General features: G+C 70.5%; 56 protein-coding genes, 2 tRNA genes and 2 pseudogenes. 35 read left to right on the top strand and 25 right to left on the bottom strand.

The window, feature by feature from the left end; translation table 11 throughout:
* Window positions 1-208: 208 nt before the first annotated feature.
* The 6 genes from AC2H6A_RS01850 to AC2H6A_RS01825 all read right to left on the bottom strand — a co-directional run bounded on the left by AC2H6A_RS01850 (window position 209) and on the right by AC2H6A_RS01825 (window position 5,369).
* Window positions 209-844 (bottom strand): 50S ribosomal protein L25/general stress protein Ctc, encoded by a 636-nt coding sequence (locus AC2H6A_RS01850; protein ID WP_484271422.1) that lies wholly within the window; start codon window positions 842-844, stop codon window positions 209-211.
* Window positions 845-968: 124 nt separating this feature from the next.
* Window positions 969-1,901, bottom strand: coding sequence for a ribose-phosphate pyrophosphokinase (locus tag AC2H6A_RS01845; RefSeq protein ID WP_484271425.1), 933 nt, complete (start codon window positions 1,899-1,901; stop codon window positions 969-971).
* A 95-nt stretch (window positions 1,902-1,996) separates the two neighbouring features.
* Window positions 1,997-2,073, bottom strand: a tRNA-Gln gene (locus AC2H6A_RS01840).
* A 77-nt stretch (window positions 2,074-2,150) separates the two neighbouring features.
* The gene (gene ispE, locus AC2H6A_RS01835; protein WP_484271421.1) at window positions 2,151-3,047 is read right to left on the bottom strand and encodes a 4-(cytidine 5'-diphospho)-2-C-methyl-D-erythritol kinase; all 897 of its coding nucleotides are present in this window, start codon (window positions 3,045-3,047) and stop codon (window positions 2,151-2,153) included.
* Complete coding sequence (locus AC2H6A_RS01830; protein WP_484271420.1) at window positions 3,044-3,718, bottom strand: outer membrane lipoprotein LolB; 675 nt, start codon at window positions 3,716-3,718, stop codon at window positions 3,044-3,046. Before AC2H6A_RS01830 ends, ispE begins: the two co-directional genes overlap by 4 nt.
* On the bottom strand, window positions 3,705-5,369 hold the full coding sequence (locus AC2H6A_RS01825; protein WP_484271419.1) for a tetratricopeptide repeat protein: 1,665 nt from the start codon (window positions 5,367-5,369) through the stop codon (window positions 3,705-3,707). The genes AC2H6A_RS01830 and AC2H6A_RS01825 overlap by 14 nt, the downstream gene beginning before the upstream one ends.
* A 157-nt stretch (window positions 5,370-5,526) precedes the next feature.
* On the opposite strand from AC2H6A_RS01825, the gene mutM reads away from it, so the two are divergent.
* A complete protein-coding gene (gene mutM, locus AC2H6A_RS01820) occupies window positions 5,527-6,348 on the top strand; it encodes a bifunctional DNA-formamidopyrimidine glycosylase/DNA-(apurinic or apyrimidinic site) lyase (RefSeq protein WP_484271418.1) in 822 nt (273 codons plus the stop codon).
* A 13-nt stretch (window positions 6,349-6,361) separates the two neighbouring features.
* Complete coding sequence (gene mutY, locus AC2H6A_RS01815) at window positions 6,362-7,579, top strand: A/G-specific adenine glycosylase (protein WP_484271417.1); 1,218 nt, start codon at window positions 6,362-6,364, stop codon at window positions 7,577-7,579.
* Window positions 7,580-7,621: 42 nt separating this feature from the next.
* Here mutY and AC2H6A_RS01810 read toward each other — a convergent pair whose 3' ends face one another.
* The 11 genes from AC2H6A_RS01810 to AC2H6A_RS01760 all read right to left on the bottom strand — a co-directional run bounded on the left by AC2H6A_RS01810 (window position 7,622) and on the right by AC2H6A_RS01760 (window position 16,444).
* Window positions 7,622-8,254 carry an LON peptidase substrate-binding domain-containing protein gene (locus AC2H6A_RS01810; protein WP_484271416.1) on the bottom strand — a complete coding sequence of 211 codons (633 nt, stop codon included), beginning with the start codon at window positions 8,252-8,254 and terminating at the stop codon, window positions 7,622-7,624.
* Window positions 8,251-9,123: an RNase adapter RapZ gene (gene rapZ, locus AC2H6A_RS01805; protein WP_484271415.1), complete on the bottom strand. Its 873-nt coding sequence runs from the start codon at window positions 9,121-9,123 to the stop codon at window positions 8,251-8,253. The genes AC2H6A_RS01810 and rapZ overlap by 4 nt, the downstream gene beginning before the upstream one ends.
* Window positions 9,124-9,131: 8 nt before the next feature.
* The gene (gene hprK, locus AC2H6A_RS01800; protein WP_484271414.1) at window positions 9,132-10,067 is read right to left on the bottom strand and encodes an HPr(Ser) kinase/phosphatase; all 936 of its coding nucleotides are present in this window, start codon (window positions 10,065-10,067) and stop codon (window positions 9,132-9,134) included.
* A gap of 10 nt (window positions 10,068-10,077) precedes the next feature.
* Window positions 10,078-10,548: a PTS sugar transporter subunit IIA gene (locus AC2H6A_RS01795; RefSeq protein WP_484271413.1), complete on the bottom strand. Its 471-nt coding sequence runs from the start codon at window positions 10,546-10,548 to the stop codon at window positions 10,078-10,080.
* A gap of 167 nt (window positions 10,549-10,715) precedes the next feature.
* Entirely contained in the window at window positions 10,716-11,036 is a 321-nt protein-coding gene (gene hpf / locus AC2H6A_RS01790; RefSeq protein WP_484271412.1) for a ribosome hibernation-promoting factor, HPF/YfiA family, read from the bottom strand.
* Window positions 11,037-11,135: 99 nt separating this feature from the next.
* Window positions 11,136-12,668, bottom strand: coding sequence for an RNA polymerase factor sigma-54 (locus AC2H6A_RS01785; RefSeq protein ID WP_484271411.1), 1,533 nt, complete (start codon window positions 12,666-12,668; stop codon window positions 11,136-11,138).
* 52 nt (window positions 12,669-12,720) lie between these two features.
* Window positions 12,721-13,509, bottom strand: a complete 789-nt coding sequence (gene lptB / locus AC2H6A_RS01780; protein ID WP_484271410.1) for an LPS export ABC transporter ATP-binding protein — start codon at window positions 13,507-13,509, stop codon at window positions 12,721-12,723.
* On the bottom strand, window positions 13,509-14,132 hold the full coding sequence (gene lptA / locus AC2H6A_RS01775; RefSeq protein WP_484271409.1) for a lipopolysaccharide transport periplasmic protein LptA: 624 nt from the start codon (window positions 14,130-14,132) through the stop codon (window positions 13,509-13,511). The genes lptB and lptA overlap by 1 nt, the downstream gene beginning before the upstream one ends.
* Window positions 14,129-14,752 (bottom strand): LPS export ABC transporter periplasmic protein LptC, encoded by a 624-nt coding sequence (lptC, locus tag AC2H6A_RS01770; RefSeq protein ID WP_484271408.1) that lies wholly within the window; start codon window positions 14,750-14,752, stop codon window positions 14,129-14,131. The genes lptA and lptC overlap by 4 nt, the downstream gene beginning before the upstream one ends.
* A gap of 10 nt (window positions 14,753-14,762) precedes the next feature.
* Window positions 14,763-15,437, bottom strand: coding sequence for a KdsC family phosphatase (locus tag AC2H6A_RS01765; protein ID WP_484271407.1), 675 nt, complete (start codon window positions 15,435-15,437; stop codon window positions 14,763-14,765).
* The gene (locus tag AC2H6A_RS01760) at window positions 15,437-16,444 is read right to left on the bottom strand and encodes a KpsF/GutQ family sugar-phosphate isomerase (protein ID WP_484271406.1); all 1,008 of its coding nucleotides are present in this window, start codon (window positions 16,442-16,444) and stop codon (window positions 15,437-15,439) included. Before AC2H6A_RS01760 ends, AC2H6A_RS01765 begins: the two co-directional genes overlap by 1 nt.
* A 56-nt stretch (window positions 16,445-16,500) precedes the next feature.
* Between AC2H6A_RS01760 and AC2H6A_RS01755 the strand changes: the two genes are divergently transcribed.
* The 23 genes and pseudogenes from AC2H6A_RS01755 to tatC all read left to right on the top strand — a co-directional run bounded on the left by AC2H6A_RS01755 (window position 16,501) and on the right by tatC (window position 33,381).
* The gene (locus tag AC2H6A_RS01755) at window positions 16,501-18,498 is read left to right on the top strand and encodes a monovalent cation:proton antiporter family protein (RefSeq protein WP_484271405.1); all 1,998 of its coding nucleotides are present in this window, start codon (window positions 16,501-16,503) and stop codon (window positions 18,496-18,498) included.
* Between the two features lie 83 nt (window positions 18,499-18,581).
* The gene (locus tag AC2H6A_RS01750; RefSeq protein ID WP_484271404.1) at window positions 18,582-19,385 is read left to right on the top strand and encodes an ABC transporter ATP-binding protein; all 804 of its coding nucleotides are present in this window, start codon (window positions 18,582-18,584) and stop codon (window positions 19,383-19,385) included.
* A complete protein-coding gene (gene mlaE / locus AC2H6A_RS01745) occupies window positions 19,382-20,161 on the top strand; it encodes a lipid asymmetry maintenance ABC transporter permease subunit MlaE (protein ID WP_484271403.1) in 780 nt (259 codons plus the stop codon). The genes AC2H6A_RS01750 and mlaE overlap by 4 nt, the downstream gene beginning before the upstream one ends.
* A 20-nt stretch (window positions 20,162-20,181) precedes the next feature.
* Window positions 20,182-20,655, top strand: coding sequence for an outer membrane lipid asymmetry maintenance protein MlaD (gene mlaD, locus AC2H6A_RS01740; RefSeq protein WP_484271402.1), 474 nt, complete (start codon window positions 20,182-20,184; stop codon window positions 20,653-20,655).
* Window positions 20,652-21,371 carry an MlaA family lipoprotein gene (locus AC2H6A_RS01735; RefSeq protein WP_484271401.1) on the top strand — a complete coding sequence of 240 codons (720 nt, stop codon included), beginning with the start codon at window positions 20,652-20,654 and terminating at the stop codon, window positions 21,369-21,371. Before mlaD ends, AC2H6A_RS01735 begins: the two co-directional genes overlap by 4 nt.
* Window positions 21,372-21,390: 19 nt before the next feature.
* Window positions 21,391-22,029: an MlaC/ttg2D family ABC transporter substrate-binding protein gene (locus AC2H6A_RS01730; RefSeq protein WP_484271400.1), complete on the top strand. Its 639-nt coding sequence runs from the start codon at window positions 21,391-21,393 to the stop codon at window positions 22,027-22,029.
* A gap of 8 nt (window positions 22,030-22,037) precedes the next feature.
* Window positions 22,038-22,334: an STAS domain-containing protein gene (locus AC2H6A_RS01725; protein ID WP_484271399.1), complete on the top strand. Its 297-nt coding sequence runs from the start codon at window positions 22,038-22,040 to the stop codon at window positions 22,332-22,334.
* Window positions 22,321-23,301 (top strand): ABC transporter ATP-binding protein, encoded by a 981-nt coding sequence (locus AC2H6A_RS01720; protein ID WP_484271398.1) that lies wholly within the window; start codon window positions 22,321-22,323, stop codon window positions 23,299-23,301. The genes AC2H6A_RS01725 and AC2H6A_RS01720 overlap by 14 nt, the downstream gene beginning before the upstream one ends.
* A complete protein-coding gene (locus AC2H6A_RS01715; protein ID WP_484271397.1) occupies window positions 23,298-24,056 on the top strand; it encodes an ABC transporter permease in 759 nt (252 codons plus the stop codon). The genes AC2H6A_RS01720 and AC2H6A_RS01715 overlap by 4 nt, the downstream gene beginning before the upstream one ends.
* Before the next feature lie 13 nt (window positions 24,057-24,069).
* Window positions 24,070-24,312, top strand: coding sequence for a BolA family protein (locus AC2H6A_RS01710; protein ID WP_484271396.1), 243 nt, complete (start codon window positions 24,070-24,072; stop codon window positions 24,310-24,312).
* Window positions 24,313-24,315: 3 nt separating this feature from the next.
* On the top strand, window positions 24,316-25,569 hold the full coding sequence (gene murA, locus AC2H6A_RS01705) for a UDP-N-acetylglucosamine 1-carboxyvinyltransferase (protein ID WP_484271395.1): 1,254 nt from the start codon (window positions 24,316-24,318) through the stop codon (window positions 25,567-25,569).
* Window positions 25,570-25,586: 17 nt separating this feature from the next.
* Complete coding sequence (gene hisG / locus AC2H6A_RS01700) at window positions 25,587-26,288, top strand: ATP phosphoribosyltransferase (RefSeq protein ID WP_484271394.1); 702 nt, start codon at window positions 25,587-25,589, stop codon at window positions 26,286-26,288.
* Window positions 26,285-27,568 (top strand): annotated as a pseudogene (hisD, locus tag AC2H6A_RS01695) (histidinol dehydrogenase); the annotation flags it as partial. The gene hisG and the pseudogene hisD, both read left to right, overlap by 4 nt.
* A 120-nt stretch (window positions 27,569-27,688) precedes the next feature.
* Entirely contained in the window at window positions 27,689-28,282 is a 594-nt protein-coding gene (gene hisB, locus AC2H6A_RS01690) for an imidazoleglycerol-phosphate dehydratase HisB (protein WP_484271393.1), read from the top strand.
* A gap of 53 nt (window positions 28,283-28,335) precedes the next feature.
* Entirely contained in the window at window positions 28,336-28,980 is a 645-nt protein-coding gene (hisH, locus tag AC2H6A_RS01685; RefSeq protein ID WP_484271392.1) for an imidazole glycerol phosphate synthase subunit HisH, read from the top strand.
* 39 nt (window positions 28,981-29,019) lie between these two features.
* On the top strand, window positions 29,020-29,766 hold the full coding sequence (gene hisA, locus AC2H6A_RS01680) for a 1-(5-phosphoribosyl)-5-[(5-phosphoribosylamino)methylideneamino]imidazole-4-carboxamide isomerase (RefSeq protein WP_484271391.1): 747 nt from the start codon (window positions 29,020-29,022) through the stop codon (window positions 29,764-29,766).
* Window positions 29,767-30,528: an imidazole glycerol phosphate synthase subunit HisF gene (gene hisF / locus AC2H6A_RS01675; RefSeq protein ID WP_484271390.1), complete on the top strand. Its 762-nt coding sequence runs from the start codon at window positions 29,767-29,769 to the stop codon at window positions 30,526-30,528.
* A gap of 101 nt (window positions 30,529-30,629) precedes the next feature.
* On the top strand, window positions 30,630-31,016 hold the full coding sequence (gene hisI / locus AC2H6A_RS01670) for a phosphoribosyl-AMP cyclohydrolase (RefSeq protein ID WP_484271424.1): 387 nt from the start codon (window positions 30,630-30,632) through the stop codon (window positions 31,014-31,016).
* Window positions 31,013-31,360 (top strand): phosphoribosyl-ATP diphosphatase, encoded by a 348-nt coding sequence (locus AC2H6A_RS01665; protein ID WP_484271389.1) that lies wholly within the window; start codon window positions 31,013-31,015, stop codon window positions 31,358-31,360. Before hisI ends, AC2H6A_RS01665 begins: the two co-directional genes overlap by 4 nt.
* Window positions 31,360-31,719: a histidine triad nucleotide-binding protein gene (locus AC2H6A_RS01660; RefSeq protein WP_484271388.1), complete on the top strand. Its 360-nt coding sequence runs from the start codon at window positions 31,360-31,362 to the stop codon at window positions 31,717-31,719. Before AC2H6A_RS01665 ends, AC2H6A_RS01660 begins: the two co-directional genes overlap by 1 nt.
* Before the next feature lie 61 nt (window positions 31,720-31,780).
* A complete protein-coding gene (gene tatA / locus AC2H6A_RS01655; protein ID WP_484271387.1) occupies window positions 31,781-31,987 on the top strand; it encodes a Sec-independent protein translocase subunit TatA in 207 nt (68 codons plus the stop codon).
* Between the two features lie 131 nt (window positions 31,988-32,118).
* The gene (gene tatB / locus AC2H6A_RS01650; RefSeq protein ID WP_484271386.1) at window positions 32,119-32,535 is read left to right on the top strand and encodes a Sec-independent protein translocase protein TatB; all 417 of its coding nucleotides are present in this window, start codon (window positions 32,119-32,121) and stop codon (window positions 32,533-32,535) included.
* A 12-nt stretch (window positions 32,536-32,547) separates the two neighbouring features.
* Window positions 32,548-33,381, top strand: a complete 834-nt coding sequence (gene tatC, locus AC2H6A_RS01645; RefSeq protein WP_484271385.1) for a twin-arginine translocase subunit TatC — start codon at window positions 32,548-32,550, stop codon at window positions 33,379-33,381.
* Between the two features lie 64 nt (window positions 33,382-33,445).
* Here tatC and AC2H6A_RS01640 read toward each other — a convergent pair whose 3' ends face one another.
* Window positions 33,446-34,636, bottom strand: coding sequence for a trypsin-like peptidase domain-containing protein (locus tag AC2H6A_RS01640; RefSeq protein ID WP_484271384.1), 1,191 nt, complete (start codon window positions 34,634-34,636; stop codon window positions 33,446-33,448).
* Between the two features lie 70 nt (window positions 34,637-34,706).
* Between AC2H6A_RS01640 and AC2H6A_RS01635 the strand changes: the two genes are divergently transcribed.
* A complete protein-coding gene (locus AC2H6A_RS01635) occupies window positions 34,707-35,426 on the top strand; it encodes a Nif3-like dinuclear metal center hexameric protein (RefSeq protein ID WP_484271423.1) in 720 nt (239 codons plus the stop codon).
* Between the two features lie 24 nt (window positions 35,427-35,450).
* On the opposite strand, the gene mscL is transcribed toward AC2H6A_RS01635, so the two are convergent.
* Complete coding sequence (gene mscL / locus AC2H6A_RS01630; protein WP_484271383.1) at window positions 35,451-35,900, bottom strand: large conductance mechanosensitive channel protein MscL; 450 nt, start codon at window positions 35,898-35,900, stop codon at window positions 35,451-35,453.
* Between the two features lie 303 nt (window positions 35,901-36,203).
* Here mscL and petA point away from each other — a divergent pair.
* The 9 genes and pseudogenes from petA (at window position 36,204) to AC2H6A_RS01585 (ending at window position 43,561) form a co-directional block, all read left to right on the top strand.
* Window positions 36,204-36,808 (top strand): annotated as a pseudogene (petA, locus tag AC2H6A_RS01625) (ubiquinol-cytochrome c reductase iron-sulfur subunit).
* 17 nt (window positions 36,809-36,825) lie between these two features.
* Complete coding sequence (locus AC2H6A_RS01620; protein ID WP_484271382.1) at window positions 36,826-38,247, top strand: cytochrome b; 1,422 nt, start codon at window positions 36,826-36,828, stop codon at window positions 38,245-38,247.
* Between the two features lie 19 nt (window positions 38,248-38,266).
* Window positions 38,267-39,133, top strand: a complete 867-nt coding sequence (locus AC2H6A_RS01615) for a cytochrome c1 (protein ID WP_484271381.1) — start codon at window positions 38,267-38,269, stop codon at window positions 39,131-39,133.
* Between the two features lie 89 nt (window positions 39,134-39,222).
* The gene (locus AC2H6A_RS01610; protein ID WP_484271380.1) at window positions 39,223-39,837 is read left to right on the top strand and encodes a glutathione S-transferase N-terminal domain-containing protein; all 615 of its coding nucleotides are present in this window, start codon (window positions 39,223-39,225) and stop codon (window positions 39,835-39,837) included.
* A gap of 31 nt (window positions 39,838-39,868) precedes the next feature.
* Entirely contained in the window at window positions 39,869-40,450 is a 582-nt protein-coding gene (locus tag AC2H6A_RS01605) for a ClpXP protease specificity-enhancing factor (protein WP_484271379.1), read from the top strand.
* A gap of 31 nt (window positions 40,451-40,481) precedes the next feature.
* Window positions 40,482-40,557: transfer RNA gene (locus AC2H6A_RS01600), tRNA-Thr, on the top strand.
* A gap of 81 nt (window positions 40,558-40,638) precedes the next feature.
* Entirely contained in the window at window positions 40,639-41,322 is a 684-nt protein-coding gene (locus AC2H6A_RS01595) for a GntR family transcriptional regulator (protein WP_484271378.1), read from the top strand.
* Window positions 41,319-42,200, top strand: coding sequence for a phytanoyl-CoA dioxygenase family protein (locus AC2H6A_RS01590; protein ID WP_484271377.1), 882 nt, complete (start codon window positions 41,319-41,321; stop codon window positions 42,198-42,200). The genes AC2H6A_RS01595 and AC2H6A_RS01590 overlap by 4 nt, the downstream gene beginning before the upstream one ends.
* A complete protein-coding gene (locus AC2H6A_RS01585; protein ID WP_484271376.1) occupies window positions 42,197-43,561 on the top strand; it encodes an NAD(P)H-dependent oxidoreductase in 1,365 nt (454 codons plus the stop codon). Before AC2H6A_RS01590 ends, AC2H6A_RS01585 begins: the two co-directional genes overlap by 4 nt.
* Here the strand turns inward: AC2H6A_RS01585 and AC2H6A_RS01580 are convergent.
* The 6 genes from AC2H6A_RS01580 to hemA all read right to left on the bottom strand — a co-directional run.
* Window positions 43,495-43,872, bottom strand: coding sequence for a hypothetical protein (locus AC2H6A_RS01580; RefSeq protein WP_484271375.1), 378 nt, complete (start codon window positions 43,870-43,872; stop codon window positions 43,495-43,497). The two genes, AC2H6A_RS01585 and AC2H6A_RS01580, sit on opposite strands and share 67 nt — an antisense overlap.
* 112 nt (window positions 43,873-43,984) lie before the next feature.
* Complete coding sequence (locus AC2H6A_RS01575) at window positions 43,985-44,410, bottom strand: universal stress protein (RefSeq protein ID WP_484271374.1); 426 nt, start codon at window positions 44,408-44,410, stop codon at window positions 43,985-43,987.
* A gap of 66 nt (window positions 44,411-44,476) precedes the next feature.
* Window positions 44,477-44,797: a Grx4 family monothiol glutaredoxin gene (grxD, locus tag AC2H6A_RS01570; protein ID WP_484271373.1), complete on the bottom strand. Its 321-nt coding sequence runs from the start codon at window positions 44,795-44,797 to the stop codon at window positions 44,477-44,479.
* A gap of 65 nt (window positions 44,798-44,862) precedes the next feature.
* The gene (prmC, locus tag AC2H6A_RS01565) at window positions 44,863-45,750 is read right to left on the bottom strand and encodes a peptide chain release factor N(5)-glutamine methyltransferase (protein WP_484271372.1); all 888 of its coding nucleotides are present in this window, start codon (window positions 45,748-45,750) and stop codon (window positions 44,863-44,865) included.
* Window positions 45,751-45,797: 47 nt separating this feature from the next.
* Window positions 45,798-46,880, bottom strand: a complete 1,083-nt coding sequence (prfA, locus tag AC2H6A_RS01560; RefSeq protein ID WP_484271371.1) for a peptide chain release factor 1 — start codon at window positions 46,878-46,880, stop codon at window positions 45,798-45,800.
* A gap of 51 nt (window positions 46,881-46,931) precedes the next feature.
* On the bottom strand, window positions 46,932-47,960 hold a 1,029-nt coding region (gene hemA, locus AC2H6A_RS01555; protein ID WP_484271370.1), incomplete at its 5' end, for a glutamyl-tRNA reductase.

Below are 47,960 nucleotides of genomic sequence, written 5' to 3'. Positions count from 1 at the left end.
CGACGTGATCAAGGTGCTCGACCTGAAGATGCCGGCCGGCGTGAAGCCGGTGCTCAAGGGCAAGGAGAACCCGGCGGTGGTCACGGTCACGACCAAGGGCGGCGCCAGCGAAGAGGAATCGGCCGCACCCGCCTCGGCCGATGTACCGGCCACCGCGCAGAAGGCGCCGCCGGCCGCCACCTGGGGGCGGCAGCCGGCGGATGCGGCCTTACTTCTTGGCCGGAGCCTTCTTCTCGGCACCCTTCTTGGCGGGGGCGGCGGCAGCGGGCGCAACCTCTTCGGCGGCAGCCGGCACGGACACGGTGATGACCGCCGGGTTCTCGCGGCCACCGAGCACCACCGACACGCCCGAGGGCAGGGCGATGTCACGCACATGCACGGTCTGGCCAACCTGCAGGCTGGTCAGGTCGACGGTGACGAACTCGGGCAGATCGGCCGGCAGGCAGGACACGGTGATCTCGGTGATCACATGGCTGATGATCGCCGCCGAGAGCTTCACCGCCGGGGAGTTCTCCTGGTTGGTGAAGTGCAGCGGCACCTTCAGCACGATCTTCTGATCGGCGGCCACCCGCTGGAAGTCGATGTGCTGGATCAGCGGCTTGTACGGGTGCCATTGCACCGCGCGCAGCAGCACGCGCTCGGCCTTGCCGTCGAGCTCCATGTCGAGGATGGAGGCGTGGAAGGCCTCGACCCGCAGGGCGTGGTAGAGCGGGTTGTGATCGAGTTCGATCATGGTGGGCGTGGCGTTGCCGCCGTACAGAATGCCCGGGACCTTGGCGGCACGGCGCAGGCGGCGGCTCGCACCGGAACCCTGCAGCTGACGCGTGTTGGCGACGACTTTCATCGCGTTCTCCTGAAGAAGCCCCGGGTCCGCGACCAGAACGACGGGGCGTTGCGAATGCCCGACCCGGAAGCCCGGGGCAGGCGCCTGAAAAAGCATGCCGGCATTGCCGGCGGGGCGTTGACGATCAGTCGACGAACAGCGACGACACCGAGTCGGCGCGGTTGATGCGCAGGATGGTCTCGGCCAGCAGCTGCGCGCAGCTCAGCACGCGGATCTTGGTGGACGAGCGCGCGTCCTTGGGCAGCGAGATGGTGTCGGTGACCACCAGCTCATCGAGGGGCGAGTTGGCGATGCGATCGACCGCGCCGCCCGACAGCACCGGATGCGTGCAGTAGGCCAGCACCCGCTGCGCGCCCTGCTGCTTGAGCGCCGCGGCGGCCTTCACCAGCGTGTTGGCGGTGTCGACCATGTCGTCCATGATGACGCAGGTGCGGCCGCTGACATCGCCGATGATGTTCATGACCTCGGCCACATTGGCCTTGGGGCGGCGCTTGTCGATGATGGCGAGGTCGCAGTCGAGCCGCTTGGCCAGCGCGCGGGCACGCACCACGCCGCCCACATCGGGCGACACCACCATGACATTCTCGAACTGCTGCTTGTGGACATCGGCCAGCAGCAGCGGCGCGGCGTAGATGTTGTCGACCGGGATGTCGAAGAAGCCCGGGATCTGGTCGGCGTGCAGGTCCATGGTGAGCACGCGCTCCACGCCGGCGATCTGCAGCATGTTGGCCACCACCTTGGCGCTGATCGCCACCCGCATCGAGCGCACCCGGCGGTCCTGGCGGGCATAGCCGAAGTAGGGCAGGGCCGCGGTGATGCGGCCGGCCGAGGCGCGCTTGAGCGCGTCGACCATGATCATGACCTCCATCAGGTGGTCATTGGTGGGCGCGCAGGTGGACTGCAGCACGAAGACATCCTTGCCGCGGACGTTCTCGAGGATCTCGACCATGACCTCGCCGTCGGAGAATCGGCCGACGGTGGCCTTGCCCAGGGGCATGTGCAGGTGCGAGGCGACATCGGTCGCCAGCTTGGGATTGGCGTTGCCGGTGAAGATCATCAGCCCTTCGGGCGACAAGGCTTCAGCGTTGCGGCGCGTGGCCTGCTGCATGGCGGATCCGGTGGTCGGTGGCGGAACGGCGAGGCGGAGGGGTTTGGCTGGGGAGGAAGGACTCGAACCCTCGCATGCCGGAATCAAAATCCGGTGCCTTAACCAACTTGGCGACTCCCCAACGGTTCTTTGGGGCGGCTGTTGCCGGCGGATGCCTGCTTCAACCACCCGCGCGGGAACCACCGCGCGATCGACTGCTCACTGCTGACGGAAGGCCCATTCGCACAGCGGATGCCGGCCGAGCGACCCGGTGAGCCAGGCCTGACTGCCCGGCGCCGATTCCCCCAGGGCCTGCACCAACCCCCGACCTGCCGACGCGCTGGGCACGGGCACGAAAACACAGGCACCCGAACCGCTCATGCGCACTGCTGCCGGATTGGCGCCTGCCTGAGCCGCTGCCTGCCGCAACTGCCCGAGTGCTTGCGCCACCCGGGGGTAGCGAGCCTCGACCACCGGCTGCAGGTCATTGCGGCCTTCAAGGCCAGACCACTCGCACGAAAGACTGTCGAGTGTAAGGGGTCGGGTATTCCGAGTCAATTCAGGGGCCGAGAACACGCCCGCGGTCGGCACCGCCTGCGCCGGTGCGACCACGACGAAGTGGCGGGCCGGCAGGCGGATTGGCTGCAGTTGCTCGCCGATGCCGGTGCCATAGGCGTTGTGGCCGCGCACGAACACCGGCACGTCGGCGCCCAGGTCGAGCGCCAGTTCGGCCAGTGCGTCGACCGGCCAGTGCAGACCCCAGAGCCGGTTCAGGCCGAGCAGCACGGTGGCCGCGTCGGAGCTGCCGCCGCCCAGGCCGCCGCCCATCGGAATGCGCTTGTCGAGGCCGATGCGCACGCCGAGCCGGCAGCCGCTTGCCTGCGCGAACCGGCGGGCCGCACGAACGGTGAGGTCATCGTCGGCGGGCACGCCGGGAATCTCGCGGTCGCGCTCGATGCGGCCCTCGGGCAGGGTGTCGAGATGGACGGCATCGGCGAGGTCGATCAGCTGGAAGACCGTCTCGAGCAGGTGGTAGCCGTCGTCGCGGCGCCCAGTCACATGCAGGAACAGGTTGAGCTTGGCCGGCGCCGGCAGGTGGCGCAGGGCGCGGATCATGGCCGGCTCCCGCTGCTGCCGACGCGCCCGCCGCCGTCGCCCTTGCCCATGTCGTGCCGCTCGGCCGAGTCGACCAGCAGGCGCAGCTCGACCTGGCTGACCCGTCCGGCCGCGGGCGCCGTGATGCCGCCCTCGGGCCAGCGCAGGGTGAGCCGCTGCGGCCAGCCATCGCGCCAGGCCTCGATGCTGACCCGCCAGCCGGCATCGGTGAAGCTGACCGGATCGGAGCCCGGACCGGCGCGGGCGGCGCCCGGCGAGGTGGGCGCGCCCTGAGGCCCCGCCAGCCAGCGCGAGAGCTCGGCGATCGGGGCGGGCCAGCCGAAAGCCCGCTCGGTGAGCTGGCCGGCGTCGGGGGCCGAGAGCCGCTGGCCGTCGGCGGTGACCAGGCTCGCGCCCTGCGCGCCCAGGGTGGCCACCGCCACGGTCTGGCCCAGGGGCGTGGCGATGGTGAGCTCGCTGCCCGTCGCGGCGATGCGCAGGCTGAAGCCGCCCGCGGCGCGCTGCGCGAGATCGGCGTCGGCGGGCCCGCGCCAGCTCGCCGAGAAGCGGCCGGTGTAGCGGGTTTCGGCGGTGGGTGGTTCGGCCACCGGCGGCGCCGGGGTGGCGCAGGCTCCGAGCAGTGCCGCCGTGCCGGCGGCGGCCAGCACCCCCGCGAGGCTAGAGCGCGACATTGAGCCGGGCCAGCGTGTCTTTCAGGGTGGCGTTGTCGGGTTCGCGCCGGCGGGCCTCGCCCCACAGGGTGCGGGCCTCGTCGGCCCGGCCGAGCTTCCAGAGCACCTCGCCGAGGTGCGCGGCGATTTCGGCCTCGGGGCTCAGGGCGTAGGCGCGGCGCAGGTACTCGGCCGCGCGCTCGGTCTGGCCACGGCGGAACAGCACCCAGCCCATGCTGTCGAGGATGTGCGGGTCATCGGGCAGCAGCTGCAGCGCGCGCTCGATGAGGGCCTGCGCCTCTTCCAGCCGCAGGCCGCGGTCGGCCAGGCTGTAGCCCAGCGCATTGTGGGCATGGGCGTGGTCGGGGCGCGCGCTGATCAGCTTGCGCAGGCTGGCTTCCATGACATCGATGCGGTCGAGCCGCTCGGCCGCCATGGCATGGTCATAGAGCAGGTCGGGGTTGTCGGGCTGCGCGCCGAGGGCCTGGTCGAGTGCCGCGAAGGCCTCGGCGCTGCGGCCGGCCTCGCGCAGCACCTGCGCCTGGGTGGCCACCCGCTGCGCGCGGTCGCGGGGCGTGAGCGGATTGGACTCGGCGAGCAGCGCCAGGGCGGCATCGATGCGGCCGGCACGGGCGGTGAGCAGCGCGCGCCGCAGCAGTGCCTGCCACGCCGCGTCGCCATCGGTGATGCGGGCCAGCCAGTCGATGGCCTCGTCGAACTGCTTGCGTTCCTCGGCCACCTGCGCCAGGAAGGCATAGGCCCCGGCCTTGTCGGATTCGGGCACGCCGGGCTGGGCCACCAGGCGGCGCAGATGGCCGGCGGCGACCTCGGGCTGGCGGGCCTGCTGCGCGAACTGCGCGAGCGAGAACAGGATGGCCGGGTTGTCGGGGCTCTGCCGCAGCGCGCTCTCCATCTCGCGGCGGGCGTCGTCGGTGCGGCCGGCGGCGGCCAGCAGTCGCGCGTACTGGAAGCGGGCCTCGAGCGAAGCGGGCTGGCGCTCGAGGAAGCCGGCCAGCAGGCGCAGCGAGGCCACGCTGTTGCCGCTGCTCTCCTGGAGCAGCCGCGCCGCGGTGAGGGCCAGGCGCTCATCGTCGGGCCGCAGCGCGTAGGCCCTGCCCGCCTCCTGGGCGGCGCGCTCGGCGAGGCCGGCCGCCTGCGCCAGACCGGCGAGGGCCAGCCGGGCCTCCGGCAGTTGCGCATCGGCCGCGGCGAGTTCATCGAGCAGGGCCAGCGCGGCGGTCTTGTCCGGCGCGCGCACCAGGGCGCGCTGCAGTTGCGCGTAGGCTTCGGGCAGATCGCCGCCGGCGCGCGCGCGAGCCAGCCGGGCGCCGACCAGGGGCCGGGCCTCGGTCAGCCGGCCGGTGGAGATCAGCAGGGTCTCGAGCGTCTGGGTGGCAACCGGCGAGGCGGGCGCGAGTTCCCGCCACAGGCGGGCCGCCTGCAGGGCGCGGTCGAGGGAGCGTTCGGTGAGCGCGAACTCGGTGGCGCGCTGGGCCAGCCGGGGATCGCGGGTCTTGCGGGCGAGAGAGAGGTAGGTGGCGGTGGCGCTGCCGATCTGCCCGCGCTGGGCGGCGATTTCGGAGGCGAGCAGCTGGAAGACGATGTCGGCGGTGAGCTCCACGCCAGGCGGGGCGGTCGTCGCAGTGCCCGCCTTCTCGGCCACGGCGGGCATCGGCAGGGCGCAGAGCAGCAGGAGGGCGGAGGCGGCCAGTCGGGCGAGTGGCCGCGGCGCGCGGCGGCGGGGACCGCGGCCCTGGGCGCCGCGCGTCGTTGGGAGCGGCTTCATGAATCGATCTTAGGTTCAATTACACTCGGCGGCAACCAAGCCCATGCCTGAACTCCCCGAAGTCGAAGTCGTTGCCCGCGGCCTGCGCGCCCGCGTTCTCGGGCATACCGTGCGCGGTGCCGAACTGCGCGCCAGCGCCCTGCGCTGGCCGCTGCCCCAGGACCTGTCCGGTCTGCTGGCCGGACGCCGTGTCGAGCGCATCGACCGGCGCGGCAAGTACCTGCTGCTGCACTTCGGCCACGGTGTGCTCATCCTGCACCTGGGCATGTCGGGCAGCCTGCGCTTCCTCGAGCACTGGGAGCCGCCGCAGCGCCACGACCATGTCGACATCGGCTTCGGGCACGGCTGGCTGCGTCTGCACGACCCGCGCCGTTTCGGCGCACTGCTCTGGCACGAGGCCGCGAAGGGCCCGGTCGCCGCGCATCCGCTGCTCGCCCGCCTGGGCGTGGAGCCGCTGGAGGGCGGCTTCGATGGCGCGCTCCTGCACGGAGGCTGCCGCGGGCGCCGGGTGGCCATCAAGCAGCTGTTGCTGGCCGGGCAGGTGGTGGTCGGCGTGGGCAACATCTATGCTTCCGAGAGCCTGTTTCGGGCCGGCATCCGGCCCACCACCCGCGCCGCGCGCCTGTCGGCGGGGCGCTGCGAGGCGCTGGCGCAGGCGATCCGGGCCACCCTGGCCCTGGCCATCGAGCGCGGCGGCAGCACGCTGCGCGACTTCACCGGCGCCGACGGCCAGAGCGGATACTTCCAGCTCGAGTGCCTGGTCTACGGTCGCCAGGGCGAGCCTTGCCGGCGCTGTGGCACGCCGATCCGCATGGCGCACCATCAGCAGCGGGCCACCTACTGGTGCCCGGGCTGCCAGCGCTGAGGCGTCCCGCCGCGTGAGCGCCTTCGCCGGTCGGGTGATCGCGTGGCAGCGCAGCCATGGCCGGCATGACCTGCCCTGGCAGGCCAGCCGCGACCCCTATCGGATCTGGCTGTCCGAGGTCATGCTGCAGCAGACCCAGGTGGCCACGGTGATTCCGTATTACCAGCGCTTCCTGGCGGCCTTCCCTGATGTGGCCAGCCTCGCCGCCGCGCCGGCCGAGCAGGTGCTCGCCCTCTGGAGCGGGCTGGGCTATTACCGCCGCGCCCGGCATCTGCACCGGGCCGCGCTCGAGGTCATGGTCCGCTTCGGCGGGACGATGCCCACCGACCCCGAGCTGCTGGTCAGCCTGCCCGGCATCGGCCGATCCACGGCGGCCGCGATCGCGGTCTTCTCGGTGGGCGCGCGTGCGGCCATCCTCGATGGCAATGTGAAGCGGGTGTTCCTGCGGCATGGGGCGATCGACGGCGATCCCGCCTCGGGCGCGGTGCTCGAGCGGCTCTGGGCGCTGGCGCAGGCGCGGCTGCCCGCCACCGGACTGCCGGCCTATACCCAGGGGCTGATGGACCTCGGCGCGACGGCGTGCACCCGCAGCCGTCCGGCCTGCGATCGCTGTCCGCTGGCCGCCGACTGTCAGGCGCTGGCGAGCGGCCAGCCGACCGCCTGGCCGCAGCCGCGCAAGCCTCGGGCGGTGCCACGACGCGACCTGCCGCTGTTGCTGATCCTGCGCGGTGACGCGGTGCTGCTGCAGCGTCGCCCCGAGCAGGGCATCTGGGGCGGGCTGTGGTGCCCGCCGGTGTGTCCGCAGCCGCCGACCTCGGCATCCCAGGCGCTGGCGGCGGCGATCGGCCTGCTGGCCGATGCCGGCGAGGTCGATGCGATTGACGCCGATGCGATTGACGCCGATGCCGGTCACGACGAGCGCGCCGGCGACGCTGGCGCCGGCGCGCGCACCGTGACCGCCGAGCGCGGAACGGCGCAGGCGCTGCCGGGTTTCGAGCACGCGCTGACCCATTTCCGGCTGGTGATCGCGCCCTGGCGGGTGGACCTGCCGCTGACCCGCGCGCGCGCGCTGCCCACGACGGCTGCGGTGAGCACGAGCCCGCCGCCGACAACGGCCGCCGACTGGCGATGGTGGCCCCTGAGCGCCTGCGCCGACGCGGCACTGCCCGTGCCGGCCCGGCGCCTGCTGGCCTCGCTCAGGCCGCCCGGAGGGTCACCCGAGGGATCCTGATCCGGCAGCCGGTGGCCAGCCGCGACCGCCGGCGGCCGCGGCTCAGATCACCTGGCGCTGTGCCAGGAACTGATGCACCAGCGACAGCCGCATCAGCGGATCGGGCAGGGCCATGAGCCGGTGCCGCGTGCCCGGCGGGATGGGCAGAAACTCGCACAGCCGGTTGGCCACCCAGCCCGCATCCTCATAGCGCAGCGGCTCGGCCACCATCTGCCGCATGGTGTCGGTCTCGCGCGCCACCAGGTCGTCGACAATGCGGCGCACCAGCTGCGGCAGCACCGCGAACTCCGCCGGCACCGGCGCGGCCGGATCGGGGTCGATCAGGCGCACGCGGGCGCGGACCAGTCCGTCCTTCTGCAGATGCCGCTCGAGCACCTCGAAGCGCTGCCCGCCCACGCAGCGGATGCGCAGCACGCCGAGCTGCTCCATGTCCCACTCGCGGATCTGCGCCAGGCAGCCGATGGTCTCGTGCTCGGCCGGTTCGCCGACCTCGCCGCCGCGCGTGATCAGGCACACGCCGAAGGCAGATTCGGTGCGCAGGCAGGCCTTGACCATGTCCATGTAGCGGGCCTCGAAGATGCGCAGCGGCAGCACGCCCTCCGGAAACAGCACGCTGCCCAGGGGAAAGATCGGCAGGTCGGCGATGAGGCCGTTGCCGTCGTGGTCTGCGCTCATGCCACCAGCCGGCGCTGGGCCAGCGACCGATGCCGCACCAGCACATGCTCGGTGCGGCGGAAGCGGTGGGCGAGCTCCTTCACGCACCACACCGAGCGGTGCTGGCCGCCGGTGCAGCCCACCGCCACGGTCAGGTAGCTGCGGTGCTCCTGGATGTAGAACGGCAGCCAGGTGCGCAGGAAGCCCTCGATATGCTCGACGAAGCGCAGCACCGAGGGGATCTCGCGCAGATAGGCGTCCACCGGCGCATCCAGCCCGGTGAGCGGGCGCAGCTCGGTGTCGTAGTACGGGTTGGGCAGGCAGCGCGCATCGAAGGCGAGATCGGCGTCGAGCGGCACGCCCTGCTTGTAGGCGAAGGATTCGAAGAGCAGCGTGAGCGGCGCGCGCCCCGCACCCACCGCCTCGCGCACCCACTGGCGCAGCACATTCGGGTGCAGATCGGTGGTGTCGATGGCCAGGCCGACATCCTCGAGCACCGCCATCACCTCGCGTTCGCGTTCGATGGCCTCCACCAGGGTGCCGCGCTCGGCCGGCTCGGCGGCCTGCATGGTCATGGGATGGCGCCGACGCGTCTCGGCGTAGCGCTGCACCAGCGTGGCCGTGCCGGCATTCAGGAACAGGGTCTTGACATCGTGCCCCAGGCTGGCGAGCCGCGGCACATTGGCCCGCAGCTCGCTCACCGACTCGCCGCTGCGGGCGTCGATCGCCACCGCCACGCGCTCGTGCCCGGCGCCGGCGAGCGACGCGATCACCTCCTGCAGGAAGCGCACCGGCAGGTTGTCGACGCAGAAGAAGCCGTCGTCCTCGAGCACATTGAGCGCGATCGACTTGCCGGAGCCGGAGATGCCGGTGATCAGAACGACGCGCATCGCGGGATTCAGGCCTGGCCGCCCTGCTCGATCATCTGGTGCTGACGCTCGACGAACTCGCGGGTGGTGTCGATGCCGCGCAGCGACAGCACCGTGCTGCGCACCGCCGCCTCGGTGAGCACTGCCATGTTGCGGCCGGCCGCCACCGGGATGACCACCTTGCGCACTGCCAGGCCGAGGATGTCCTGGGTGAGCGCCTCGAGGGGCAGCCGCTCGTACTCGTTCTCCATGGTGCTGCGCCGGACCAGATGCACGATCAGCTTGAGCCGCATCTTCCGGCGGATGGAGGTCTCGCCGAAGATGGTGCGGATGTCGAGCAGGCCCAGGCCGCGCACCTCGAGCATGTTGCGCAGCAGCGGCGGGCAGCTGCCTTCGACGGCGTTGTGCGCGATGCGCTTGAAGTCGACCACATCGTCGGCGATCAGGCCGTGGCCGCGGCTGATGAGCTCGAGCGCGAGCTCGCTCTTGCCCAGGCCCGACTCGCCGGAGATCAGGACGCCCAGGCCGAGCACGTCCATGAACACGCCGTGCATCGAGGTGCTGTCGCCGGTGGCCTTGCCCAGCCAGCTGCGCAGCGTGTCGATGATGCGCGCGCCGGGCAGCCCCGAGGACAGCAGCGGCAGGTTGGCGGCCCGGCAGCGGCTGACCAGGCCAGGATCGGGCTCGATGCCCTCGCTCACGATGACCGCCGGCGGGTTGCCGCTGACCACATCGTCGAGGATGGCCCGGCGCCGGGACTCGTCGAGGTGCAGGTAGTACGCGGTCTCGGCCTGGCCGAAGACATGCATGCGCGAGGGGTGGATCAGGTTCAGGTAGCCAAGCAGGTCGGCCGGCGCGGCGCGGGTGGGCGCGATGTCCCGGCTGCCGCCGGCCTCGCCGGCGATCCAGCGCAGCTGCAAGGCCTCACGGTTGGCCTCGAACATCTGGCGGACCGTGACGGTCATGGTCGCGGGCTCAGGCCGCCGGCCGGTAGGGTGCCCAGCCGGCCAGGGTGCGGTGCATCTGGGCGGGGTCGTCGCAGGCCACCAGGCTGTCGCGCACGGCGCGGTCGGACAACAGCTCGGCGAGCTCGGAGAGCAGTTCGAGGTGCTCCTCGGTGGCATGCTCGGGCACCAGCAGGAACACCAGCAGGCGCACCGGCTGGCCATCGGGCGCATCGAAGGGGATGGGTTCGGCCAGACGCACGACTGCCGCCACCGCTTCCTTCAGGCCCTTGATGCGGCCGTGCGGAATGGCCACGCCCTCGCCCAGGCCGGTGGAGCCGAGCCGTTCGCGGGCGAAGAGAGAGTCGAAGACCTTGCCGCGCTCGATGGCCTGGTTGTTCTCGAACAGCAGCCCGGCCTGCTCGAACAGGCGCTTCTTGCTGGTGACCGAGAGGTTGGTCACGACATTGGTGGGCGGGAGCAGGCGGGCGAGTCGGCTCATCGGACGCGGCAACCGGGAACGACGACCTGCAGGCCGTCCGGATGCCCCGGAATTCGGTGATGGAGCGATTGATTATAGGTAGGGCGTCGGGGCTTGGGCGGACTTTTTTGCGCGGCGCACAAGAAAAAGCCCGGCAAGCCGGGCTGGGGTTTCGCAATGCAGGAAAATCAGGCGACCGGTGCGTACTTCATGGCGTCATGGCCATGGCCGGTGGTCTTGTCCTTGTGCTTGAGGATCTGCCGGTCGAGCTTGTCGGCCAGGCTGTCGATCGCGGCGTACAGATCCTGGTCGGTGGACTCGGCAAAGATGTCCCGGCCGGGCACATGGATGCTCACTTCGGCCTTCTGGGCCAGCTTGTCGACGCTGAGGAACACCTTGACATCGATGACCCGGTCGAAGTGCCGGGTGATGCGCTCGAGCTTGAGCAGCAGGTAGTCGCGGATGGCGGGGGTGACTTCGAGGTGGTGACCGCTGATCGACAGGTTCATGGCGCCTCCAGAGGTGGCCCGACGATGATCGGGCCGGGTTGACAACCAGTGGGACGCGCGGCGCCGGGCCGAGACGAGGACTTGCGAGCGGCGTGCCGGTCAGAGCACCTTGCGCTGGGCGACCGGCGCGATCTGCAGGGACTCGCGGTACTTGGCCACCGTGCGTCTTGCCACCACGATACCCTGCTCGCCGAGCATGTCGGCCAACCGGCTGTCGGAAAGGGGCTGCTGCGGATCCTCGGCGGCCACCAGCTGGCGGATGAGCGCGCGGATGGCGGTGCTCGAGGCCGCGCCCCCGGCCTCGGTGGCCACATGGCTGCCGAAGAAGTACTTCAGCTCGAAGGTGCCCGAGGGCGTGAGCATGAATTTCTGGGTGGTGACCCGCGAGACGGTGGACTCGTGCAGACCGAGCTCCTCGGCGATCTCGCGCAGCACCAGCGGACGCATCGCCACCTCGCCATGCGAGAAGAAGGCCTTCTGGCGTTCGACGATCGCCTGCGACACCCGCAGGATGGTGTCGAAGCGCTGCTGGACATTCTTGATCAGCCAGCGCGCCTCCTGCAGCTGCGCGCCCAGGCCGCCGGCCCCGGCGCCGCGGTTGCGGCGCAGGATCTGTGCGTACATGTCGTTGATGCGCAGCTTGGGCAGCACATCGGGGTTCAGCGCGGCGGTCCAGCCGGCGCGGGTGCGACGCACCACCACATCGGGAATCACATAGGTGGGTTCGTCGATCGAGAAGGCCGCACCCGGCCGCGGATTGAGGCTGCGGATCAGGGCCTGGGCCTCGCGCAGCGCCGCGTCGTCGCAGTGCAGCAGCCGCTTGATGCGGGCGAAGTCCTTGGCCGCCAGCAAGGCGAGGTGGTGCTCGATCAGGGCGCGGGCGAGCGCGAAGACCTCGGCACTGGCCCGCCCCGGCTGCTCGGCGCGCAGGGCGGCGAGCTGCAGACGCAGGCTCTCGGCGAGGTCGCGGGCGCCCACCCCTGCGGGGTCGAAGCTCTGCAACAGGGTGAGCGCCGCGTGCAGCTGGTCGGGGTCGATCTCGAGCTCGGCCGGCAGGATGGCCGCGATTTCCTCGAGGCTGCCGTCGAGCAGGCCGTCGTCGGTGAGGTTGTCGATCAGCAGTTCGACCAGCGCCCGGTCGAGCCGGCTGCACTGGGTGGCGGCGAGCTGACCGGCAAGGTGGTCGCGCAGGGTGCGGCCGGTGGCCGCGAGCTGCGGCATCGCGCGGTCGTCGTTCTCATCGTCGCCGGCCGCGCTGCCGCTGCCCGACCAGTCGCCGCCGCGCTCGGCATCGTCGAAGCTCCCGCCGTCACCGCCGCCGTCGGTACCCTCGGCGCCGGCCCGTTCGGTCTCGCCGCCGCCCGCCTCGCGGCGTTCGCCCTCGTGGCCGGATTCGCCCTGGCCGCCGCCCTCGCCCGCACTGCGCGAGGCCGCGAGGCTGCCGCCCGCGTCGAGCCGGATGGCGCCCACCAGCGGGTCGTCCAGGCGCTCGAGCAGCGGGTTGTCGGCCAGAATCTGGTCGAGCTCCTGGTTGAGTTCGAGCGTGGACAACTGCAGCAGCCGGATCGACTGCTGCAGCTGGGGCGTCAGCGCGAGGTGCTGGCTGAGCTTGAGCTGGAGCGAGGTCTTCAAGGGGAGGATGGGGCTCGAACAGGGCGGCCGGCAAGCCCGGCGACGCCGGACCTTACATCCGGAAGTGTTCGCCCAGATAGACGCGGCGGACGCTTTCGTCGGCGATGATCTCGTCGGGCCGGCCGGAAGCAAGAACAGTACCCGCGTTGATGATATACGCCCGATCGCAAATGCCAAGCGTCTCGCGCACGTTGTGATCGGTGATCAGCACGCCGATGCCACGCTCCTTGAGGAAGCGCACGATCCGCTGGATCTCGATCACCGCGATCGGATCGACGCCCGCGAAGGGCTCGTCGAGCAGGATGAAGCGCGGGGAGTTGGCCAGCGCCCGGGCGATCTCGACCCGGCGCCGCTCGCCGCCCGACAGCGACACCGCCGGGTTGCCCCGCAGATGGGTGATCTGCAGATCGGCCAGCAGGGCCTCGAGCCGGCTGGCGATCTCGGTGGCCGGCAGCGGCCCGCCCTGGGCGGCCGGCTGCAGCTCGAGCACTGCCCGGATGTTCTCCTCGACCGACATCTTGCGGAACACCGAGGCTTCCTGCGGCAGGTAGGACAGCCCGATGCGGGCCCGGCGATGGATGGGCAGCCGGCCGATGGGCCGGCCGTCGAGCTCGATGACCCCGGCATCAGAGGGCACCAGGCCCACGATCATGTAGAAGCAGGTGGTCTTGCCCGCGCCGTTGGGTCCGAGCAGGCCGACCACCTCGCCGCTGCGCACCTCGAGGGACACATCGCGCACCACCTGCCGGCCGTGATAGGCCTTCATGAGGTGGCTGATGGTCAGCCTCGATCCGGCGGCCGGTCCGGGGGGCAGCCCCGTGCCCTCGGTGATCGCCGCCATCAGGGGCGGGCCTGGGCCGGCGTGTTGGCCGGCTTCAGCGGCACGGACGGGCCGGCCGGCGCACCACCGGCTCCCGTCTCGGTGCGGGGCTGGATCACCAGCCGCACCCGGCCGCCTGGGTTGTCGGCGGTGGCCCCACGGCTGCCGCCATCGACCGAGACCTGCTCGCTGCGGCCGTCGTAGACGATCAGGCTGCCGTGGACCTCGTCGGTGATCCGGTCCTGCTCCAGGCGCCTGAGCTGGGCCCGGTCGATCAGGCGGACCACCTCGGCCTTGCCGTCGTAGTCGAGCTGCTGCGCGCGGCCGTGCACGAACTGGTCGAGACCGTCGCGCTTCTGGCGGAAAGTGGCCGGGTTGCCGAAGGCGCTGCCGTGCTGGTAGCCCTCGGGATCCTGGCGCATCACCAGCCGATCGGCGCGGATCACCAGTGTGCCGCGGGTGAGCACCACATTGCCGGTGAAGACCGTGGTCTGGCGGACATCGTCGTGGCGCAGGCTGTCGGCCTCGACCTGGGTGGGGCGCTCGCGGTCGGCCCGCTCGGCGCCGGCGGTACCGCCCACGAGCAGACCGAAGGCCAGCGCCAGCACGCGCCAGAGGGCGAGGGTGGGAGATGCGGGGATCATGGGGAGGACGCCTGCCGGGGGGACTGGCCGGCGCCCGTGCCGGGCGGCCAGTGGACCTGCACCCGTTCGCTCAGCTGCAGGGTGCCCTGGCGATTATCGAATTCCATGCCGACACCGGTCAACACGGCGCCGCCGCGCTCGATGCGGACCGGCAGGTCGGTGCGCGCCGTCTCGGTCTCGGAGAACACCAGCAGGGCCTCGGTGCTCAGGCGCAGCGCGGGCGCCTCGGGGCCGGCCTCGCGCACCACCCTGACCTCGTCCTTCAGCAGCGTCTGCTCGCCTCGGCCGGTGGTGCGGCCCTCGCGGGCGGTGAGCGTGACCCGCGGCCGGGTCGGGTCCAGGCTCACCAGGCGGGGCCGGGTGAATTCGCTGCTGTCGTCGTCGGGGAAGTGCACCAGCCGCTCGGCCCACAGCCGGAAGGTGGGTTCGCCCTGCCGGTCGGTGCGGGTGAGCGAGAAGCGTTCGACGAAGTAGTCGGGTTCGTGGGCCGGGGGCCGGGCGCCGGCGGCCGGGTCGTCGCGGCGGGCGAGCTCGGTGAGGTAGTAGCTGTAGGCGGTCAGCCCGGCGAGCAGTGCGATCGACACCGCGGCCGCGACCCGGTCCTGGCGCAGGGCGGGCATGGCGGCGCGCTCAGCCGGGGGTGCCGGCGGGCCGGCCATCGCCGCTCGCCGCGCCACCGTGAGACGCCGGACCGCTGGCGTGCGCCGCATCGCCACCAGGCGCAGGCGCCAGCGCCCCGGGGGAATCGGCCTGGTCGAGCCAGCGCTGAAGCTGGGCGTCGCGAAGGCCGCATCGGGCCAGCCACCAGTCGGCGAACTCGCGCACCGCGCCGTGGCCGCCCGGGCGGCTGGCCACCCAGTCGGCGCGCTCGCGCACCTCGGGGTCGGCGTCGGCGGGCGCCAGCGCGAGGCCGGCCAGCCGCATGGCCGGCAGGTCGGGCCAGTCGTCGCCCATGAACGCGGCCTGAGCGGTGCCGATGCCGAGTTCGGCGCACAGCTCGCGCAGCGCCTGCGCCTTGTCGGACACCGACTGGCGCACATGGACGATGCCGAGCTCGGCGGCGCGGCGCTCGACGATCGCCGAGTGCCGGCCGGTGATGATCGCGATCTGCAGGCCAGCCCCGCGCAGCAGGGCCAGACCGAAACCGTCTCGCACCGAGAAGGCCTTCATGGCCTCGCCCTGCGGGCCGATCAGGATCGCGCCGTCGGTGAGCGTGCCATCGACATCGAGGGCGAGCAGGCGCAGCCCGGGGGCGCTGTCGCGCGCGGGCCGACGCGCGCCGGCGGTGGTGGCGGCCGGGCTCATCAGACGATCTTGGCGGCCAGCAGATCGTGGATCTGCAGTGCCCCCACCAGCCGCCCGTCATCCTCGAGCACCAGCAGCTGCGTGATGCGCCGCGACTCCATCAGGCGCACCGCCTCGGCGGCCAGCGCGCGCGGCCCGATGCGGGCAGGCTGCCGGGTCATGACCTCATCGACGGCAAGCGCACGGATGTCCCCGCCGCGCTCGAGCAGCCGGCGCAGGTCGCCGTCGGTGAACACGCCCAGCGCCAGGCCCTGCCCGTCGACCACCGCGACCATGCCCATGCGCTTGCGCGAGATCTCCAGGATGGCGTCGCCCAGCCGCGCGCCGCTGCGTACCGTGGGCAGCGCCTCACCCTGGCGCATGACATCGGACACCAGGGTGAGCAGGCGCCGGCCCAGGGCGCCGCCCGGATGCGAGGAGGCGAAGTCCTCGGCATCGAAACCGCGGGCCTCGAGCAGGGCCACCGCCAGGGCGTCGCCCAGCGCCATGGCGGCGGTGGTGCTGGCCGTGGGCGCGAGGTTGAGCGGGCAGGCCTCGCGCGCCACGCCCGCGTCGAGGTGGGCGTCGGCCAGCATCGCCAGCCGCGAGCCGGGATCGCCGGTCATGGCGATCAGCCGTGCGCCACGACGCTTGACCAGCGGCACGATCGCCAGCAGCTCCTCGGTGCTGCCGGAGTTGGACAGCGCCAGCACCACATCCTCGGCGATGACCATGCCGAGATCGCCGTGGCTGGCCTCGGCCGGGTGCATGAAGAAGGCGGGGGTGCCGGTGGAGGCCAGCGTGGCGGCGATCTTGCGCCCGACATGGCCCGACTTGCCGATGCCGCTCACCACCACCCGGCCGGTGCAGGCGAGGATGATCGCGCAGGCCCGGGCGAAGTCCTCGCCCAGACGCGCCGGCAGCGCGGCCACCGCCTCGGCCTCGATCTGCAGCACCTCGCGGGCACGCGCCACCAGCGAGGCGCCGTCCGCCGGACCATGACCTGCCGATAGAATGGGGCGGTTCATCCGGACGAGTATATCGGCATCGTCCTGCGCGTCCCGCGCGCCCCCGGAGCCCCCGCGTGCTGTCCTCGCTTGAACTCGCCCTGGTGCTGCTTGCCGCCTCCGTGGTCGCGGTGGTGCTGCTGCGCCGCCTGGGCCTGCCGCCGCTGGTGGCCTATCTTGCGGTGGGCACGCTGCTCGGCCCGCATGCGGCCGGCCTCACCGGCGATCCGCAGGCCGTGGCCCATGCCGGCGAGCTCGGCGTGGTGTTCCTGATGTTCACCCTCGGACTGGAGTTCAATCTCGCCAAGCTCGGCGCCATGCGCCGGCTGGTGTTCGGCCTGGGCGCGGCGCAGGTCGGCGGCACCATGGCGCTGGCCATGCTGCTGCTGCTGGCCGCCCCGGCGGCGCTGGTCGGCTGGCTGCTCGGCGAGGGCATCGACTGGCGGGCTGCGCTCGCCCTGGCCGGGGCTGCCGCGATGTCGTCCACCGCCATGGTGGTGAAGCTGCTCGCCGACAAGCGCGAGCTCGAGACCGACCACGGCCGGCGGGTGTTCAGCGTGCTGCTGTTCCAGGACCTCGCCGTGATCCCCCTGCTGATCATCATTCCGGCGCTGGCTGCGGGCGGCGATGGCTGGATGTATTCGGTGGGCAAGGCCGCGCTGATCGCCTCGGTGCTGCTGGTGCTGATGTTCCGCTTCGGGCCGCGCCTGATGCGCCGCTGGTTCAACCTGGTGGCCCGCCAGCGCTCCCACGAGCTCTTCACGCTCAATGTGCTGCTGGCCACGCTGCTCTTCGCCTGGCTGGCCCGCAAGGCCGGCCTGTCGATGGAGCTGGGCGCCTTCGTGGCCGGCATGCTGATCGCCGAGACCGAGTTCCGCTACCAGGTCGAGGAGGACATCAAGCCCTTCCGCGATGTGCTGCTCGGCCTGTTCTTCGTGGCCATCGGCTCGCAGCTCGACCTGCGGGTGCTGGTGCAGGCCTGGCCCCAGGTGCTGGCGCTCACGGCCGTGCCGGTGCTGCTCAAGTTCGCGGTCACCGCCGCGCTCACCCGGGCGCTGGGTGCCAACACCGGCGTCTCGGTGCGCACCGGCATCTGGCTGGCCCAGGCCGGCGAATTCGGCTTCGTGCTGCTGGCGCTGGCCGGCTCCGTGGGGCTGCTCGCCAGCGAGTCGCTGCAGCCCATCCTCGCGGCCATGCTGCTGTCCCTGCTGATCAGCCCGCTGCTGATCGAGCAGGCCAACCGCATCGCGCTGCGGGTCTCGGCCCAGGAGTGGCTGCAGCGCTCGCTGCAGCTGCAGACCATCGCCAGCCGCAGCCTGGCCCGCGACCGCCATGTGATCGTCTGCGGCTTCGGTCGCTGCGGCCAGGCCCTGGCCCATGTGCTCGAGGCGGAGTCGGTCGCCTATGTGGCCCTCGACCTCGACCCCGACCGGGTGCGCCAGGCCGCCGGCAGTGGCGAATCGGTGGTCTACGGCGACGGCTCGCGGCGCGAGACCCTGCTGGCGGCCGGTCTGCACCGGGCCCGCGCCCTGGCGATCACCTTCGACGACACCGGGGCGGCGTTGCGCATCCTGCATCTGGCCCGCGAACTCGCCCCGCAGATCCCCATCCTCGTGCGCACCTCCCATGAAGCCGACATCGAGCGCCTGCGCGCGGCCGGGGCCACCGAGGTGGTGCCCGAGATTGTCGAGGGCAGCCTGATGCTGGCCTCGCACGCGCTGGCGCTGGCCGGCGTGCCGATGGGCCGGGTGCTGCGCCGGGTGCGCGATGTGCGGGCCCACCGCTACTCGCTGCTGCAAGGCTTCTTCCACGGCGCCGACGACTCGGGTGAGGATGCCATCGAAGATGCCCAGATCCACCTGCGCGCGATCGTGCTCGCCACCGACAGCCCGGCCTGCGGTCGTGCGCTGGGCGGCTTCGCCCTGGGTGGCGCCCGGGTCAGCGCGGTGGTGCGCGGTGGCCGGCGCATCGTCGACCCGGCCGCCGACCTCAGCCTGGCCGCCGGCGACACCGTGGTCATCGCCGGCACCCTCGAGCAGATCGGCGAGGCCCAGGGCTGGTTCGACGGCCGCTAGCGGGCCCGCACACGGGCCTTTGCGGCGTTCCGCGCCCCACAGGTTTAGAATGCAGGGTTTCGTCCAGCGTAACCGGCACCGCCTTGGCCCAGGATTTCCTCACCCTCGATGACGTCAGGTTCGGTTACCGCGACCGGACCATCCTCGACGGCGTCTCGCTGCGATTCGAGCGCGGCCGGGTGGTGGCGCTCATCGGCGGCTCGGGCTCGGGCAAGACCACCATCCTGCGGCTGATCGGCGGGCTGCTCAAGCCGCGCTCGGGCACGGTCACCTTCGAGGGGCAGGTGCTGCACTCGCTGTCTCGTGACGGCCTGTACGCCGCGCGGCGGCGCATGGGGCTGCTCTACCAGTTCGGCGCGCTGTTCACCGACCTCTCCGTCTTCGAGAACGTGGCGTTTCCGCTGCGCGAGCACACCCAGCTGCCCGAGCACCTCATCCGCGACCTGGTCCTGCTCAAGCTCAACGCGGTGGGCCTGCGCGGCGTGGCCCACTACCAGACCTCGCAGCTTTCGGGCGGCATGGCGCGGCGGGTGGCGCTGGCGCGCGCCATCGCGCTCGATCCGCCGCTCATCATGTACGACGAGCCCTTCGCCGGGCTCGATCCGATCTCGCTCGCCACGGTGGCGCAGCTCATCCGCCAGCTCAACGACGCCCTGCATGTCGCCTCCATCCTGGTGTCGCACGACATCAAGGACGCGTTCGCGATCGCCGACTATGTCTATCTGCTGGCCTCCGGCCGCATCGCCGCGCAGGGCACCCCTGACGAGATGCGCGCCTCCACCGATCCCACCGTGCGCCAGTTCCTCGACGGCGACATCGACGGCCCGGTGGCCTTCCACCATGCCAGCCGCCGCAGCCTGGCCCAGGACCTGGGGATCGAGCCATGAGCGCCGGCTTCAACCCCGCGCGTCGGGCGCTCGACGCGGTCGCCTCGGTCGGCTACGGCGCGCGCTTCTTCCTGAGGCTGTGCGGGCTGGGGCTGCTCGCGCTGCGCCGGCCGCGTCTGGTGATCGACCAGATCCACTTCATCGGCAACTATTCCCTGTCGATCATCCTGGTGTCGGGCCTGCTGATCGGCTTCGTGCTCGGCCTGCAGGGCTACTACACGCTGCGTCGCTACGGTTCCGAGGAGGCGCTCGGCCTGCTGGTCACGCTCTCGCTGGTGCGTGAACTCGGCCCGGTGGTCACCGCGCTGCTGTTCGCCGGCCGCGCCGGCACCTCGCTCACCGCCGAGGTCGGGCTCATGAAGGCCGGTGAGCAGATCGACGCCATGCAGATGATGGCGGTCGACCCGGTGGCCCGGGTGCTGGCACCGCGCTTCCTCGCTGCGGTGATCTGCATGCCGCTGCTCGCGGCGCTGTTCTCGTCCATGGGCGTGCTCGGTGGCTACCTGGTCGGCGTCGAGATGATCGGCGTCGATGCCGGCTCGTTCTGGTCGCAGATGCAGGGCGGCGTCGACTGGCTGCTCGATGTCGGCAACGGCGTGGTCAAGAGCATCGTCTTCGGTTTCACCGTGGCCTTCGTGGCGCTGTTCGTCGGCTTCGAGGCCGACCCCACCCCCGAGGGGGTGTCGCGAGCCACCACCACCACCGTGGTGGTCGCCTCGCTGGCCATCCTCGGCCTGGACTTCATCCTCACCGCGCTGATGTTCAGCACCACCTAGGGCGCAGGGAGCAACCGCACATGAATCGCAACTTCTCGGTCGACATCATGGTCGGCCTGTTCGTCGTCCTCGGCTTCTGCGCGCTGGTGTTCCTGGCCATGCGGGCCGGCAACATGAACGCCGCCATCGGCCTGTCCGACACCTACCAGGTCAAGGCCCGCTTCGACAACATCGGCGGACTCAAGCCGCGTGCGGCGGTTCGCAGCGCCGGGGTGGTGGTCGGCCGGGTCACGGCCATCCGCTTCAACGACAAGACCTACCAGGCCGAGGTGCTCATGGCGCTCGATGGCCGCTACCGCTTCCCCAAGGACAGCTCGGCCAAGATCATGACCTCGGGCCTGCTCGGCGAGCAGTACATCGGCCTGGAGCCGGGCGGCGATGCCGCCATGGTCGAGCCCGACGGCATGATCAGCATGACCCAGTCGGCGGTGGTGCTCGAGAACCTGATCGGCCAGTTCCTCTACGGCAAGGCTGCCGAGGGAGACCGCAAGTGAGGGTCCTTCGCCGTCTCGCCCGCGGCCTGGCCGCTGCCGCCCTGCTGTCGCTGGCCGCCGGCTGCGCCGCCCCCGGCGGTCCGGCCGCCGCCCGCGACCCGCTCGAGCCCATGAACCGCGTGATCTGGGGCTTCAACGATCAGGCCGACCAGCTGGTGGTGCGGCCGGTCGCGCGCGCCTACGACGCGGTCGTGCCCGAGGTGCTTCGCCAGTCGTTCTCCGGGGTGCTGTCCAACCTGGTCGATCCCTGGATCGCGGTCAACCAGCTGCTCCAGGGCAAGCCGGTGCTGGCCTTGTCCGACCTCACCCGCTTCCTGGTCAACACCGTGTTCGGCTTCGGTGGCATGGCCGATGTCGCCGGCGCGATCGGGCTCGAGAAGCACCATGAGGATTTCGGTCAGACCCTGGGCCGCTGGGGCGTGCCGCCGGGGCCCTACCTGGTGCTGCCCTTCCTGGGGCCTTCGTCGGCGCGCGAAACGGCCGGCCTGATTGGCGGCCTCAAGGGCGACCCGATCTGGGAGCATGCCTCCAAGGCCCAGAAGGAGGCATTCACCGGCGGCCTGATCATCGAGACCCGTGCCCGCCTGCTCGGCTCCGAGCGGCTGCTGGAGGGCGCCTCGCTCGATGCCTACAGTTTCGTGCGCGACAGCTATCTGCAGCGCCGCCGCAACCTGGTGTACGACGGCGACCCGCCGCCGCTGCGCGAGGAAGACTGACCCGCCCCCGAGGGACATCATGAGACGCCCATTCCTTCGCGCTGTCGCCGTGCTGCTGTCGCTGGCCGCCGCCGCGCTCGCGGTCACGCCCGCCGCCCGTGCCGCCGAGGCCCCCGATGCGCTGATCCGCCGGGTGTCGGCCGAGGTGCTCGATCGCATCCGCACCGACAAGGACATCCAGGCCGGCGAGTTCCGCAAGCTCTCCGAGTTTGTCGATGCCACCGTCATGCCGCATGTCAACTTCCAGCGCATGACCGCGCTGGCGGTGGGCCGGGGCTGGCGCAGCGCCACCCCCGAGCAGCAGAAGCTGCTCATGGCCGAGTTCCGCACCCTGCTGTTGCGCACCTACTCCGGCGCCCTCGGCTCGGTGAAGGACCAGCAGATCCGCATGAAACCGCTGCGTGCCGATCCGGCCGACACCGAGGTGATCGTGCGCAGCGAGGTCGTCCCCTCGCGCGGTGAGCCGGTGCAGCTCGACTACCGCCTCGAGAAGTCGGGCGAGGCCTGGAAGATCTACGACGTGAATGTCCTCGGCGTGTGGCTGGTGGAAACCTACCGCAACCAGTTCGCCCAGGAGATCTCCGCCCGTGGCGTCGACGGTCTGATCAAGTCGCTGGTCGACAAGAACCGCTCGTTCGAGCAGCCGCGCAAGTCCTGAGTGCATCCGTGACCGCTCCCGCCCCGGGCCCGATCCACCGCCTGCCCGCCAGCGTCCTGTTCGGCAATGCCGGCGCCGAACTCGCCGCGGGCAGCCGTGCCCTGGCCGAAGGCGCCAGCGGCCTCGATCTCGCTGGCTGCGCCGACTTCGATTCCTCCCTCATCGGCATCCTGCTCGAGCTGCGTCGTCAGGCCACCAGCCGCGGTCAGGCGCTCGGCCTGATCGGTCCGCCGCCCAACCTGCGCAAGCTGGCCCAGCTCTACGGGGTCGATGCCCTGCTTTTCGGTCCGCATGAGCCTGCCTGAGACCGCGGTTCCCGCGATCGAGATCCGCGAGGTCACCAAGCGCTACGGCAAGCTGCAGGCCCTGCGCGGCGTGTCGCTGAGCATCGCCCAGGGCGAGTTCTTCGGCCTGCTCGGCCCCAATGGCGCCGGCAAGACCACCCTGATCTCCTGCATCGCCGGCCTGGCCCGCCCCGGCTCCGGGCAGATCCGGGTCATGGGCCACGATGTGGTCGCCCAGGACCAGGCCGCGCGCCGGGCGCTGGGGGTGGTGCCGCAGGAACTGGTGTTCGATCCCTTCTTCACGGTGCGCGAGACCCTGCGCATCACCTCGGGCTACTACGGCCTGCGCCGCAACGACGACTGGATCGACGAGATCCTTGCCAACCTCGACCTCACCGGCAAGGCCGAGGCCAACATGCGCTCGCTCTCGGGCGGCATGAAGCGCCGGGTGCTGGTGGCGCAGGCGCTGGTGCATCGCCCGCCGGTGATCGTGCTCGACGAGCCCACGGCGGGAGTCGATGTCGAGCTGCGCCAGTCGCTCTGGAACTTCGTGCGCCGGCTCAACCGCGAGGGCCACACCATCGTGCTGACCACCCACTACCTCGAGGAGGCGCAGGAGCTGTGCGGGCGGATTGCCATGCTCAAGCTCGGCCAGGTGGTGGCTCTCGATGACACCGCGCGCCTGATCGGCCGCTTCAAGGGCGGCACGCTGGTGCTGCGGCTGGCCGGAGCCCCTCTGCCGCCGGCACTGGCCGCGCGGGCCGCGGCAGCGCTTGCCGCCGACACGCCGACGGCTGCAGCGGGCGGTGCGCCGGCCCAGGTCGCCGGCCCCGACGGCCGGGTGCGCCTGCCGGTGGGTTCCTGGGACGAGGTCGAGCCGCTGCTCGCCGAACTGCGCCTGGCCGGCTGCACCCTGCTCGACATGGAGATGACCCACACCGACCTCGAGCAGGTGTTCCTGCGCATCATGCGCGAGGAGGCGGCGTGAGCGCCGGCTTCGTCACGCTGCTGCGCAAGGAGGTCCTGCGCTTCTGGAAGGTGGTCTACCAGACCGTGGCCGGCCCGGTGGTGTCCACGGTGCTCTACCTGCTGGTCTTCGCCAATGCGCTGCAGGGCCGGGTCGAGGCCTTCCCGGGCATCGGCTACACCGAGTTCCTGGTGCCCGGCCTGGTCATGATGGCCATGCTCCAGAATGCCTTCGCCAATGCCTCGTCGTCCCTCATCCAGTCGAAGGTCACCGGCAACATCGTGTTCGTGCTGCTGCCGCCGCTGTCGGTGCGCGATCTGTTCGCGGCCTACGCGGGTGCGGCCATGGTGCGCGGCCTGGCGGTCGGCGCCGGGGTGTTCGCGGTGACCCTGTTCTTCTCGGTGCCTCGCTTCGCCGCGCCGCTGTGGGCGGTGCTCTTCGGCCTGCTGGGCTGCGCCATCCTCGGTACAATGGGGCTCATCGCGGGCATCTGGTCCGAGAAGTTCGACCAGATGGCGGCGGTGCAGAGCTTCGTGATCGCGCCGGCCACCTTCCTGGCCGGGGTGTTCTACTCGGTGCATTCGCTGCCGGCCTTCTGGCAGGCGGTCTCGCACCTGAATCCCTTCTTCTACATCGTCGACGGCTTCCGCTACGGCTTCTTCGGCCAGTCCGATGTGCCGCCGCTGGTGAGCCTCGGCGTGGTCGCCGCCACGCTGGCGGTGGTCTCGGCCGTGGCGCTGCGCATGCTGCACTCCGGCTACAAGCTTCGGCACTGAGAACGGTATCCCCATGGTCACACCCGACTTGCTGCGCGGCTACATCGCCGCCGGTCTGCCCTGCGAGCACCTCGAGGTCGATGGCGACGGCCGGCACTTCGACGCGGTGATCGTCGCTGCCGCCTTCGAGGGCAAGCGCCCGGTGCAGCGCCACCAGATCGTCTACGCCGTGCTCGGCGACCGCATGCGCGAGGAGATCCACGCGCTGTCCATGAAAACCCTCACGCCGGCCGAGTGGGCCGCCCGCAAGGCCTGAGCCGTGGACCGTCTCTGCGTGCGCGGCGGCCAGCGCCTGTCCGGCGAGGTGCCGGTCTCGGGCGCCAAGAACGCCGCGCTGCCCATCCTGTTCGCCAGCCTGCTGACCGCCGAGCCGCTGGTGGTGGGCAATGTGCCGCGCCTGCAGGATGTGGCCACGGCGCTGCGCCTGCTCGGGCAGATGGGCGTGAGCAGCCGGCGCGAGGGCGATGAGGTCACCCTCGAGGCGGCCGCGGTCAGCTCGGTCGATGCTCCTTATGACCTGGTGCGCACCATGCGCGCCTCGGTGCTGGTGCTCGGCCCGCTGGTGGCGCGCTTCGGCCGCGCCCGGGTCTCGCTGCCGGGGGGCTGCGCGATCGGCCAGCGTCCGGTCGACCAGCACATCAAGGGCCTGCAGGCGATGGGCGCCGAGATCCACATCGAGCACGGCTACATGGTGGCCAGCGCGCCGCGCCTGAAAGGCGCGCGCATCGTCACCGACATGGTCACGGTCACTGGCACCGAGAACCTCATGATGGCCGCCACCCTCGCCGAGGGCGAGACCATCATCGAGAACGCCGCCCGCGAGCCCGAGGTGGTCGACCTCGCCCAGGCCCTGATCGCCATGGGCGCGCGCATCCGCGGCGCCGGCACCGACCGGGTGGTGGTCGAGGGCGTGGCCAGCCTGCATGGTGCGAGCCACCGGGTCATGCCCGACCGCATCGAGGCCGGCACCTTCCTGTGCGCAGCCGCGGCCACCGGCGGCAGCATCACCCTCACCGGCGCCCAGCCCGCCGGCATGGATGCCACGCTCGAGAAGCTGCGCGAGGCCGGCGCAACCATCGACTGCGGCCCCGACACCATCCGCCTCGCCATGCACGGGCGGCCGCGTGCGCTCAACCTGCGCACCGCGCCCTATCCGGGCCTGGCCACCGACATGCAGGCTCAGTTCATGGCCCTGAACTGCATCGCGCAGGGCGCCGGCGTGATCACCGAGACCATCTTCGAGAACCGGTTCATGCACGCGCTGGAGCTGCAGCGGCTGGGCGCCGACATCACCATCGAGGGCAACACCGCGGTGGTGCGCGGTGTGCCGGCGCTCTCCGGCGCGGCGGTCATGGCCACCGACCTGCGCGCCTCCGCCGGCCTGGTGGTGGCCGGTCTGGTCGCCGAAGGCGAGACCCTGGTCAACCGCATCTACCACCTCGATCGCGGCTACGAGCGCATGGAAGCCAAGCTCGCCGCCCTGGGCGCGCGCATCGAGCGCCAGCCCGGCTGACCCCGGAGCCGTCCCCCATGTCCGACGCGCCGATCACCCTTGCCCTGTCCAAGGGCCGCATCTTCGACGACACCGTGCCGCTGCTGGCGGCAGCCGGCATTGCGGTCGACCCCGAGGCCACGCGCTCGCGCAAGCTGATCCTGCCAACCGGCGACCCGGGGCTTCGGCTGATCATCGTGCGTGCAAGCGACGTGCCCACCTATGTGCAGTACGGCGCCGCCGACCTCGGCGTGGCCGGCAAGGATGTGCTGCTCGAGCACGGCGGTGAGGGCCTTTACCAGCCCATCGACCTCGGCATCGGCGTGTGCCGGCTGTGCGTGGCCGCGCCGGTGGGTTTCGATTACGCCCACGCGGTGCGCCGCGGGGCGCGGCTGCGGGTGGCCACCAAGTATGTCGATACCGCCCGCCAGCACTTCGCCCGCAAGGGCGTGCATGTGGACCTGATCAAGCTCTATGGCTCCATGGAGCTCGCGCCGCTGGTGGGTCTGGCCGATGCGATCGTCGATGTGGTGAGCACCGGCAGCACGCTCAAGGCCAATCAGCTGGTCGAGGTCGAGGAGATCATGCCGATCTCGGCCCGGCTGGTGGTCAACCAGGCCTCGCTCAAGACCCGCTCGGCGCGCCTCGAGCCGCTGCTCGCCCGGCTGGCCGCGGCGGTGGCCGGGCCCGCATTGGCTGGCGGTGCGCTGGCTGCAGACGGCCCGGGAGTGCCGGCATGATCGCCCGTCTCGACACCCGTGATGCCGGCTTCGAGCCGCGCCTGGCGGCGCTGCTGGCCTACGAGCCCGGGCAGGACCGCGACATCGAGGCGGCGGTCGCCGGCATCATCGCCGACGTGCGTGCCCGCGGCGATGCCGCGGTGGTCGAGTACACCCGCCGCTTCGATCGCCTCGCGCTCGACGATGCCGCGCGGTTCGAGCTGCCGCCGGCCGAGCTGCAGGCCGCAGCCGATGCGCTGCCGCCCGCGCAGCGCCAGGCCCTCGAGACCGCGGCAGCGCGCATCCGCGCCTACCATCAGCACCAGCTGGCCAGTTCCTGGTCGTACACCGAGCCCGACGGCACCCGCCTGGGCCAGCAGGTGAGCGCCATCGACCGGGTGGGCCTGTATGTGCCGGGCGGCAAGGCCGCCTATCCCTCCTCGGTGCTCATGAACGCCATCCCGGCCAAGGTGGCGGGCGTGCGCGAGCTGGTCATGGTGGTGCCCACCCCTGACGGCGTGCGCAACGCCATGGTCCTGGCCGCGGCCTGCATCGCCGGTGTCGATCGGGTGTTCACCATCGGCGGCGCGCAGGCGGTGGCTGCGCTCGCCTGGGGCACGGCCACCGTGCCGGCGGTCGACAAGATCGTCGGTCCGGGCAACGCCTATGTCGCCGAGGCCAAGCGCCGGGTGTTCGGCCAGGTGGGCATCGACATGATCGCCGGGCCCAGCGAGATCCTGGTGCTCTGTGACGGCTCGGTCGATCCCGACTGGATCGCCATGGACCTCTTCTCGCAGGCCGAGCACGACGAGATGGCGCAGGCCATCCTGCTGTGTCCCGACGAGGCCTTCATCGAGCAGGTGGCGCAGGCCATCGAACGGCTGCTGCCCACGCTGCCGCGGGCGGCGGTGGTGCGCCAGTCGCTGGCTGATCGCGGCGCGCTGATCCGCGTGCGCAGCCTCGAGGAGGCCTGCACCCTCATCGACCGCATCGCGCCCGAGCACCTCGAGATCGCCACCCGCGAGCCGCAGCACTGGGCCGCGCGCATCCGCCATGCCGGCGCCATGTTCCTGGGCGCCTGGTCGTCCGAGTCGCTGGGCGACTACTGCGCCGGGCCCAACCATGTGCTGCCCACCATGCGCACCGCACGCTTCTCCTCGCCGCTGGGCGTCTACGATTTCCAGAAGCGCAGCAGCCTCATCCACATCTCGGCCGCCGGCGCGGCCGCCCTCGGACCGGTGGCCTCGGTGCTGGCCCGTGGCGAAGGTCTGCAGGCCCATGCCCTGAGCGCCGAGTACCGCGCGGGTCCGGGCGCGGCGGCCGGCGCGGCTGCCGCCGATGCCGCGGCCGCGGGGCCCGCCGCGGTCAGCGCTGAGCCTGCGCGCCCCGCCGGCGACGGCCGCGGTTAGAATGCACCGGCCATGAATCCCAGAACCGCGGAAGTCGTCCGCAACACCGCCGAGACCCGGGTGCGGGTGCGCGTCAACCTCGACGGCACCGGCGAGCGGCGCCTCGCCAGCGGCGTGCCCTTCCTCGACCACATGCTCGACCAGATCGCGCGCCACGGCCTCATCGATCTCGAGGTCGAGGCCAGCGGCGATCTGCACATCGATGCCCACCACACCGTCGAGGACATCGGCATCACCCTGGGCATGGCCATCGCCCGGGCACTGCCCGACAAGACCGGCATCCGCCGCTACGGCCATGCCTATGTGCCGCTCGACGAGGCCCTGTCGCGCGTGGTGGTCGATTTCTCCGGCCGTCCCGGCCTGGTCTGGCAGGTGCCCTTCACGCGGGCCATGATCGGCGCCTTCGATGTCGACCTCGCCCATGAATTCTTCCAGGGCTTCGTGAACCACGCCCTGGTCACGCTGCACATCGACAACCTGCGCGGCGACAACGCCCACCACCAGTGCGAGACGGTCTTCAAGGCCTTCGCCCGCGCGCTGCGTGCCGCCCTCGAACCCGACCCGCGCATGGCGGGCCGGTTGCCGTCCACCAAGGAAGCCCTCTAGCGCTTTCCCGGCGGGCCGCGTGCCCGTCACCGCGTCGCCCAGGCCTGCTGCCCATGACCGTCAACACCATCGCCGTCGTCGACTACGGAATGGGCAACCTGCGCTCGGTGGCCAAGGCCCTCGAGCATGTCGCGCCGCAGGCCCGGGTGGTGGTCACCGACCAGCCCGGCGAGATCACCTCGGCCAGCCGCGTGGTGTTCCCCGGCCAGGGCGCCATGCCCGACTGCATGCGCTTCCTGCGCGAGCGCGGCCTGCACGAGGCGGTGCTGCGCGCTGCCGAAACCCGGCCGCTGTTCGGGGTGTGCATCGGCGAGCAGATGCTCTTCGAGCACAGTGCCGAGGGGGACTGTGCCGGGCTCGGGCTGTTCCCGGGCGAGGTGGTGCGTTTCGACCCCGCTCGCATGCACGGCCCTGACGGGCAGGCCCTGAAGGTGCCGCACATGGGCTGGAACCGGGTCACCCAGCGCATGGCCCATCCGATCTGGGCGGGGGTGCCTGATGGCGAGTACTTCTACTTCGTCCACAGTTACCACGCCGTGCCGGCGCAGGCCGCGCTGGTGGCGGGCGTCAGCGAGCATGGCCTTTCCTTTACCTGCGCCGTGGCGCGGGATAATATTTTTGCCACCCAGTTCCACCCCGAAAAGAGCGCCGCAGCCGGGCTGCGCCTGTACCGCAACTTCGTGAGCTGGAACCCCTAGCCGATCGGCCTCCCCGGCTTTCTCTCCTCCCCACACACCATGCTCCTGATCCCCGCGATCGACCTCAAGGACGGCCGCTGCGTGCGCCTGCGCCAGGGCGACATGAACGACGAGACCGTCTTCTCCGAAGACCCGGCCGCGGTGGCCCGGCACTGGATGGAGCAGGGCGCACGCCGGCTGCATCTGGTCGACCTCAACGGCGCGGTCGCAGGCAAGCCGCGCAACCAGGCCGCGGTCAAGGCGATCGTGAACGCGGTCGGCGACCGCATCCCGGTGCAGCTCGGTGGCGGCATCCGTGACCTCGACACCATCGAGCGCTACCTCGATGGCGGCATCAGCTACGTGATCATCGGCACCGCCGCGGTCAAGAACCCGGGCTTCCTGCAGGATGCCTGCACCGCCTTCCCCGGCCAGATCATGGTCGGGCTCGACGCCCGTGACGGCAAGGTCGCCACCGACGGCTGGAGCAAGCTCACCGGCCATGATGTGCTCGACCTCGCCCGCAAGTTCGAGGGCTATGGCGTCGAGGCGGTGGTCTACACCGACATCGGCCGCGACGGCATGCTCTCGGGCGTCAACATCGAGGCCACGGTGCGCCTGGCCCGCGAACTGCGCGTGCCGGTCTACGCCTCGGGCGGCGTCGCCGGTCTCGACGATGTCGACCGCCTGTGCGCGATCGAGTCCGAGGGCATCGAAGGCGCCATCCTCGGCCGCGCGCTCTACGAGGGCCGGCTCGAGTTCCGCGCCGCCCAGGCCCGCGCCGACGAACTCAACGGCGAGCGCTGAGTGCTCACCAAGCGCATCATTCCCTGCCTCGATGTCACCGCGGGCCGGGTGGTCAAGGGCGTCAACTTCCTGCAGCTGCGCGATGCCGGCGATCCGGTCGAGATCGCCCGCCGCTATGACGAGCAGGGCGCCGACGAGCTCACCTTCCTCGACATCACCGCCTCGTCCGACCAGCGCGACATCATCCTGCATGTCATCGAGGCGGTGGCCGAGCAGGTCTTCATCCCGCTCACCGTGGGTGGCGGCGTGCGCGCGGTCGACGATGTCCGCCGCCTGCTCAATGCCGGCGCCGACAAGATCTCCATGAACAGCGCCGCGGTGCAATCGCCGGCGCTGGTGGCGCAGGCCTGCGCCCGCTACGGCTCGCAGTGCATCGTGGTGGCCATCGACGCCAAGCAGGTCGCGCCCGGCCGCTGGGAGGTCTTCACCCACGGCGGGCGCCGCGCCACCGGTCTCGATGCCGTGGCCTGGGCCCGCGAGGTGCAGCGCCTGGGGGCCGGCGAGATCCTGCTCACCAGCATGGACCGCGACGGCACCCGCGAGGGCTTCGACCTCGCCCTCACCCGCGCGGTCTCCGAGGCGGTGAGCATCCCGGTCATCGCCTCGGGTGGCGTGGGCAGGCTGCAGCACCTCGCCGATGGCGTCACCCAGGGCCGCGCTGACGCGGTGCTGGCCGCCAGCATCTTCCACTTCGGCGAGCACACCGTGGGCGAGGCCAAGCGCCATCTCGCCGCCCAGGGCATCCCGGTGAGGCTGTCATGAGCGGCGCCGAGCCGGGTCCCGCGCCGGCCTCGGCGGCCGCGCCGGCCCCAGCGGCGGCGCCGGCGTCCGAGTCCGGGGCGGCGTCCGACGCCGCCGGCCTGCTGCGCACCGACTGGCTCGATCAGGTCCGCTTCGACGCTGCCGGCCTGATCCCCGCCATCGCCCAGGACGCGATCTCGCAGCGCATCCTGATGGTGGCCTGGATGAACCGCGAGTCCCTGCTCGAGACCGCGCTCACCGGGCGCGCGGTGTACTTCTCGCGCTCGCGCGCCCGCCTCTGGCGCAAGGGCGAGGAGTCGGGCCACTTCCAGCGGGTGAAGGAGCTGCGCCTGGACTGCGACGCGGATGTGGTGCTGCTCAAGGTCGAGCAGCAGGGCGGCATCGCCTGCCACACCGGCCGCGAATCCTGCTTCTTCCTGCGTCTCACCGATGGCCGCTGGGAGAGCGTCGACCCGGTCATCCGCAACCCCGAGGACATCTACCGGTGAACCCTGCCGAGGTGCTGTCGCGTCTGGCCGATCTCATCGAGAGCCGGCGCGGCGCCGATCCCGAGCGCTCCTATGTGGCACGGCTGCTCGCCCGTGCGCCCGATGCCATCCTGAAGAAGATCGGCGAGGAGGCCACCGAGACCGTGATGGCCGCCAAGGACGGTGATGCCGCGCGCATCGTCGCCGAGACCGCCGACCTCTGGTTCCACTGCCTCGTCATGCTGGCCCACTACGGCCTGCGGCCCGAGGATGTGGCCGCCGAACTCGCCCGCCGCGAGGGTCTCTCGGGCCTGGCCGAAAAGGCCGCGCGCGACGCCGCTCAACCTCCTGCCCGATCCGACTGATGCACAAGCCCGACTGCCTGTTCTGCCGTATCGTCCGCGGCGAGATCCCCGCCCGCAAGGTCTACGAAGACGACGAGATCCTCGCCTTCCACGACATCCATCCGCAGGCGCCGGTGCACTTCCTGATCATCCCGAAGATCCATGTCGAGAATCTCTACGACGCCGACCTGAAGCACCAGCAGGTGCTGGGCCGCATGCTCGGCATGGCCGGGCAGCTCGCCCGCGAGCAGGGCGCCACCGATGGCTTCCGGGTGGTGGTCAACAATGGCCGGGTGGGCAGGCAGGAGGTGTATCATCTCCACATACATGTGCTTGGCGGCCCGCAGCCGCTCGGTTCGGGCATGAACCGGCAGCCGTGAGCCCTCTCCCCGGAGGGCCGGCCGTCCGCCCGGCGCCTCGCGCACGCCTCAGGAGTCACCCATGGGAAGCTTGAGCATCTGGCACTGGCTCATCGTGCTGGTCATCATCATGCTGGTCTTCGGCACCAAGAAGCTGCGCAACATCGGCTCCGATCTCGGCGGCGCGGTTCGTGGCTTCAAGGAAGGCGTGAAGGAAGGCACCGAGAAGGCTGCCACCGACACCGCCGCGGCCAAGACCATCGACGTCGACGCCAAGCCCAAGAGCTGAGCGCGCGACCGGCGTCGCGGCCGCACCGGCCGCGACTCGCGCGCGCTGCGCGCAAGCCGTGTCACGCCGCGCGTGCGTCCACAGCCCTGCGCGCACCCCGTACCCCGCGTCTCCCCGCCCTTCGCCCGCCCATGTTCGACATCGGCTTCTCCGAGATGGTGATCATCGCCGTGGTGGCGCTGGTCGTGCTCGGGCCCGATCGCCTGCCGCGGGTGGCCCGGCAGGCGGGCCAGTGGATGGGCAAGCTCCAGCGTTATGTCAGCGATGTGAAGTCGGACATCAACCGCCAGATGGAGCTCGACGAGCTGCGCCGCCTCAAGACCGAGGTGACCGACGCCGCCAGCAACCTGCAGAGTTCGGTGCAGTCGGTGGTCTCCGACGCCCAGACCAGCCTCGACACCCTGTCCGACGCGGCGTCCTCGTCTTCCCAGCCCACCACCGACTGGGACAGGATCTACGCCGCGCGTCGTACCCGCGATCGTTTCAAGGATCGCCGCACCGAGCGGGCACGCCTGCTCGGCAAGAAGCTGCCGCCCAAGCGCCGCTGACCGGAGCCCCCCTTGCGTCTGCCCCGTCTGCTGCGTTCCGAGAGCAAGTCCACCGACCCCGCCCAGGAAGAGAGCTTCGTCTCCCATCTGGTCGAGCTGCGAGACCGGCTCGTCAAGTCGCTGATCGTGGTGCTGGTGCTCTTCGGGGTGTGCTTCTACTTCAGCGGCGACATCATGAAGCTGCTCTCGCAGCCGCTCTACCAGTCGCTCCCGGCCGGACAGAAGCCGATCTTCACCGACCAGGCCGGCGCCTTCTTCACCCTCACCAAGGTCGCCTTCCTCGCGGCGCTGCTGCTGTCTCTGCCCTGGGTGCTCTACCAGGCATGGGCCTTCGTCGCGCCGGGCCTCTACGAGCACGAGAAGAAGTTCGCCCTGCCGCTGATCGTCTCCAGCGTGTTCTTCCTGGTGGTCGGCATCAGCTTCGCCTACTTCTTCGTGCTGCCGGCCGCCTACAAGTTCTTCTATGCCTTCGCGGCGGACACCGGCGCCGACGTGATGCAGGACCTGCAGAAGTACTGGGACTTCACCCTGGCGATCTTCTTCGGCTTCGGTCTCACCTTCGAGGTGCCGGTGGTCGAGATGCTGCTGGTCAAGCTCGGCATGGTCACCACGCAGCAGCTGCGCGAGGCACGCCGCTATGTGGTGGTGGGGGCCTTCGTGGTGGCGGCGGTGCTCACCCCGCCCGACGTGCTCTCGCAGTTCATGCTCGCGGTGCCGCTGTGCCTGCTCTACGAGCTGGGCATCGTGCTGGCCGGGTTCATTTCCGTGCGCAGCCGCGCGCCCGAGGCGCCGGCCGAGGATGGCACCGATGCCGCCGCGGGCGGATCCTCCGACGGCAAGGCCTGAGGGCCTGATCCGGCCACATGCGTAGCGGCCCGGCCGCCTGCCGAGGCCCGTTCGGGCAACTGCGCTACTCGCCCTTCTGACCCGGTCGCGGGCGCTTGCCCACGGTCACCGGCAGATCGATCTCGCGGCCTTCGCGCACGAAGCGAAAGCGGCTGACGCCGCCCGGCTTGAGCTGCGAGATGGTCTCGAGCATGGCCGCGGTACCGCTGATGGCCGCGCCATCCACCGACACCAGGATGTCACCGACCTTCACGCCGGCCCTGTCGGCAGGCCCGCCGCGCATCACGCCGGCGATGATCGCGCCCTGCTGGCGAGGCAGCTTGAAGGCCTCGGCGAGTTCCGGGGTGATGTCCTGCGGCTCCACGCCGATGTAGCCCCGGGTGACGCTGCCGCTGGCCACCAGCTGCTCGGTCACCTGCCGCACCGTGCTCACCGGGATGGCAAACCCGATGCCCAGCGAACCGCCGCTGCGTGAATAGATGGCGGTGTTGATCCCGATCAGGCGGCCGGCGGAGTCGACCAGCGCGCCGCCGGAGTTGCCGGGGTTGATGGCGGCATCGGTCTGGATGAAATTCTCGAAGGTGTTGATGCCGAGCTGGCTGCGGCCCAGGGCACTGATGATGCCCATGGTCACGGTCTGACCCACGCCGAAGGGATTGCCCACGGCCAGCACCACATCGCCCACGCGCGCGGCATCAGCCTGCCCGAATTCGATGGCGGGCAGCTTGTCGAGCGCGATGCGCAGCACGGCGAGATCGGTCTCGGGGTCGCTGCCCACGGCCGTGGCCCGCGCGCGGCGACCATCGGAGAGCAGCACCTCGATCTCGTCGGCCGACTCGACGACATGGTGGTTGGTGACCACCAGCCCGTCGGCGGAGATGATCACGCCCGAGCCCAGGCTGGAGGTCTGCTGGCGCTGGGCGAACTGCTCACCGAAGAAGCGCCTGAACAGCGGATCGTTGAGCAGCGGATGGTCCTTCGGCACCCGGACCTGCTTGGTGGTGAAGATGTTCACCACCGAGGCGGTGGCCCGGCGGGCGCCTTCGCTGTATGAAAGAATCGCAGCGTCGCGACGGGTTTCGCCGCGAGCGCCGGCAGGGCTGCCGCCGGCGACGGCGCTCTGACCCGCAGCGGGTTCGGGTGCGCGCCCGAGGCGGCCGGGCAGCCACTGCGGCTGGAAGCTGGCCACCACGAACACGGCGGCCAGCAGCACCGTGACCGCCTGCGCGAACACCAGCCAGAGACGATGGAGCATGCGTATGGCCAGAGAGCGTGAGAGAGGCGGGGATCGGGCCGGGGTTCCGCGGCAGCGTGTGGCGGATTATCTGGCGCAGTGCCTGAGCCCGGAGCGCTTCGCCGATTATTGCCCAAACGGGCTGCAGGTGGAAGGTTCGCCCCGGGTGGCGGTGGTGGCAAGCGGCGTGACGGCCAGTGCCGCCTTCGTGCGTGCCGCGCTGCGAGCCGGCGCCGACACGCTGCTCGTCCATCACGGCTGGTTCTGGCGCGGCGATGACCCGCGGGTGCTCGGTCCGCACCGCGAACGGCTGGCGCTGGTGCTCGGTGGCCGGCTCAACCTGTTTGCGTATCACCTGCCGCTGGATGTCCATCCCGAAGTCGGCAACAACACCCAGCTCGGGCTGCGGCTGGGCTGGACGGTGGACGGGCGTTTCGGCCAGGAGGGCCTCGGCTGCTGGCACCGGCTGGCGCAGCCGTTGGCCGTGCCCGAGCTCGCCGCCCGTCTGGCGCAGGTGCTGGGCCGCGAGCCACTGGTGCTCGGTCCGTCGCGCCGGCGTGTGCGGCGGGTGGCCTGGTGCACCGGGGCGGCCCAGGACATGCTGGCCCAGGCCGCGCAGGCCGGCGCCGACGCCTTCATCAGCGGCGAGGTGTCAGAGCGCACCACCCATCTCGCACGCGAGCTCGGCATCGCGTACTTCGCAGCCGGCCATCACGCCACCGAGCGCTACGGGGTGCAGGCCCTGGGCGAGCGGCTGGCCGCGGCGTTCGGGCTGCGCCACCGGTTCATCGACGACCCCAACCCGGTGTAGCGGCGCCCGCCGCCGCGTGGCGACTCAGGCGCGCTGCTGCTTGAGCAGGTCGCGGATCTCGGCAAGCAGCACCTCGCTGGCCGGCGGGGGCGGCGGCTCGGCGGGCGCGGCCGGCGCGGCGGCGTCGGCCTGTTTCCAGCGGTTCATCGCCTTGACCATCATGAAGATGATGAACGCGAGGATCAGGAAGTTGACCGCGATGGTGATGAAGCTGCCGTAGGCGAAGACCGGCACGCCGGCCTTCTTCAGGGCATCGAGGCTCATGACGGTGCCCGGCGGGATCTGTCCCAGCGGCACCAGCAGGCTGGAGAAATCGAGCTTGCCGCCGATGATGGCGGCCACCACCGGCATGATCAGGTCGCCCACCACCGAGTCGACGATCTTGCCGAAGGCGGCGCCGATGATCACCCCCACGGCGAGGTCCATCACATTGCCCTTGATGGCGAATGCCTTGAATTCGGCGACGAGCGACATCTGCGTTCCTCCTGGATTGTTGGTGTATTGGTGGCAAACAGGCCTGACGCCGGCCCGATCCGCCTGCTTCGGAACTTATCACAGGGCATCCGGCCCGCTGAACCCCTCTCGAACCGTCCCTCGGACAGCAGTGCGGTTTTTCCATTGCGCTGCACAATCGGCTAAACTCGTGTGCTGCCTGACTGCGGCGCTGCCGGCGCCGCCGCTTTTCAGGTCCGGGACTGCGCCGCCTCGGTGACGCGTGCTCCGGGCCGCCGCGCCCCCGCATTCCTTCCAGAGCGATCAGCCATCAGGATCCCCGTCATGAGCGATTCCTCCCTGTTGCCCGAAGACCCCTCGCGTCGCGCCGCGCTGCTCACCACCTGTTCGGTGGGCGCGGTGGGCGGCGCCGCCGTGGCCTGGCCTTTCCTGAAGAGCCTGAAGCCCTCCGAGCGCGCCCTCGCGGCCGGCGCTCCGGTCGAGGTCGACATCGCCGGCATGGCGCCGGGCGAACTCAAGCGCGTGGAGTGGCGCGGCAAGCCGGTCTGGGTGGTCCGCCGCACCCCCGAGATGCTCGAGACCCTCAAGAAGACCGAGCCCGGCGTGGCCGATCCCGGGTCGGTGCGCACGGCGTACCCCACGCCCGACTACGCCAAGAATCCGCACCGCTCCATCAAGCCCGAGTACCTGGTGGTGGTGGGCATCTGCTCGCACCTCGGCTGCTCGCCGTGGAGAAGTTCACGCCCGGTTCCCAGCCCTCGCTGCCTGATGACTGGGCTGGCGGCTTCCTGTGCCCCTGCCACGGCTCCACCTTCGATCTCGCCGGGCGGGTGTTCAAGAACAAGCCCGCGCCCGACAACCTCGAGGTTCCGCCGCACACCTACCTGAGCGACACCCGGATCCTCATCGGCGAAGACAAGAAGGCCTGAGCGAAGGAACGCACATCATGGCAGTCGAAAAGCAACTCCCCCCCAATGCCCCGGTGCTCGACAAGACGCTCGCCTGGGTCGACGCACGGTTCCCGCTGACCGCCACCTGGAAGGCGCACCTCTCCGAGTACTACGCGCCCAAGAACTTCAACTTCTGGTACTTCTTCGGCTCGCTCGCCATTCTGGTGCTGGTCATCCAGATCCTGACCGGCATCTTCCTGGTCATGCACTACAAGCCTGACGCCTCGCTCAATTCGGCGGGCGTGCCGGTGGCCTTCGCCAGCGTCGAGTACATCATGCGCGATGTGCCTTACGGCTGGCTGGTGCGCTACATGCACTCCACCGGCGCCTCGGCGTTCTTCGTGGTGGTGTACATGCACATGTTCCGCGGGCTGCTGTACGGCTCGTACCGCAAGCCGCGCGAACTGGTCTGGATCTTCGGCTGCGCGATCTTCCTGTGCCTGATGGCCGAGGCCTTCATGGGCTACCTGCTGCCCTGGGGCCAGATGTCGTACTGGGGCGCCCAGGTGATCGTGAACCTGTTCGCGGCGATTCCGTTCATCGGCCCTGACCTCTCGGTCTGGATCCGCGGCGACTATGTCGTGAGCGATGCCACGCTGAACCGCTTCTTCTCGTTCCATGTCATTGCGGTGCCCCTGGTGCTGCTCGGCCTGGTGGCGGCCCACGTGGTGGCGCTGCATGAGGTGGGTTCCAACAACCCCGACGGGGTCGACATCAAGGCGCGCAAGGACGCCAGCGGCAAGCCGCTGGATGGTATTCCGTTCCACCCCTACTACACCGTGCATGACATCCTGGGGGTGTCGGTCTTCCTGATCTTCTTCTCGGCGGTGGTGTTCTTCTCGCCCGAGCTCGGCGGCTACTTCCTGGAGTTCAACAACTTCATTCCTGCCGACCCGCTCAAGACGCCGCCTCATATCGCGCCGGTCTGGTATTTCACACCGTTCTATTCCATCCTGCGGGCCACCACCGACGAGTTCCTGCTTTACTGGCTGACCCCCTTCCTCATCGTCTATTCGCTGATGGTGGTGGTGAGCGCGCGTCGCGCGGTGTTCAAGCTGATCGCACCGGCGGTCAGCGCGGTGCTGATCATCGGCTTCTTCCTGGCCGACGCGAAGTTCTGGGGCGTGGTCGCCATGGGCGCCTCGGTGGTGATCTTCTTCGCGCTGCCCTGGCTCGACAACAGCCCGGTGCGCTCCATCCGCTACCGTCCCGGCTGGCACGGCTATGTCTATGCGGTGTTCGTGGTGGTGTTCATCGTGCTGGGCTACTTCGGCGTGCTGGCACCGTCGGCGGCTGGCCAGATCTTCTCGATGATCGGCACGCTGCTGTACTTCAGCTTCTTCCTGCTGATGCCCTGGTGGAGCGCCATGGGCGAGTTCAAGTCGGTGCCCGATCGGGTCACCTTCGAGGCCCACTGAGCGTCGCCGGGATCCGACCATGAAAACTCTCCGCACCCTGCTTGCTGCCCTCCCGCTGGCACTCGGCCTTTCCATCGCCCAGGCCTCCGAGGGCGGTTTCCCGCTCGACCGATTCCCGGTCGAGAAGCTCACCGACATCCCGTCGCTGCAGAATGGCGCCAAGCTGTTCGTCAACTACTGCCTGAACTGCCACGGCGCATCATCCATGCGCTACAACCGGCTGCAGGATCTCGATCTCACCGAAGACCAGATCCGCAAGAACCTGCTGTTCACCGCGGAGAAGGTCGGCGAGCCCATGAAGGTGGCCATCGCCCCGGCCGATGCCAAGGCCTGGTTCGGCGCCCTGCCGCCCGACCTGTCAGTGATCGCGCGGGCGCGCGCGTCCGGCGCGGGCAGCGGCGCCGACTGGCTCTACACCTACCTGCGCTCCTACTACCGTGACGGCACCCGGGCCACCGGCTGGAACAACGCGCTCTTCGAGAACGTCGGCATGCCGCATGTGCTCTGGGAACTGCAGGGTCCGCGCGGCGTCACCATCCAGGACACCAAGGCGGTCAAGGACGAGAAGACCGGCGCGCTCACCGGGTACCAGAAGGTGACGGTCAGCTTCGATGCCGCCGGTGTCCGCACCGAGAAGGCCGAGAAGCTCGAGGGCAAGCACCATCATGACAAGCGCGAGATCGTGCTTGGCAAGCCCGAGGGTGGCGCTCTGCCCCAGGCGCAGTACGACGCCGCCGTGGCCGATCTCGTCGGCTACATCACCTACATGTCCGATCCCTCGGCGCGCAGCCGCACCCAGCTCGGGGTGTGGGTGCTGCTGTTCCTGACGGTCTTCACGGTCTTCGCGTGGTGGCTCAACCGCGAATACTGGAAGGACATCAAGTAGTTCCCTCGCCGCCATCCACCGGGGTGAGCCGTCATCCGGCTCACCCCTGATTTTTTTCAAGCACACCGTTCACAAGGGAGCCGCTCGCCATGATGGTTCTGTATTCGGGCACCACCTGCCCGTTCAGCCAGCGCTGCCGCTTCGTGCTGTTCGAAAAGGGCATGGACTTCGAGATCCGCGATGTCGATCTCTACAACAAGCCCGAGGACATCTCGATCATGAATCCTTACGGCCAGGTACCCATCCTGGTCGAGCGTGATCTGATCCTGTACGAATCGAACATCATCAACGAGTACATCGACGAACGCTTTCCGCATCCGCAGCTCATGCCGGCCGATCCGGTGATGCGCGCGCGCGCCCGGCTGTTCCTGTTCAACTTCGAGCGCGAGCTCTTCGTGCATGTGCAGCAGCTCGAGCGGCGGGACCACCACAAGGACGCGTCCAAGCAGATGGAGAAGGCGCGCCTGCAGATCCGCGACCGCCTCACCCAGCTCACGCCGATCTTCATCAAGAACAAGTTCATCCTGGGCGAGGACTTCTCCATGCTCGATGTGGCCCTGGCGCCGCTGCTCTGGCGCCTCGATCACTACGGCATCGAGATGCCCAAGACCACCGCGCCGCTGCTGCGTTACGCCGAACGGATCTTCTCGCGGCCGGCCTATATCGAGGCGCTGACGCCCTCCGAGAAGGTGATGCGGCGTTGAGCGCCTGGCCTGTGCCGGCGCCGAGACTGCGGTGAGCGAACTCTCCACCAAGCCCTATCTGATCCGCGCGATCCATGAGTGGTGCGCCGACAGCGGGTATCGCGCGCATATCGCCGTGGCGGTCGACGAGACCACCCGCGTGCCGATGGAGTTCGTGCGCAACGGCGAGATCGTGCTCAACATCTCGGCCGATGCCACCAACCGGCTGCAGATCGGCAACGACCTGATCGAGTTCGAGGCGCGCTTCAACCGGATCGCCCGGCAGATCTCGGTCCCGATCACGAATGTCTCGGCCATCTATGCCGCCGAGACCGGTCACGGCATGGCGTTCGATGTGCCCAAGCCGCTCGCGCTGGCGCCATCGCCGGCGCCGGCAGCGCAGGGTGCTGCCGACGAGTCGCCGCCGCACCGCGCCGCTGACGGGGCCGCTGCCGCGACCGATGGTGCATCGGGCGCCAGTGCCGCATCCGCCTCGCCGGTGTCGCTGGTCTCGATTCCGCCGGCGGGCACGGGCGGCTCGGGTACGCCGGGCGCTCAGGGCGCTCCCGATGGGGATCCGCCGGCGCCTGGCGCGCCGTCGGGTGGCCGACCGCGCCTGACTCGCGTCAAGTAGGGCTCTCTCGCGGGGGGCGTCGCTCCTCGTTGCCGGCTTAGCTCAGTTGGTAGAGCAACCGCCTTGTAAGCGGTAGGTCACCTGTTCGAGTCAGGTAGCCGGCACCATCTTCCCGCCGATCGCGCACGCCGCCCGGCACGGCTGCCACGGCCGCATCAAATCGGTATTCTGTATACAATGCCGACCACATGGCCGCCTCGCTTACCCGACTTGCGCCCGCGCCCGACCTGGTCGAACAGGCGCATCGCGCCCTGCTCGATGCGATCTGCGACGGCTCGCTGCCGCCCGGCGCCCGCATCACCCAGGAAGATCTCGCCGAACGGCTCGCGGTCTCGCGACAGCCGGTGCTGCAGGCCTTGCGCCTGCTCAAGGCCGAGGGCTTCCTGCAGGATGCGCCCGGTCGTGGCCTGCAGGTGGCGCCGCTCGATGTGCGCTGGGTGCGGCAGGTCTATCAGGTGCGCGGCGCGCTCGATGCGCTGGCGGCGCGTCTGGCGGCGCAGGCGGGCTGCCGCATCGACCCGGCGCTGATCGCCCGCGGCCGCAAAGCCGCGGCCGGTGACGACATCCCGGCCATGATCGATGCCGATGTCGCCTTCCATCAGGCGATCTGCCGGGCCAGCGGCAATCCGCTGCTCGAACGCATCACCGACCAGCACTGGCAGCATCTGCGCCGGGTGATGGGCGCGGTGCTGCAGACTGCGCGCCGAGCCAGCGTCTGGGACGAGCACGAGGCGATTGCCGAGGCGATCGCGGCGGGCCGTGCCGACGCTGCCGTGGCGCTCACCGGGCATCACAATCAGCACGCCGCCGACGGTCTGGCGCGCGGGCTCAGCCAGGTCCTGAACCTTTCCCACTCCGGAGACACGCCATGAGACTCACCCCCGAGCAGCTCGCGCAGTTCGACCGCGACGGCTACCTGTTCTTCCCCGGTCTGTTCACGCCGCAGGAAACCGCAGTGCTCAATAGCGCGGTGCCCGAGCTCTACAGCCGGCGCGAGGCCTACAACGTGCGCGAGAAGGGCAGCGACGCCGTGCGCACCAACTTTGCGGCGCACATGTACAGCGAGCCCTTCGCCCGGCTGGCGCGCCATCCGCGCATGGTCGAGCCGGTGATGGATCTGTTCAAGGAGCAGGTCTACATGCACCAGTTCAAGATCAACGGCAAGATGGCCTTCGAGGGCGATGTCTGGCAGTGGCACCAGGACTACGGCACCTGGAAGAACGATGACCTCATGCCCACCGAGCGGGCGATGAACGTGGCCATCTTCCTCGACGATGTCAACGCCTACAACGGGCCGCTGATGTTCATCCCGGGCAGCCACAAGCGCGGCGTGATCGATGCGAAGCACGACCTCACCACCACCAGCTATCCGCTGTGGACGGTCGACAACGAGCTCATCGCGAAACTGGTCGAGCGCGCCGGCGGCAAGCAAGGCGGCATCGTCAGCCCGCAGGGCCCGGCCGGCTCGATGATCGTGTTCCACAGCTGTCTGGTCCATGCCTCGGCCAGCAACCTTTCGCCCTGGAACCGGGTGAGCGTGTACCTCAGCCTGTGCGCGGTCTCCAACCACATCCAGCGCGCGCGCCGGCCCGAGTACATCGCGCATCGCGACTTCACCCCCATCAGCTGCCTGCCCGACGACTGCCTGGTTCGCGACTATCCGGTCGAGCTGCCGTGGAAGGATGGCGTGCCGGCCAGCGCGCTGCAGACCAGCGATACGCCCTTCACCGACCGGAAGCTCGCGGCATGAACCTGCATGCCAAGCTGCGGCAACGGGCCGCCGAAGGCCGGCCGGTGCGGGTCGGCCTGATCGGCGCGGGCAAGTTCGGCTCCATGTATCTCGCGCAGATCCCGCGCACGCCGGGCGTGCACCTTGCCGCCATTGCCGACCTCTCGCCGGTTGCGGCCAGGGCCAATCTCGCCCGCGTGGGCTGGCCGGCCGAGCGCACCGCGGCCTCCAGCATCGAGGCCGCCCTCGCCGCCGGCACCACCCATGTCGGGGACGACTGGCAGGCGCTGGTGCGCCATCCCGCAATCGATGTGGTGGTGGAGTGCACCGGCCATCCGGTGGCCGCGGTCGACCACTGCCTCGAGGCCTTCGCCCACGGCAAATCGGTGGTCAATGTCACGGTCGAGGCCGATGCCTTCTGCGGGCCGCTGCTCGCCCTGCGTGCGCAGCAGGCCGGGGTGGTGTATTCGCTCGCCTTCGGCGACCAGCCAGCCCTGATCTGCGATCTGGTCGACTGGGCGCGCACCTGCGGCTTTCCGGTGGTGGCCGCTGGCCGCGGCCACAAGTGGCTGCCGCATTTCGCGCAGTCCACCCCTGAAACCGTCTGGGGCCATTACGGCCTGACGCCGGAGCAGGCCCAGCGCGGCGGTCTCAACCCCAAGATGTTCAACAGCTTCCTCGACGGCTCCAAGCCGGCGATCGAAAGCAGCGCGGTCAGCAACGCCACCGGCCTGGGCGTGCCGTCCAACGGCTTGCTCTATCCGCCGGCCAGCGTCGAGGACATCCCCTTCGTCACGCGGCCGGTAGCCGAGGGCGGCGTGCTCGAGCGCAAGGGCATGGTCGAGGTGATCTCCTCGCTCGAGCCTGATGGTCGACGCATCCCCTACGACATCCGCATGGGGGTGTGGGTGACCGTCGAGGGCGAGACGGACTACATCCGCAACTGCTTCGAGGAATACAACGCCCACACCGATCCGAGCGGGCGTTACTTCACGCTCTACAAGCGCTGGCACCTGATCGGCCTGGAGGTGGGGGTGAGCGTGGCCAGCGTGGCGCTGCGCGGCGAGCCCACCGGCGTGGCCACGGCCTGGAACGCCGATGTGGTGGCCACTGCCAAGCGCGACCTCGCGGTGGGCGAAGTGCTCGACGGGGAGGGCGGCTACACGGTGTGGGGCAAGCTGCTGCCCGCGGCCACCTCGGCGGCGATGGGCGGGCTGCCCCTGGGCCTGGCCCATGATGTGCGGGTGATCCGACCGGTGCGCCAGGGCCAGAGCCTGAGCTGGGACGATGTCGCCATCGACACCGGCACCCGTGCCTACCGGCTGCGGCGCGAGATGGAGTCGTTGCTCGGCTCGCGTTCGGCGGGCAGTCTGGCCGCCTGAGGGCGGGTCTGGGCGAGGTCGAGCGTCACCGCCCGGCCGAGCTCGCTGCCCACCCGCAGCAGGTCTCTGGCGGCCCGGCCAAGCTCGATCATGGCCTCGGCCAGCGCCAGGGTCGCGCCTTGCAGCCGCGCATCCCTGTCCTGTCCGGACAGGCGCCGCTCCAGCCGGTCCAGCGCCCGTCGTGCCCGGGCGTTGGGCGGCGGTCCGATGCGGGTGAGTTCCAGCAGCAGCACCGCCCGGCGGCGCGCGTCGAATCCCGACGGGTGACGGCGCGCCAGGCGCCGCCACTGGTCCGGGCGAAAGTGATCCATGCGATTCCCGTCTCGCCGGCCGACAATCGGCCGCTTGTCGGAGCATAGCGGCCGCTGATCGGCGGCTGGCGTGACCGGCGTCACGCCGGCGGGAGATCCGCCTGCAGGGGAACTACTTCACCAGCAGAACCGGCACCTTGCTGAGTTCGCTCACGCGCTGCGCGACCGAGCCGATGAGCAGGTCCTTGAGGCTGGAGCGCCCCTTGCTGCCGAGCACCAGCAGGTCAAAGCCGCCTTCGCTGGCCGCCGCGGCGATCTCGGCGGCGATGTGGCCGGTGCGGATCACCATGTCGTGGCGGACACCGGCCTTGTCGAGCAGCTTGCGGGAAGCCGCCAGATCCTGGTCGGAGAGGTCACGCAGGTAATCGTTGACCGCCTTGCGGCCCACGAAACGCTCGGCATGACGCAGGGCGGTGCCGTCATGCACGCTGATCAGCGTGACCGTGCTGGGCGACTTCAGCTCGGCCACCAGCTTGGCCGCGTGACGGACCGCCCTCAGAGCATGCTTGGAGCCGTCGGTGGCGAGAAGGATCTTCATGGCGGGGATTCCTGGGGTTGACGAGGGGACGGACCGGCGCCGGGCGCGCCCGCCCCGGACAGCCGGTCAGGCCGCGGGCGGTGCGGGAAGCAGCTTCTGCAGTTCGCCCGACTGGTACATCTCGGAGACGATGTCGGAGCCGCCGATGAACTCGCCGTTGACATAGAGCTGCGGGATGGTCGGCCAGTTGGCGAAATCCTTGATGGCCTGACGCACCTCGTCGTCCTCGAGGACATTGACGGTGACCAGGTTGCGGATGCCGCAGGCCTTCAGGATCTGCACGGCGCGCCCCGAGAAGCCGCATTGCGGGAACTGCGCCGTGCCCTTCATGAACAGCACGACCGGGTTTTCGGTGACGGTTTTCTGGATGAATTCCTTGGCGTCCATCGCGTGTCTCCGTGAGTGGAGACGCTATTCTAGGCCAGGACTCGGCCAGAGCCGGTCATGACCCGTCAGGCACCCGACAGGATCGCGGTCACCCGATGCGGATCATCGGGCCTGCCGTCGGTGCCGCCGTTGAGCCTGCCCAGCGTCACCCGTTCCCGATCCTCGGCGTCGCGTTCCGTGCGCACGCTGCTCAGCCCGGCCTCGGTCAGCAGGGCCCGCACCGGGGCGCCCTGATCCATGCCGTGCTCGAGCAGCAGCCATCCGCCGGGTTCGAGGTACCGGGGTGCCGCCCGCGCAATGCGCTGCAGGTCGGCAAGGCCGGCCTCATGGGCTACGAGCGCTTCCCGCGGCTCGAACCGGAGGTCGCTGGCGAGGTGGGGATCATCTTCGGCGAGGTAGGGCGGGTTGGCCGCCACCAGCCCGAATCGGGCCGAGGCGGGCAGCGCCTCCCACCAGTTGCCCTGCCGGAACTCGATCCGCCCGGCCCCGCCCTGGCCGAGCAGGGACTGCGCATTGCGTCGGGCCACGGCCAGCGCGGCTGCACTGCGGTCGGTGGCGCACAGCCGCAGATCGGCGCGGGCGCAGGCCAGGCTGATCGCGATCGCGCCGCTGCCGGTGCCCAGATCGAGCACCCGGGCCTCGGGCGGGGCGAGCGCCAGGGCGAGATCGACCAGGATTTCGGTGTCGGGCCGCGGCACGAGCACCGCCTCGTCGACCCTGAACATCAGCCCGCGGAACTCGCGCCGGCCGGTGAGATAGGCCATCGGTTCCCCGGCCAGTCGGCGGCGCGCGAGTGCCAGGAAGCGCGCGGCGAGTCCGGCATCCACCGGCTCGGGGCCGTGGGCGATCAGCCATTCCCGAGGCCGGCCGCTCAGCGCTTCGAGCAGCATGCGGGCCTCGAGCCGGGGCAGGCCGGCGGCAGCGATCAGCTGGTCGTGACTCGGGGGGTTCATGCGGCGCAGGGTTCGGCCTGGGGCCTGGGGCAGGGCGGTCGCGCCGCTCAGACGGCCTCGGCCAGCGCCGCGAGCTGCTCTGCCTGGTGGGCACTGCCCAGTGCCGAGAGCACCTCGTCGATGTCCCCGTCCATCACCCTGTCGAGCTTGTAGAGGGTGAGGTTGATGCGGTGGTCGGTAAGCCGGCCCTGCGGAAAGTTGTAGGTGCGGATGCGTTCGGAGCGATCGCCCGAGCCGATCAGCGACTTGCGGTGCGCCGCCTCCCTGGCCTGCGCCTCGCGCATCTGGCGGTCGCGCAGCCGGGTGGCCAGCACCTTCATGGCCTTGTCTCGGTTGCGGTGCTGCGAACGGTCGTCCTGGCACTCGACCACGATGCCGGTGGGCAGGTGGGTGATCCGCACCGCCGACTCGGTCTTGTTGACGTGCTGCCCGCCCGCGCCCGAGGCGCGAAAGACATCGATGCGAAGGCTCTCGGGGTCGATCTGGACGTCGCTGGCGTCATCGGCCTCGGCCATCACCGCCACCGTGCAGGCCGAGGTGTGGATGCGGCCCTGGGCCTCGGTCTCGGGCACCCGCTGCACCCGGTGCCCGCCGGACTCGAACTTCAGGCGCGAGTAGACCCCATCGCCGGCGATGCGCACGATCACCTCGCGGTACCCGCCGAGCTCGGAGGCGCTCTCGGACATCAGCTCGGTCTGCCAGCCCTGGCGCTCGGCATAGCGCAGGTACATGCGCAGCAGGTCGCCGGCGAACAGCGCCGATTCGTCGCCGCCGGTGCCGGCCCGGATCTCGAGCATGACATCGCGCTCGTCGTTGGGGTCGCGCGGCAGCAGCAGCCGCTGCAGGGTGTCTTCCTCGGTGCGCAGGCGCTGCAGCGCGGCCTGCGCCTCCTCGTCGGCGAATGTCCGCAGCTCGGGATCGGTGCGCATGGCCTCGGCCGCCTCGCGGTCGGCCTGGGCCTGCTTCCACGCCGTGAGGTGACCCACCACCTGGGTGAGCTCGACCTGCTCGCGGTTGAGCCGGCGCAGCGTGTTCAGGTCGCGCGCCGCTTCCGGCCCGGAGAGCAGCAGATTGACTTCGGCCAGGCGCTGCTCGAGGCTTTCGAGCCGCGCCAGCATCGACGGTGTCATGGCGGAACGGGCAGCGGGAAACCCGGCGCGGGCCTGGCGGGCGGAGCGCCCTCAGGCCTGACCGGGAAAGAGACGATCGATCAGGCGGACGAGCGCCTCATGGTCTTCGCCCGGCCGCTGCAGCATGGCCGTGGGCGCATGCAGGAACTTGCCGGTGAGGCCGCGCGCGAGGGATTCGAGCACCTCGGCCGGATCGTCACCGCGGGCCAGCAGCCGCCGCGCGCGCTCGAGTTCGGCCTGGCGAAGGGCTTCGCCGCGGGCATGGAGTTCGCGGATGACCGGCACGGCCTGACGCGCGCTCATCCACTGCATGAAGGCATCGACCCGGGTCTCGATGATGGCCTCGGCCTGCGCCACCGCCGCGCGGCGGTTCTCGGCGCCGCTCTGCACCACCTTGCCGAGGTCGTCGACGGTGTAGAGGAAGACATCATCGAGGCGCGCCACTTCGGGCTCGATGTCGCGCGGCACGGCCAGGTCGACCATGAAGATCGGCCGGCGACGACGGGCGCGGGTGGCCCGCTCGACCATGCCCAGACCGATGATCGGCAGGGTGCTGGCGGTGCACGAGACCACGATGTCGAACTTCTCGAGCGACTCGGGCAGCTCGTTCAGGCGCAGGGTGCCGCCGTTGAACTGGCGGGCGAGCTTCTCGCCGCGTTCCTCGGTGCGGTTGGCGACCACGATGGCCTTGGGGTGCTGCGCGGCGAAGTGGGTGGCGCACAGCTCGATCATCTCGCCGGCGCCCACGAACAGCACCCGGGTGTCGCGCAGGTCTTCGAAGATGCGCCGGGCCAGCCGCACCGCGGCCGCGGCCATCGATACCGAGTGGGCGCCGATCTCGGTGGTGGAACGCACCTCCTTGGCCACCGCGAAGGAGCGCTGGAACAGCTGGTGCAGGTGCGTGCCGAGAGAGCCGGTGTCCTGCGCCACGCGCACCGCCTCCTTGAGCTGGCCGAGGATCTGCGGCTCGCCCAGCACCATGGAGTCGAGGCCCGCGGCCACGCGGAAGGCGTGCCGCACCGCCTGGCTGTTGGGCAGCACATAGAGGTGCGACTGCAACTGGCCGGCGGCCAGCCCCTG

The sequence above is a fragment of the Quisquiliibacterium sp. genome (genome assembly GCF_982640115.1).
Note: the sequence above shows the minus strand (reverse complement) of the source record. Positions and strands in the feature narration are given on the sequence as shown.

What these genes read in the sequence shown, in the direction of transcription:
- AC2H6A_RS01850 (WP_484271422.1), bottom strand. Translation starts at nt 844, where the DNA reads ATGAAAGTCGTCGCCAACACGCGTCAGCTGCAGGGTTCCGGTGCGAGC.
- AC2H6A_RS01845 (WP_484271425.1), bottom strand. Translation starts at nt 1,901, where the DNA reads ATGATCTTCACCGGCAACGCCAATCCCAAGCTGGCGACCGATGTCGCC.
- ispE (WP_484271421.1), bottom strand. Translation starts at nt 3,047, where the DNA reads ATGATCCGCGCCCTGCGCCACCTGCCGGCGCCGGCCAAGCTCAACCTG.
- AC2H6A_RS01830 (WP_484271420.1), bottom strand. Translation starts at nt 3,718, where the DNA reads ATGTCGCGCTCTAGCCTCGCGGGGGTGCTGGCCGCCGCCGGCACGGCG.
- AC2H6A_RS01825 (WP_484271419.1), bottom strand. Translation starts at nt 5,369, where the DNA reads ATGCCCGCCGTGGCCGAGAAGGCGGGCACTGCGACGACCGCCCCGCCT.
- mutM (WP_484271418.1), top strand. Translation starts at nt 5,527, where the DNA reads ATGCCTGAACTCCCCGAAGTCGAAGTCGTTGCCCGCGGCCTGCGCGCC.
- AC2H6A_RS01810 (WP_484271416.1), bottom strand. Translation starts at nt 8,254, where the DNA reads ATGAGCGCAGACCACGACGGCAACGGCCTCATCGCCGACCTGCCGATC.
- rapZ (WP_484271415.1), bottom strand. Translation starts at nt 9,123, where the DNA reads ATGCGCGTCGTTCTGATCACCGGCATCTCCGGCTCCGGCAAGTCGATC.
- hprK (WP_484271414.1), bottom strand. Translation starts at nt 10,067, where the DNA reads ATGACCGTCACGGTCCGCCAGATGTTCGAGGCCAACCGTGAGGCCTTG.
- AC2H6A_RS01795 (WP_484271413.1), bottom strand. Translation starts at nt 10,548, where the DNA reads ATGAGCCGACTCGCCCGCCTGCTCCCGCCCACCAATGTCGTGACCAAC.
- hpf (WP_484271412.1), bottom strand. Translation starts at nt 11,036, where the DNA reads ATGAACCTGTCGATCAGCGGTCACCACCTCGAAGTCACCCCCGCCATC.
- lptB (WP_484271410.1), bottom strand. Translation starts at nt 13,509, where the DNA reads ATGGCGGCGATCACCGAGGGCACGGGGCTGCCCCCCGGACCGGCCGCC.
- lptA (WP_484271409.1), bottom strand. Translation starts at nt 14,132, where the DNA reads ATGATCCCCGCATCTCCCACCCTCGCCCTCTGGCGCGTGCTGGCGCTG.
- lptC (WP_484271408.1), bottom strand. Translation starts at nt 14,752, where the DNA reads ATGCCCGCCCTGCGCCAGGACCGGGTCGCGGCCGCGGTGTCGATCGCA.
- AC2H6A_RS01765 (WP_484271407.1), bottom strand. Translation starts at nt 15,437, where the DNA reads ATGAGCCCGGCCGCCACCACCGCCGGCGCGCGTCGGCCCGCGCGCGAC.
- AC2H6A_RS01760 (WP_484271406.1), bottom strand. Translation starts at nt 16,444, where the DNA reads ATGAACCGCCCCATTCTATCGGCAGGTCATGGTCCGGCGGACGGCGCC.
- mlaE (WP_484271403.1), top strand. Translation starts at nt 19,382, where the DNA reads ATGAGCGCCGGCTTCAACCCCGCGCGTCGGGCGCTCGACGCGGTCGCC.
- mlaD (WP_484271402.1), top strand. Translation starts at nt 20,182, where the DNA reads ATGAATCGCAACTTCTCGGTCGACATCATGGTCGGCCTGTTCGTCGTC.
- AC2H6A_RS01730 (WP_484271400.1), top strand. Translation starts at nt 21,391, where the DNA reads ATGAGACGCCCATTCCTTCGCGCTGTCGCCGTGCTGCTGTCGCTGGCC.
- AC2H6A_RS01720 (WP_484271398.1), top strand. Translation starts at nt 22,321, where the DNA reads ATGAGCCTGCCTGAGACCGCGGTTCCCGCGATCGAGATCCGCGAGGTC.
- AC2H6A_RS01710 (WP_484271396.1), top strand. Translation starts at nt 24,070, where the DNA reads ATGGTCACACCCGACTTGCTGCGCGGCTACATCGCCGCCGGTCTGCCC.
- hisG (WP_484271394.1), top strand. Translation starts at nt 25,587, where the DNA reads ATGTCCGACGCGCCGATCACCCTTGCCCTGTCCAAGGGCCGCATCTTC.
- hisB (WP_484271393.1), top strand. Translation starts at nt 27,689, where the DNA reads ATGAATCCCAGAACCGCGGAAGTCGTCCGCAACACCGCCGAGACCCGG.
- hisH (WP_484271392.1), top strand. Translation starts at nt 28,336, where the DNA reads ATGACCGTCAACACCATCGCCGTCGTCGACTACGGAATGGGCAACCTG.
- hisA (WP_484271391.1), top strand. Translation starts at nt 29,020, where the DNA reads ATGCTCCTGATCCCCGCGATCGACCTCAAGGACGGCCGCTGCGTGCGC.
- AC2H6A_RS01660 (WP_484271388.1), top strand. Translation starts at nt 31,360, where the DNA reads ATGCACAAGCCCGACTGCCTGTTCTGCCGTATCGTCCGCGGCGAGATC.
- tatA (WP_484271387.1), top strand. Translation starts at nt 31,781, where the DNA reads ATGGGAAGCTTGAGCATCTGGCACTGGCTCATCGTGCTGGTCATCATC.
- tatB (WP_484271386.1), top strand. Translation starts at nt 32,119, where the DNA reads ATGTTCGACATCGGCTTCTCCGAGATGGTGATCATCGCCGTGGTGGCG.
- AC2H6A_RS01640 (WP_484271384.1), bottom strand. Translation starts at nt 34,636, where the DNA reads ATGCTCCATCGTCTCTGGCTGGTGTTCGCGCAGGCGGTCACGGTGCTG.
- mscL (WP_484271383.1), bottom strand. Translation starts at nt 35,900, where the DNA reads ATGTCGCTCGTCGCCGAATTCAAGGCATTCGCCATCAAGGGCAATGTG.
- AC2H6A_RS01620 (WP_484271382.1), top strand. Translation starts at nt 36,826, where the DNA reads ATGGCAGTCGAAAAGCAACTCCCCCCCAATGCCCCGGTGCTCGACAAG.
- AC2H6A_RS01615 (WP_484271381.1), top strand. Translation starts at nt 38,267, where the DNA reads ATGAAAACTCTCCGCACCCTGCTTGCTGCCCTCCCGCTGGCACTCGGC.
- AC2H6A_RS01610 (WP_484271380.1), top strand. Translation starts at nt 39,223, where the DNA reads ATGATGGTTCTGTATTCGGGCACCACCTGCCCGTTCAGCCAGCGCTGC.
- AC2H6A_RS01595 (WP_484271378.1), top strand. Translation starts at nt 40,639, where the DNA reads ATGGCCGCCTCGCTTACCCGACTTGCGCCCGCGCCCGACCTGGTCGAA.
- AC2H6A_RS01590 (WP_484271377.1), top strand. Translation starts at nt 41,319, where the DNA reads ATGAGACTCACCCCCGAGCAGCTCGCGCAGTTCGACCGCGACGGCTAC.
- AC2H6A_RS01585 (WP_484271376.1), top strand. Translation starts at nt 42,197, where the DNA reads ATGAACCTGCATGCCAAGCTGCGGCAACGGGCCGCCGAAGGCCGGCCG.
- AC2H6A_RS01580 (WP_484271375.1), bottom strand. Translation starts at nt 43,872, where the DNA reads ATGGATCACTTTCGCCCGGACCAGTGGCGGCGCCTGGCGCGCCGTCAC.
- AC2H6A_RS01575 (WP_484271374.1), bottom strand. Translation starts at nt 44,410, where the DNA reads ATGAAGATCCTTCTCGCCACCGACGGCTCCAAGCATGCTCTGAGGGCG.
- grxD (WP_484271373.1), bottom strand. Translation starts at nt 44,797, where the DNA reads ATGGACGCCAAGGAATTCATCCAGAAAACCGTCACCGAAAACCCGGTC.
- prmC (WP_484271372.1), bottom strand. Translation starts at nt 45,750, where the DNA reads ATGAACCCCCCGAGTCACGACCAGCTGATCGCTGCCGCCGGCCTGCCC.
- prfA (WP_484271371.1), bottom strand. Translation starts at nt 46,880, where the DNA reads ATGACACCGTCGATGCTGGCGCGGCTCGAAAGCCTCGAGCAGCGCCTG.